The organism is Enterococcus sp. AZ191, assembly GCF_051713845.1.
Taxonomy (GTDB): Bacteria; Bacillota; Bacilli; order Lactobacillales; family Enterococcaceae; genus Enterococcus_B; species Enterococcus_B durans.
Genome location: NZ_JBIOQS010000001.1, coordinates 2,573,942 through 2,631,612 on the forward strand (window position 1 = coordinate 2,573,942; position 57,671 = coordinate 2,631,612).

Genomic DNA, 57,671 nt, shown 5'->3' on the forward strand with positions numbered 1-57,671 from the left:
TGTTTAGTTTTCCAAAACTTGTATTCCTACACCTAGCAATCCCGGCCCTGTATGGACAACTAACGCTGGAGATATTTGTCCAAAGTAAACGTGCTGTGCTTGAGGAAATTCAGTTTTTAGTCTTTCCACCATTGCGATGGCTTCCTCTTTCGCATCACCATGTGCAACCGCTAGATTGAACACTTTAGCTGTGCCAATTCGTTCGCGCACATAGCCAACTGTTTTATCTAAACTTTTCTTACGACCTCTTGCCTTGCCAACAGTATAATAAATACCTTCGTCGTTACAAGAGATGATGGGGTTTAGTTTTAACGCATTCCCAAGGATAGAAGCAACCAAACCGATACGTCCACCTTTTTGCAGATATTCTAAAGTCGCTACATTGAAGAACACTTTTGTGTGCTCCACTAGTTCGTTCAACTTGTCGATCAATGTCTGCCATTCGACTCCTTCTTCTAACCACTTTGCTGCTTGGATCGCAGAGAAACCTGCTCCGATTCCAATGTTCTTCGTATCTAATACATACGCTTCCAATTCTTCTTGCTGTTCTGCAATCAGTCGCACGATATTGAAAGTACCACTTAACCCGCTAGAAATAGTAATAGCTAACACTTTATCGTAGCCATCTGCTTTGATCTTTTCAAAAATCTTAGTGATCGTTTCACCATCGGGTAGAGAGGTTCCAGGAATTTCTTGCGGTAATCTTTGATAGATCTCTTCTGGCGTAATATCGACTTTATCTGTATAAACTTTATCTTTATAGATGATTTTTAATGGGATAACATACATCTGATATTTTTCAATCAATTCTTGTGGTACATCTGTACCAGAATCTACTAAAATAGCAATTTTATTTTTCATTTTTTTTCTCCTCAATTAAATACTCTGTTTCTAAGCTAATCGTCTTTTCTGCCAATAACTTCATAGCAAAAGACAACGTGGCCGACCGAACAGCAATATATTCCACCGGCGTTTCTTGATCAAGGAACGGTGGATAATTTTCTCCTTGCGCTAGTCGGCTGACCATTTTGACCGCAGTTTCTTGTTCAGAACAGAATAAATTATAGGCTTCGCGGATTCCTACTGTTTTCCCTTGAAATAAGATACCTTCCTTGATTTCAGGAATCGTCAAGACCTGTTTCAAAGTCGTGATCGCAATCAAAAATGCCACATGTTCTTTGTTATATCTTTTCTTGACAGGCGCTGGTATCAACCCAAGTTTCACATAATTATTGACCATTGATGAGGTGAGTAAAGGATGCTTTTCTCCTTGAATGACTGGAGAAAGATAGCGATCGACTAATGTTCTCACTTGATCCATATAAAGATCTAAATCAGGAAGTTCTTCCCAATGTGGCAAGTGGAAATCTTCTAGGTCTTTTCCCCACTCGATTAATTGTTGCTTCATCTTTTCCATGGTTTTATCTCCCTTTTTTGTTTTCATTTACATCTTATCAAAGTTATCAAAAACATTCAATCTAGTTACCTTAACTAGATGAAAAGTTTATATTAATTTTGTATTTTAAAAAAATATTGGGAAAAAAACAAATACAATTGCCCACTTATTATGACTAACTAACCGAATAACCGACCTCCTCTATATCAAGAAGCCTTTTATGCATAGGCTTTCAATCTCCCATGGTAAAATGTACCTGAACGGAGGGAACGAGAATGATTTCAACAGATAAATACTTCCAAGGGGAACAAAGAAAATATCTTTTTTTTGAAGGATGGTATTTTAAGCAACAAATCGAAAAAGACGTTTATGCCTTTATTCCCGGTTATTCAGTTGGAAAAGATGGCATGAAATATCCCTTTATCCAAGTCATCAATCATGAGCATTCCGAAATGTTCTATTTTGAACCTCAAGATCTATGGATCAAAGAAGATCAATTATTCGTTAAGATCGGGACAAATGTATTTAGTGAAAAAGGACTTTCTCTGTCATTAAAAGGTCCAGACTTAACAATCCAAGGGACGATCACATTTGGCGATTTTACTGTGCTAAACAAATCAACCTATTCTCCCAGTATTATGGGGCCTTTTTCTTATCCCTCATTTATGGAGTGTTACCATGGCATCTTAAGTATGCGGCATTCTTTAAAGGGAACTTTGGTATGGGATGGAAAAATCATTGATTTTACGAACGGTATTGGTTATTTGGAAAAAGATTGGGGCAGTTCTGTTCCAGCTACGTATCTCTGGGCGCAATGTAATCAGTTTGCGACTTCCGAAGCGAATTTTTTCTTTTCTGCAGCAGAAATCCCCTTTATGGGTAGCCGCTTTTTAGGTATCATCTCTGTATTGCATTATCACGGGAAAGAATATCGTTTTGCTACTTATTATGGTGCCAAGATCATGGACATCTTCTGCGAAGAAAACCAGTTGATTATAATAATCAAGCAAAAACAATATATATTACAGATCAAAGTCCTGCAAAATGGTGGTCATCCATTGATGGCTCCTCATAAAGGACTGATGAATCGTGTCATTCGGGAAAAAGCTAGTACTGAGATGACAGTGACTTTACAAAAGAACAAACAGATTCTGTTCCATCAGTCAGGAATCGCTGCTGGATTCGAACAAGTCGGGATTTTGCATGGATACACTTACAGATAGAGCAACCAGAATGAACAAAAAGTCCCCATTGAAAGTGAACTTTCAATGGGGACTTTTCTCTTTGTTTCTTTAAGCATCGTTAAGATTAGGAGACCCGCCGCGGGTAACGGCGGGAAGGAGTAAAAAAAAAATGAAAAAGTGTTAGGGTTTGTTCTCTTACAAGAACTTTTGTTGGTTGGTATACTTATATAATAGGGGGCATTTATGAATAATCTATGAATGATTTCCTATAAAGAAGTAAAGTTTTTTTTGAATTTTTACAAACGCAGACTTGCATTTTAAAATCCATAGTGCTACTATTATAAAGTACTTTTCATATGGGCCGTTAGCTCAGTTGGTAGAGCAGCTGACTCTTAATCAGCGGGTCGCGGGTTCGAGCCCCTCACGGCCCATTGGGTGCCAAACCCACGTCATCAGTACATCTTTGGCTACTTCGGTAGTTTCGAAAAAGATGTACGTGATGACATTTTTTGGTTTTCGGGTCGAATTTTCGGGTATTCACTTATTCTTTCTTGCGTTTGATTCGATGTTCTATACTTCTTGAGGGTACCTCTTAGAAAAACTAACGTTATACTATTTTTGCAATGCAATTATTTTTTGAATCGTCTGTAGTACCCCTTGTTCATCATTTGATCGAGTGATGAAATTCGCTGCTGCTTTTGTTTCCTCAAAAGCATTTCCCATCGCAAAACTGTACGTAGCAGCATTCAACAATTCGATATCATTTAAACCATCACCAAACGCCATCGTTTCTTCCTTGGTGACCTCTAACAGTTTTTGCAATTCCTTCACTGTCGTTCCTTTATGCACACCCGCATTTGAAATATCGATCCATGCGGCTTCAGAAGCAACGATATACGCCTGTTCTTTGAACTCCATCAGTTCCTTTACATACTCAAAACATCTTTTCTTTCTATCATAGACAGTGATCTTCACAAAATCTTCGGTTATTTTATGAAGCTCTTCTACCAATCGAACTTCTCGATAGGAACCTCTCACCATCTGTTTGTCCTCTTCAGACGTAGTTTCTTTGATCATCGCTACAGTCGGCGTACAGGCAATGATAGTATAATCATTGGCAATTTCTTCTAATTTATTGATCAGTTTGATTCCAAGATCATTCGGCAGCAACGATTCGTAAACGTATTCATTATTGTGCTTGATACGTGTCGCACTATCACCTAAGATCCATAAATCCTTAGAAAGTTCTGGTCCAAAAAGTTCTTCTACACGTTCACATTGTTTTCCTGTACAAGGAGCAAAGTAAATCGCTTGTTCATCCATCGATCCTTTTACCTGTCGATAAAACTCCTTATCGAAGCTACCCTTACTATCCAAAAATGTTCCGTCTAAATCAGTCAATATCAATTTGATCATGTTCTACTCTCCCCTACCTCACTAAAATGTCCTTCTTTTCTCAGTGTAACAACTGGCAGCAACAAGTCAATCCATGCTCAGATTTTTGCAACCTCATTTACAAAAAAACATCTAGAATAGAATTGGTTCTTCTACGCTAGATATTTTCTTATTCCCCATTGAATTTGAAAAGTATGCTTATTCTTTCCAGCTATCGACTGTTTTTTGATTTTCTTTGATCCAGTCTTGTGCTGCTTGTTGTGGTTCTTTTCCATTGTTGATTTCCAACATGACTTTTTCCATATCTTTTTCTGTCCAATGGAATTTATCTAATACTTTATAAGCTTCAGGCTGATCTTCTTTTAATCCTTTACGTACAACTGTGTGGATTTCTTCAGCATCTCCCATCGCTTTTTTCGGATCTTCCAAATATTTCAAATCATATTTAGCAAACATCCAATGTGGTGTCCAACCGGTGATCACAATTGGTTCATGCTTTTTGATTGCTTGTCCTAAAGCAACAGTCATTGCGCCTGATGAGGAAGTTTCAACAGTCCATCCTTTTAGATTATCGTATTGCTTGACCGTGTTTTCCGCTGCATTGACGACGCCTGCACCAGGTTCGATCCCAGTAATTTTTTTATCTGCTTGGTCAGTTAAATCTGCAATAGAGTTGACATCCATATAACTAGGTACAGCTAGGCCGACTTTAGCACCTGTTAAGTTGGCACCTAGATCGTTGATTTGATCTTTGTATTGTGCATATTGTGAACCATGTGTTTTTGGCAACCATGCAGAAACCATCCCATCTGACTCACCTTTTGAAACAGATTCCCACATGATCGAGTTATCAAGAGGAGTGATCGTAACATCATAGCCCATTCCCTTTAACACTTCCGCAACAACATTTGTTGAAGCGACCTCTGTATCCCACTCAACGTAAGAGAGATTGATTTTTTTCGTTTCTTTTGCGCTTGAAAAACTACCTAAACCGATCGCACCTAAAAGCACTACGACTACAGCTCCAATGATGATCCCTTGACGCTTTTTATTTGGTTGTTTTGAGCCATTTACTGCCTTTTTACTATTTGGCTGGTTCAAATGCTGTGTGAAGCGGTCAATGATAATCGCCAAGATGACTAATGCTACCCCATTAACAAATCCGTTACCAACTTGCGCACGTTGTAAAGCAGATAACACGCCACGTCCTAAGCCAGGTGCCCCAATCATTGAAGCAATGACAACCATTGAAAGAGATAACATCGTTGTTTGATTGATCCCAGCCATGATCGTACTTTTAGCTAATGGCAATTCTAGTTTGAATAATTTTTGCCAGCTTGTACTACCAAATGAATCAGACGCTTCGACCAACTCTTTTGGTACTTGGCGAATCCCTAAGTTCGTAAAACGAACAGTCGGTGGTAAAGCAAAGATGACAGAGGCAAATACCCCCGGCACCATACCGATCCCAAAGAAAGCAACTGCTGGAATCAAATACACAAATCCTGGCATTGTTTGCATAAAGTCAAGAATTGGTTTAATGATGCTTTGAGCTTTGCTGCTTTTTGCCATCAAAATACCTAATGGCACACCAATGATGATAGAAATAACGCTGGATAATAAAACGAGCGTTACTGTATTCATCAAGTCTGTCCACAAACCTTGATTATAGATAAACCATAAGCCAATCAGTGTGAAGAGCGTTAATCCTGGACGTTTTTTAGAAATAAAGAAAGCAACAATCGTTAATATCAAGATAAACAATGGTGCGGGAATGACCAAAAGTAAATTAGTGATCCCTGACATTACTGCTTGACCAATCGTTTGTAAAAATGAGAATAATCCTGCAAAGGTCGTTGTAAACCATTCAGTGATGTTCTCTACCCAATCAGCAACTGGTAATCGATAGTTCAATAAATTATTCATCATCACTCACCTCACTCGTTTCTGCTAATGCTTCGATTACACTACCGCGAATGACAACACCTTTTAGTTTGCCATTATCCACAACGGCTAGAGGAGTTGGGGAGTCATAGATGATATTGAAGATATCACTAACCACCATATCTTTACCAATCACCGTTACATTTTCATCTAAGAAATCAATCAACGGACGTTTTTGACGTCTTGCTTCTAATGCTTGATCTGCAGTAATGATCCCTTTAAGATGTCTTTTTCTATCTACAGCCATCAGCATACTTACTTCTTCATTCCTCATTCTAGTTAGTGCTACATTTGGCCCATCCGATTCGATGTTCGTCGTTAAAGCAGGTACCATGATGTTTTGGGCAGTCAGTACTTTTGAACGATCGACTTCTTCAACAAATTCACGGACATAATCATTCGCTGGGTGGGTCAAAATTTCTTCACCAGTCCCGATCTGCATGATTTCGCCATCTTTCATCAAAGCGATTCGATCACCAATACGTAATGCTTCGTTTAAATCATGTGTGATAAAAATGATTGTTTTTTGTACGTTCGCTTGTAAATCGAGTAACTCATCTTGCATTTCCTTACGGATCAAAGGATCAAGAGCAGAAAAAGCTTCATCCATCAGTAAGATTTCTGGATCATTCGCTAATGCTCTAGCTAGACCGACGCGCTGTTGCATCCCTCCAGATAATTGACTAGGATATTGATCCTTGAATGAAAGCAAACTTGAATTTTCCAATGCTTGCTCTGCTTTTTGTTGCCGTTCTTCTTTTGGTACTCCACGAACTTCTAATCCATATTCAGTATTTTCTAAGATCGTCCGATGAGGGAATAAGCCAAAATTTTGAAAAACCATATTGATTTTATGGCGGCGTACTTCACGAAGTTCTTCTTTACTTAATTTTGAAATATCTTCTCCATCAATATAAATATTTCCAGAAGTCGGCTCGATCAAACGGTTCAGTAAGCGGATCAATGTTGATTTCCCACTACCTGAAAGCCCCATGATCACGAAGATTTCTCCTTCTTGCACATCAAAACTTGCATCATAAACACCAACGGTCGCGCCAGTCTTTTTTAATATATCTGTCTTTGGTTGCCGGTTCTTCATCATTTCCAAAGCAGCTTGCGTTTTTTTACCAAATATCTTTGTTAAATTCTTTACTTCAACTTTTACCAAACAAATTCTCCTTTACCTATGTAAATTCATTTTTCTTTCTGAAAAAAGTGACCACACTATACTAACACCGTGTAGTCACTTTTGTCAAAAACGCTAACTATATTCTTTTAATCAAACGAAAAAAAGCTCGGCAAATCCCTTTTAGATTGGGATTTACTAAGCTTAAAATTTGATGAGAAAAAGCAACTCCCTTGCAACGCTAATTTTCTGGATAAAAGAAATTGGTCATTCGCTGTAATGTAAATTCATTTCCAATAAAGTGGACTGTATCCCCCGCAGTAAATTTAGCATATGGGCCAGGTGACACAAGCAACTCTTCTTCATGCGAGATTGCAATGACCGTCGCACCAGTTGCTTGCCAGATATTCAACTCGCTGATTGACTGATCGAGATGCGTTGCCTCATTCGTCAATAATAGTTCAAACGGCAATAAGGGGTTCATCTTGTGGATCCTCTTCGTTTGATTTACCAGTTGATCCAGTAATTGAGAAAAGTGATCCAACTCTTCTTGTTGCTTTTCCACACTCGCCATGATCTCCGCTTTTGTTTCTTGGATCGATTGGACATCCTGATATTGCAACAAAAAATCTTTTGCTTTTTCTTTTGATGCTACAAAGGCGCCACTTCCGTGACGAACCTCCATGATTCCAAGATCGACTAGCACATTGATTGCTTTTCTCGTCGTTTCAGGAGATGCATTATATGTACTTGCTAACGTAGATCTCGCGTGTATTTTCTCACCGATTTTGTAACGATTTTCCACAATCCGTTCTGCCAAATCAACAGCAATCTGTTGATATCTTGGCCGAACGATCTTTTTCTTCCCAGCCATATTTTTTCCTCTCTCTTCTACTTTTCTGTTCCATCTTACTATGGGAAAGAAAAATAAGCAAAAGGTTGTGAACCTAGCGCTATGACCCGAGCATTAAAGAGAAACTACTCGAAACAGCTCTTCATGTTTTGAGTAGCTATGATTTAATGCCGAGGGTCAGCTAGGTGAACACAGTTGATTGTTGTGAGCTCAGCGCTATGACCCGAGCATTAGATCATGCTTGAGGAAATAAAGCGCCACAAGGAAATAGTCAATGAAGACATTCACATGCGGCGCTTTATTTTGCTTATTTAACTTATGTTCATTTCGTGCATTTCTTTATGCAGAAGTGATTTTTTCTGACTAGAGATCAGTCCACCATCGTTTTCTTTTGAACCTTCTTTACAGGACAGGCACTTTTACATTCATCACATGTTTTTCCTGATTTTAATCGCGAATAAACGATAGCTGCTGCACTGCCAAATATCAAGACGCTTAATAAAAATGTTGCCATATTATTGTTCACCTTCTAACGAAATGGTTAATACGTTACTAGTCTTTGCTTTCTTTTTCAATAATGCATAACAGATCCCAACGATACATATCCCTGCCAAATAAGTTGGGATGACTAAATGTCCCCCTTCAAACAAGTGAGAGAGCTGATAGATAATAAAGCTGATCAAATAAGCAAAACCGCATTGATAGCCTACTGCGATCATCGTCCATTTCGCAGAATTCATTTCCCGATGGATTGCGCCAATTGCGGCAAAACAAGGAGCACATAGCAAATTGAATGCTAAAAATGAATAAGCAGCGGCAGATGTATACGTATTTTGCAATGCCAGCCAAATTTCTTGGCCATTTTCAGAAACTTCTTTGTGCCCAAATAAAATGCCAAAGGTACCAATGATATTTTCTTTCGCAATCAGACCAGTGATGGTAGCTACAGTCCCTTGCCAGTTTCCCCAGCCAAGGGGTTGGAAAATAGGGGCAATCACACGTCCAAAGCTTGCTAAGATACTTTGACTTTCAGGCACAGCTTGTCCGATAAAATTGTATGAAGATGTAAACCAGATAAGGATACTTGAGACAAAAATAATCGTGCCAGCCTTTTTCACGAATGACTTACTTCGATCATATGTCTGTCTTAGAATGATCGACCATTGTGGCAAATGGTAAGTTGGCAATTCCATGATGAAAGGAGACGTGTCTCCAGCAAACAATTTAGTTTTCTTCAACATGATTCCAGAGATGACAATAGAAGTCATCCCTAAAAAATAGGCAGAAGGAGCAACCCATGGAGCATGAGGGAAAAATGCTCCAGTAATCAATGCAATGATAGGCAATTTTGCAGAACAGGGCATAAATGTAGTGACCATGATCGTCAACCGTCTGTCCTGTTCATTTTCAATCGTTCGACTTGCCATTACACCCGGCACCCCACAACCAGTAGCAATCAGCATGGGAATAAATGATTTTCCTGAAAGACCAAATTTTCGGAACAATCGGTCCATCACAAACGCGATCCGTGCCATGTAGCCGCAGTCCTCTAAGAAGCTCAAGCATAAGAAAAGAACGATTAATTGTGGGAGAAATCCTAAAACAGCTCCGACTCCAGCAATGATCCCATTTAAAATCAATTGTTGCATCCAATCAGCTACTTGCCACTCAACTAATAACTGTTCAATATGGTTTGGCAACCAGCCGCCGAACAACGTATCATTGACCCAGTCGGTTCCGATCGTCCCAATCGTTTGGATAGCTAGATAGTAGACAAACCACATAACAAAAGCAAAAATAGGTAATGCAAACCACCGATTGGTAACGATCCGATCGATCTTATCACTGATAGAAAGCTGAAAAGAGTCCTTTGTGAACACACAAAGAGCCGTTAATTGGGTCAACCATTCGTACCGTTCATTGATGATAATCGTCTCGCTATCTTCATCAAAAATCTTTTCAGTCAAACGGATCAATTGTTCGACTTCCTTTAATTGCTTTGCAGAAATTTTTAGACCTTTCAAAATCTCAGGATCGCGCTCAAACAGTTTGATCGCATACCATCGTTTAAAAACGGGAACACTATTGTCTAAAACATCCTCAATTTCATGCAATGCTGCTTCTAGGCGATCATCATATGTACAAGAGAGCGGTGTTGGTAGCTTCCTATAGGTCGCTTGAATGATCATTTCTGTTATTTTTCCTAGTCCTTCCCTTTTCAATACACTGATAGGAACAACAGGAACGCCTAACCCATAACTTAATTTTTCACTATTGATTTTTCGACCGTCTTTTTTAACGACATCCATCATATTTAATCCCACAATGACGGGAATACCTAAATCAAGCAGTTGTGAAGTCAAATAAAGATTTCTTTCCAAATTCATGGCATCTACAATATTGATGATCACATCAGGTCGTTCATCAATCAGATAATTTCTAGCAATCACTTCTTCAGGCGTATAGGGGGAAAGGGAATAGATCCCCGGTAAATCTTGAATATAGATGGTGGGATGTTTCTTCAAGTGCCCTTCTTTTTTTTCGACGGTCACGCCGGGCCAGTTTCCCACATATTGATTTGCTCCTGTCAATGCGTTGAATAGACTCGTCTTTCCACTATTTGGATTACCGACTAGTGCAACTTTCATTTTATCTACTCCTCTTTTTGAACCAGAATCAAGGATGCTTCTTCTTTACGTAGTGTCAATTCATACCCTCGTAATGTGATTTCTAAAGGGTCGCCTAACGGTGCTAATTTTCGTACAGTGACACGCACGTTTTTAGTCACACCCATATCCATCAGACGTCGTTTCACTGCACCCTTCCCATGAATGGCAACCACCACACCACTTTCGCCTGTATTAAGCTGGTCAAGCGAAGTCCAACTTTCTTCGGAGAACTCGCTTTTTTTTACGATAATCTGGCTTAATAACTCACGGTTGACCGCGATCCGATTATTTTTTAGGAGTAAAATCGAGTTGCTGCCAGATCGATTGATAACGACGATTTTACTTCCTATGATAACTCCTAAATTTTGCAAGTGCTTTTTGACTGAATCACTGGTCTGTATTCTTTCAATCTGATACACAAGATTTAGTTTGGCTTCTTCTAAAGTTTCCATCAAAGCTCCCTTCTTGTGAAAAAAGTCTTCTATAGCTTTTCTCCATTTTATCTATCCATTCAATCCCAATCTATCTCAGTTATTGAGAATCATTCTCACAAAGAATACTCTCTCTAATTGAGAATGTCAATGTTACTTGTGATTTTTTGAGCGTATTTTCATTTCTTTTGATTTTTGTGTGTTAAAAAAAAACTTTTTCCCGAGTTTTCCACAGTATTTGCTGTACTAAAACAAGCTTTTTTTCACTTAACGCTTGTTTTCAGCTGTTTTTCAAAAACCACAAAACATAGTATTCCACAGTTTCCACAACACAATATGTAGTGTCTGTCGTTTGACTTTTTTACTAATAGTTTTATACTATTCATTATAGATAAACAGCAGAGTCGGGAGGAAAACAAAAATGAACGTAAAAATATTTTCAAAAAACAATTGTATGCAATGTAAGATGGTCAAACGCTTTTTAGCGGACAACCAAATCGATTTTGAGGAAGTCAATATCGATGAACAACCTGAAGCCATCGATTGGTTAAAAGCACAAGGCTTTCAAAGTGTACCTGTGATCACTTCAGACGTTGAAACAGTGATTGGTTTCCGTCCAGATCAATTACGCAAACTTGCTAGCTAATGAACTGTCAATTGGAATGTATCTCTAATCGGATTTGATGGAAGTGAGGACTCTTTGCCCGAACATCCCCCAAATCCTTTTTTACAGCATCAAAAGAAAGAATTTACCAAAATAAGAAATGAAGGTTGGGCGTATTTATGAGTCTTAAACAATTAAAAGATGTCAGCTATTTTAAGTTAAACAATGAGATCAATCGACCTGTGAATGGTCAGATCCCTTTAAATAAGGATAAAGAAGCATTGACTGCATTTTTTGAGGAAAATGTTAAACCAAATACAATGACTTTTGCTACAGCAATGGATAAAATCAATTATTTAATCACTCATGATTACTTGGAATCAGAATTTATTCAGCTTTATTCTCCTGAATTTATTGAAAAGCTATATCAATTTTTAGACAAACAACATTTTACATTTAAGTCATTTATGGCTGCTTATAAATTTTATTCACAGTATGCATTAAAAACAAACGATGGTTCTGCATATTTAGAATCTTATGAAGATCGTGTAGCTTTCAATGCTCTTTATTTTGCAAACGGTGACGAAGACCTTGCTCTTTCTTTAGCTGATGAAATGATCCACCAACGCTATCAACCAGCTACACCTTCGTTCTTGAATGCTGGGCGCAAGCGACGCGGTGAATTGGTTTCCTGTTTCTTGACACAAGTGACAGATGATATGAATTCGATTGGTCGTTCCATCAACTCAGCTTTACAACTGTCTCGTATTGGGGGAGGTGTAGGTATCACACTTTCTAATTTGCGTGAAGCAGGTGCGCCAATCAAAGGATACGAAGGAGCTGCTAGCGGGGTTGTTCCAGTAATGAAACTTTATGAAGATAGTTTCAGTTATTCAAATCAGTTAGGTCAGCGTCAAGGAGCTGGCGTGGTTTATTTGAATGTTTTCCATCCGGATATCATTGCCTTTCTTTCAGCAAAAAAAGAAAATGCAGATGAAAAAATCCGTGTTAAAACACTTTCTCTTGGTGTCATCGTGCCTGATAAATTTTACGAATTAGCACGTAAAAATGAAGACATGTATCTGTTCAGTCCCTATAGCGTTGAAAAAGAATACGGTGTCCCATTTTCTTATGTCGACATCACTGCGGAATACGATAACTTGGTCGCTAACCCTAACATCCGGAAACAAAAAATCAAGGCACGCGATCTTGAAAATGAAATTTCAAAATTACAACAAGAATCTGGCTATCCTTATATTATCAATATCGATACAGCCAATCGTGAAAATCCAATAGATGGAAAAATCATCATGAGCAACTTATGTTCTGAGATTTTACAAGTACAAACACCTTCTGTTATCAATGGAAAACAAGAATATGAAGTATTGGGAACAGATATTTCATGTAACTTAGGTTCAACAAATATCGTCAACTTGATGGATAGCCCTGATTTTGGCCATTCAGTCCGTACAATGACTCGTGCATTGACTTATATCACAGATGCCTCAGATATCGACGTTGTTCCACCAATCCAACATGGAAACAAATTGAACCATACGATTGGTTTAGGCGCAATGGGCTTACACACATTTTTTGCTAAAGAACAAATGGAATATGGCTCTGAAGATTCATTGGACTTCACAAATATTTATTTCATGTTACTAAACTATTGGACACTTGTAGAAAGCAACGCGATTGCTCGTGAACGAAAACAAGTATTTCATAATTTTGAAAAATCAGCTTATGCAGACGGTACTTATTTTGATAAATATGTTACTGGAGAGTTCCAACCAAAATCAGAAAAAGTGAAACAATTATTTGCTGGCATTTTTATCCCAAGCGCCGAAGACTGGGAAAACTTGAAACAAGCAATCATGAAAGATGGATTGTATCATCAAAACCGATTGGCTGTTGCACCAAATGGATCAATTTCTTATATCAACGATACAAGTGCAAGTATCCATCCGATCACTCGTATGATCGAAGAACGCCAAGAAAAGAAAATCGGTAAAATCTATTATCCAGCACCTTATCTTTCAAACGAAACAATTCCTTATTATACTTCTGCTTATGATATGGATATGCGCAAAGTGATCGATATCTACGCCACTGCACAAAAGCATGTCGACCAAGGAATGAGTTTAACTTTATTCATGCGTTCTGAAATTCCAGAAGGGCTTTATGAATGGAAAACAACAACCAAACAAACGACGCGTGATCTAAATATTTTAAGACACTATGCATTCCATAAAGGTGTAAAATCAATTTATTACGTACGTACCTTCACAGACGATGCAGAAGAAATCGGCAGCAACCAATGTGAAAGCTGTGTCATCTAATTGGGTAATCAAGAATATTTAGGACTGTATTTCAAATAAAGGAGCATCACTCATGTCAGAAACTTATTATGAAGCAATAAACTGGAATGAAATTGAAGATGTCATCGATAAATCTACGTGGGAAAAATTGACTGAGCAATTTTGGTTAGACACACGTATTCCTTTATCTAACGACTTAGATGATTGGCGTACCCTTTCTCAATTAGAAAAAGACACTGTTGGTCATGTTTTTGGTGGATTGACATTACTAGATACCGTTCAATCAGAAAGCGGAATGGATCAGTTGCGCAAGGATGTCCGTACCCCTCATGAAGAAGCGGTATTAAACAACATCCAATTCATGGAATCCGTTCATGCAAAAAGCTATTCTTCTATCTTCAGCACACTGAATACAAAAAAAGAAATCGAAGAAATTTTTGAATGGACGAATACAAATCCTTATCTGCAGAAAAAAGCAGAGCGTATCAACGAAATTTATAAGCATGGCACACCTTTAGAAAAGAAAATTGCCAGTGTATTTTTAGAAACATTCTTATTCTATTCTGGTTTCTACACACCACTTTACTATTTAGGAAATAATAAATTGGCGAATGTCGCTGAAATCATCAAATTGATCATTCGCGATGAATCTGTGCATGGTACCTACATTGGGTACAAATTTCAGCTAGGCTATAATGAACTTCCTGAAGAAGAACAGGAGCAATTAAAAGATTGGATGTATAATTTGTTGTATGAATTATATGAAAATGAAGAACGTTATACGGAAGAATTATATGATCCAATCGGTTGGACAGAAGAAGTAAAAACTTTCTTGCGCTACAACGCAAATAAAGCTTTGATGAATCTAGGGATGGACCCACTCTTCCCAGATACAGCAAACGATGTAAACCCAATCGTCATGAATGGGATTTCCACAGGAACAAGCAACCATGACTTCTTCTCTCAAGTCGGTAACGGCTACTTACTTGGTCATGTTGAAGCCATGAAAGACGATGACTATTTGATTGGATTAGACTAGACTGTAAAGTGATTCGGTTTGAGCAAAAGTGGCTGGGATAGAAGTGTTTCTTACTTTTATCCCACGCTTTTTTTATTATGGAGTTGTTTTTTTAGAGCATATTCCTAGAAGTCAGAAACCGAGGTTCTCAAAAGGTACCAATCCACTGTTAGTGTCATACATTTTAAGAACAGAAAAAGCATCTCCGAAAGTCATGACGACTTCTAAAGATGCTTTTTTCTAATCTTCTGTTATATGGTATGTTTCTATTATTCGTTGATCAATCGATCGCTCTCTGTAGTGTGCTCAAATTTTTTTAATAGATAGATTTTTCGAATATTCAAAACCAATGTCTTAATGACCGCATAAACTGGGATACAAATCAGCATCCCCATGATTCCAGCCACACTTCCGGCTCCTATCAAAACTAAAATAATAGTTAATGGATGGATATTCATCGACTTCCCAAATAATAATGGTTTGATGACGTTCCCGTCCAACTGTTGGATGACCAGTATAGAAAGTGCCATATAAAGCGCTTGAAATGGTGAAACAAATAAGCCAACGATCACTGCAGGAACCGCACCAATAAATGGTCCCACGTAAGGTATGATATTCGTGATCCCACAACATACAGCGAGTAACAAACTATACGGCTGATTAAAAATCGTCATTGCTATAAAACTCAATACACCGATGATCACTGCATCTACGATCGTACTACTGATATATGCCGATAAAGTATCATTCAGTTCTCTCACAGTTTGCCGCAACTCACCACGTATATTTTGTGGGAAAAATTTTGAAAGTGCGTCAATAAATTTATGTCCATCTTTGAACATGAACAATAAAATGAATGGCACTGTAAATAATAGAATAAAAAACTGGAGCATGAAAGAAATGATCTTTGATACACTGCTTGTCAAACTTACCAATGCGATATTGAAGAGATTGCTAAGGGATAAGTTTGCAGAAGCTAACTGTTCCTCCAGATTGAAATTTTTAAATTCTTCTCTTTGTGCCACTTCATTCAGCCATTTACTCGTTTCTTCGGCGTAGGTTGGTAAGCTTCGTGTTAATTGAATCGTTTGTTCGACCAATTGAGGAATCACATTCATGATTGCTAATACTGTAACCACGATCACTACAACTAATACCAAGATGTAGCCGTACACTCTTGGTATCCGATGTTTTTCCAAAAATGAAACTACCGGATTAAACATATAGTAAAAGAAGCCAGCAATTAATAACGGCAAGACAATTGCTGAAATCATTTTTAAAACTGGACTAAAGACATTCGGCATCTGGATAATAAAAAAGACACCGATAATCGTCAATACCAGTTCAACAGTCCAGAATAATAATTTTGATTCTTTAAATTTTGAATACATACATCTCCTCCAAGGTTTGATAAGTCTATTCTATCATTCCCATTAAATTAAAGCGCTATTTTATGATAAATTTTAACTTTTCTCTTATTCAATCATTACAATCAACAAAAAGGACAAAACATTCAGCCCTAAGACTCTCAAAAAATGAATGATTTTTGAAGCCCCATGCTTTTTGTTTTGTCTTTTTTTATTTAGTTGATACAGAATGAACTTTACTGAGCAATGCTCACCAAATGAATTTTTGTGATATTTTTATAAGTCGATAATTCTTCAATAACTTCTGCGTAGGTCATGTTTTTAGGTAAATTTATCGTATAAATGTTTTTATATACTCGATAATCCTCTACAAATTTCACGTCAAAATTCACATCTTCGATAATAATATCGCGCTTTTCAAAATAATCCGCCAGAAAATCTTTCGTTTCTTTCCGATGGATAAATTGGATCTCCAGCTTTTTAGTCGTTGGGACATGGATAATTTTTTTGACGACTGTCAATGCAAGCACAATTCCGATAAAACTAATAATAGCAATCGCATAAACCCCCATACCAATCGCAATGCCTACCCCCGCAATTGCCCATAAAGATGCTGCGGTCGTTAAACCTGTAACAGACTGCTTAGTGACGATGATCGTTCCTGCACCTAAAAATCCGACACCACTGACTACTTGAGCAATCAGACGTGCTTCATCTGACCGGATCGTTCCAACTAATTCCGGATATTCTAACGCATCACGCATTGCTTTACTAGCGATTTCCACTTGGATCAGTGCGATTATACACGCACCAATACAAACTAAAATGTGCGTACGCATGCCTGCCGGTCTATTTTTGTATTGTCGTTCAAACCCGATTGCTCCACCAAATAGTAATGCAATCCCCAATCTCAGGACGATTTCTGGAATAGTTAATATCATATCATTCATTTCAACACCCTCTACTTCAATATATCATGTTTGAAAGATGGAAACAAAAAAGACTGATTTCTGGTAGAAAAAAAGAGTGCGTGACAAGACGTTTGCCACACCCTCTTTTTTAGTTTTTGAAAAGTTTGCTTATAATTTGCTTCCAGCAGCATCATCGATAATAACGATGACATTGTCGTGATTTTGTAATGCACTGGCTGGCATATCTGTTGTTACAGGTCCATCGATCATTCCTTTGATTGCATCTGCTTTGTTTTCTCCATATGCAAGTAAAACAATTTCTTTTCCTTTAAGAATTGAACCTACACCCATTGACACAGCTTTAGTCGGAACATCCTCTGCTTTTTCAAAGAAACGTTTGTTGGCGTTGATCGTTGATTCAGTTAAATCAACTACGGATGTTTTCCCATCAAATGGTGCGCCTGGTTCGTTGAAACCGATATGCCCATTTTGGCCGATACCTAAGATTTGGATATCGATCGGATGTTTTTCGATCACTTCATCATACTCTTTGCAAGCTGCTTCAAGATCGTCCGCTTTTCCATTTGGAACAAAAGTTTCTTTAAATGGTTTTTTATCAAACAATTGGACATTCATAAAGTGACGGTAGCTTTGGTCATCGTCTCCACCTAGTCCAACATATTCATCCAAGTTTACAGAAGTCATGTTACTGAAATCTAGATCGCTTGAAGTCATTTCTTTATATAATGTGATTGGCGTACTTCCTGTCGCAAGTCCTAAAACCGTAGCACCATTATCCATACCTTTTTTGATAATTTCAAAAGCTTTTTTTCCGCCTTCTTCAGCGTTTTTCACACGAATGATTTCCATAACGACTACTCCTTTGTTTTTGGTATAGCCCAATTATAGCATTCTTTTTTCTTTTTTACAACATTAGTATAGACCAAATATCGTACTTTTTGTATTTTCTTGACAATCCCTTCCTACCCGTGTTATGTTTCATAAGATACGATGTTTTTTAGACTGGTTGCATTTTATTCAACTATTTTACAAGAGGCTAGGCCGAAAGTATAAATCTACAGAGCTTTTTTTCTGTTCCAACCTCTTTTACCTTACTCTTTTTAGAGAAAATACGAGAAATATTTCCCAAATCATTTTAACTATTTCCCTTGAAATTGAGTTTTAAAGTGTCTTCCTCATCGTTAGAAAGGAAATCACAATGAGTATTTTAACTTTAACAAATATTACCCAGCAATTTGGGGATAAAATTTTATATGAAAATGTTCAGCTCCAAGTCAATGCTGGCGAACACCTAGGCTTGATTGGACAAAATGGTGCTGGTAAAAGTACCTTGATCAAAATCATCACTGGCGAGATCTTGCCTGACGATGGTCAGATCCATTGGCAAAAAAATATCCACCGAGGCTATTTAGATCAATATGTAGAGGTAGATGAAACCTTAATGATCGAAGAATTTCTAAAAACAGCTTATTCAAAGGAATTTGAAAAAGAGGCAAAAATAGCTGAACTATATCAAGGATATGGTGAGAATTTCGATGATAGTCTCCTTGAAAAAGCAGGAAAGTTACAAACAGAACTAGATCAGGGTGTTTTTTATCAAATTGATACTTTGGTAGCAGAGATGAGCAGCGGCTTAGGGATCGATGTCCTAGGTCTAGATACCCCTCTAAAAAATCTTAGTGGCGGACAACGTTCGAAAGTCATCTTGGCAAAATTATTGTTGGAGACCCCAGATGTCTTAATTCTAGATGAACCAACCAACCATCTAGACGACCAGCATATCCAATGGCTGACACAGTTTCTCCAAGAATTTGAAGGAACATATATTGTCATCTCACATGACCAAGAATTTCTAGACAAGATCACTACCCACATCGCAGATATCGAATTTGGTAAAATCACAAAATATACGGGACATCTAAAGCAGGCATTGAAACAAAAAGAACAAAATCGTGAAAGCTATTTGCGTCAATTCCATGCACAGCAAAAGCAGATCGAGAAAACAGAAGCTTATATCCGAAAATATAAAGCTGGTTCACGTTCTACGATGGCGAAGAGTCGCCAGAAACAGTTAGATAAAATCGAACGCTTGACACCACCTGCTTCCGTAGCTAAAGCGATTTTTGATTTCCCATTTGCACCGATCGTGACTACTCTTGCTGTTGAAACAACTGATTTAGTTATCGGTTATGAACGTCCTTTACTGGCGCCGATCAATCTGACGATCCGTTTTGGTGAAACAGTAGCTATCCGAGGATTTAACGGGATCGGTAAATCCACGCTTCTAAAAACATTGATTGGAGAAATCACACAGTTATATGGTGACTATCATTTTCCTGATAATACGAAAATCAATTATTTTTCACAAGATCTCCATTGGGAAAAACCTTTAGAGACCCCTTTACAATATTTAAGTGCCCAATTTCCGAAGGCAACGATCAAGGAGTTACGACGCCAATTAGCTAAATCAGGGCTTGTCAATCAATTAACCAGTGAACCGTTATCGACCCTCAGTGGTGGTGAACAAACAAAAGTCAAGCTTGCTCAATTGACGATGAATCAAGGAAACTTATTGATACTTGATGAACCGACAAATCATATCGACCATGAAACTAAGGATAGTTTGCAAAAGGGAATCCAAAAATTCCCTGGTACTGTCATCATTGTTTCCCATGAACAAGAATTTTACCAAGATCTAGCAGATCGAGTCATCGAGATTAAAGGATTATAATAAACGAATATCCATCTATTCAAATAAGAGGTTAGGAGAAAGCTTTACGCTTTCTCCTAACCTCTTATCTTATTTTGGCAAAAATGCGTTGGTTGATGACAACTAGGATACTTGATGCGTTTTTTCCCTAAAAACAACATATTGGAAGAAAAAAGCACATAATTGGAAAGCAATTCCAGCCAGTGTTACGCCTGTCCAACCATATTGTTGCCACATGGTAGTACCAAGCAATGAACCAGCTGCTCCACCAATAAAGTACATAAACATAAAAATGGTATTGTTACGATTGCTTGCTGCCTCTCCCAAACCTTGTACTCTCGTTTGGTTCGCCACTTTTCCAAATTGGTTCCCAATATCCAACAAGATGATCGCTAACAATAATACAACCAAATAATCACCTGCAATAAATAAAGCAATGAAACTGATCGTTTGCATAGCCAAGCCCATACCTACGATCTTGCGTTCTGAATAGGAATCTGCTAGTCGCCCAACGATTGGTGCTGCTACAGCCCCAGATAAGCCAAATATAGCTAAGATCCCAGCTTCAAAAGTTCCCCAATGATACGCCGGGCTACTGATATAAAAAATCAATGTTGACCAAAAAATCGAAAATGTCCCAAACATAAAGAAACCGCTGATAGCTGCTTCTCGTAGCAAACATTGTGTTTTTACTAAATGTGGCAAGCTTTTTAAAGAGTCCACATAAGAAACTGTTTTCGTCGTTGCTACGGTCGTTCTTGGCATTTTCCAATATAACAGTCCTGTTAAAACAGCAACCAAGACTAATGCAAATAAGTAAATCATCCGCCATGAGAAAAGACTCGCTACAATCCCCGAAACAGTTCGAGAAAGCAAGATTCCCACTAAGAGACCACTCAGTAATGTCCCCATCACTTTTCCTCTTGCTTTTGGCCCAGCTAGAACCGCTCCATACGGAATAATGATTTGCGGTACGATAGATAATAAACCAATCAAGAATGACGCACAAGCAAACAATGTGAATGATGGCGCAAAAAAGGCTGCTAATAATGAAATTGCTGATAATGCTGCCATCCGAATAATCAATTTAGGTCGATCAACAACATCACCTAACGGAACTAAAAATAATAATCCTAGTGCATAACCAAGTTGAGTCAACATCGTCAAGATTCCGACGGCACTCGTACTGACGGACAGACTAGTCGCTACTTTCGTTCCAATCGGTTGGATATAATACATATTCGCTACAACTACGCCACATGTGATCGACAAAAGTAAGATCAGCGAGCGTGTTAACGGTGTTTGTTCGTTTTTTTCCATTTATTTCCCCCATTTCCTTTATTAGTTTACAACTTCTTTAAAAAATAGGAAACAGGAAAGTCTAGAACAACCAATCTTTTATCGATACAAGACAAACATTCGTTATTGAAATCTTTAAACAAGAAAAACATTCATTCTACTTGTTTTTTTCTATGGTCTTTATAGATAACTACAATCAACAAAGTCAAAATTAACACACTTGCAATCAAGAGTAATGCTGTTTTACTGTATCCATGGAATAAAGCCTCTCCTCCACACGCATACAAAACAGAAGATGGGATCACCCCAACAATGATCGACATCAAAATTTCTCGAACTTGTAAATTCAACGTCGTCGTTGCAAAGTTGATCACTGATGAAGGAATGATTGGCACCATGTATCCCACCATGATCCCGATTTTTGGGTGTTTCATGCTACGAATCGCTTTGACCCACCGATTTGATTTTTTAGAATGGTCCACTAATTTCAAATGTTGCATAAGAGAAATCGCTAAAATATTCCCAGAAGCATTCCCTACAATATTGATCAATGCACCAAGAAAAGGACCATAGCTTAACCCTACAATCACTCCGATGACTGCAGTAGGTACTCCTGGAACAGCACACATGATCCCCATCAACAAAATCAGGATCACTGCCGCAGAAAGACCATGGGAGCGTACACTATGCAACAATTGTTGTTCATTTGCTTTAGGATCAATTAGTAGATGGATATCTGATTGGTATTCCAAATACAAGTGGTACCCTAAAAAAAAGATCAGCAAAATGCCCAGCGCAATCAATACTTTCTGTAATTTTTTACTTTTCATTTTTTCACCTACCAAAACACTGATTATGTATTAGTGTACCATATATATAGAGAGAACCCTCCAACCTAAAGATTGAATCAATCCCCCTTTTTATTTCTTGGAATAAAGTATCTTTCCTAGCTTTTAGATGAAAGAAAGAAACATCCTCATTAGGATATTTTGTTGAACAGTCACTAGTCAACGCTTATTCTAGTATGAAATGATTGGTCTTGCATACTTGATTCCTGCTTCTTTCCTTATTTTCCATCCGTTCACTCTAAAGGAGGAGTAATAAAAAAAGCTAGAACCCTCATAACAAGGATTCTAGCTCGTAATAATCAAGGGTGATTATTTAACTGTTTTTATTTTTTCAGCTATTAACTAATCCTAATTAATTCTATTTGCTTTAATACCAAGTATTTTATACTTTTTTAGTTACTAATATTTTCTATGTTTTTCTAAATAGTATGGTCAAAGTATGGTCATTTTTCATCTTATTATATAGCATGGCTTGTAAAAAACACGTCATGCTTTCTTTATAAAAAAAGCTACCCTTTCGAGTAGCCCAAGAGATAATAATTCGCAATAATAAATGGTACGTAACTTGGAATTCTATTCACTTTATTTGTTATAAAAATAACCACCCGAAGGTGGATAGTACGGTTGATGTGTGTTGGTTTATGGACAAAATTTATAATTATTAATATCATCTTAATTATTGATTTTTACTTAATAAAATTAAAATATTGACATGTATTTAACCATTATGTATCATTTGGTTAAATAAAATAAAAAAAGGAGTATTTAACATGTCTTATAAGCTTTTGAGAAAACTAAGTTATTCAAATTTAGATATTTATAGAGAAGAAGCAAAGTCACGTTTAACTAATCCTTTAGCTGTAAAAACATCCTTAAAAATAACACCTTATATGAGGGAACAAAAAATATATGATAAAAAATATGAACTCTTTTATTTACCCACACAAGAACTTACAAAATTAAAAGAAATGCTTTTTCTTAATTCCAAAATAATTATAGAACTCCAAAGAAGTCTTCCAGCAATAGCACAAAAAAAAGTATTTTTAGATAATTTATTAGAAGAAATTAAATCTACAAATGATATTGAAGGAGTTCATAGTTCAAGAAGAGAAATCGAAGAAGCAATTGACGTTGTTTTACAGAAGTCAGAAAAGAATAAAAGGTTCGTTGGAATTGTTAATTTATATATGAAATTTCAAGATAGCGAATATAGCGAAATAAAAAAGTGTGAAGATATTAGAAAAATTTACGACGAATTATTAAAAGATGAAATTGAACCAAAAAAATTACCAGACGGAAAACTTTTTAGAACTGATAAAGTATATGTAAATAAAAACGGTCGTCCTGTTCACGAAGGTGTAGGTAAAAATGATAATATAGAAGAAGATATTACAAAAGAAATTGAAATATTAATTAATTTTATGAATTCTCATGATGTTACTTCCGTCGAAAAATGCTTAATTTCTCATTATTATCTTGAGTATATTCATCCATTCTACGATGGAAATGGTCGTCTAGGAAGGTTTATAGCTTGTTCATATTTATCCAGAAAGCTTGATTACTTATCTGCAATAAGTTTTAGTACCTCGATAAAGAAAAAAAGAGGGGTATACGGAACCTCTTTCTCTGAAGTATCTAATCCGAGAAATTTAGGAGAAATCACCGGTTTTATTATTGATATGTTAAATCTGCTGATTGAAGGACAACAAAATATTATCGATGAACTGTCAGAAGGGAAAAATTTACTTTCCCAAATAGGAGAATATCTCAAAACTCTTGATCTTACAGAAGAAGAGCAAACTATTATGTTCATATTAGCCCAAGACTATTTATTTTCAAGATTCAATAGATTAGAAGATAGAGAATTGTGGCAAATTACAAAGGGGAAAATATCCAGAAGAAAATTGAAAATAGCACTGGAAAAACTTGTAAAAACTGGTTATCTGGTTCAAATAAAGCAAAAGCCTTCGATTCACATGTTCAGTAAAAATTTTATTGATACAGTAGTAAATAAGCTATAAAAACCTCCTCTAAAATATAAGGAGGTTTTTATGTACCCTTGTTTTAAACGGTTTGCTAATCATATTACCACCTATACAAAAAACGCCATAACCGCATTCTGACGATCATGGCTTAATCTTCTAGAAAAATTATAACAACAAATTAATCCTCATGCAACAAAAAAATTATTTTTTATAATTTATTCTAGAATAAAACGTTAACTTTAAATTTTATGTACCCTGTAGGACTCGAACCTACGACCGGACGGTTATGAGCCGTCTGCTCTGACCAACTGAGCTAAGGGTACAGAAAACTATCACAACTACTGCAAACAAAAAGAATGGACATAGACTAGATAATAATGGGTTTCATTATTTGTTGTGATGGCATATTTATTATTACACATTTATTAGAAAAAACTACATTGTACTTATTCTTTGTAAAATATATTATTTTATGCTACTATTTCCAAGTTATAAAAAGAAAAAGCTTCGGATACTTATCTTTTTTTTGGGAAAGACTCTAGGGTTAAGAGGTATCTGAAGCATTTTCTTTATTTATTATCTCACATGGTTATTTTTTAGTCTATTATTACTTTAACTTTTCAGAAAAATGAAAAAAAGACCTTGAATAAGTTTAATTAGCTGATCCCTCTTATGTATCTTTCATGAATTAAATCCATCGTTTCAAATTTAAGTATTTCTTATTCTCGTATAAATCAACTAAACAAACTTAATAAGAATATTTAAACTAGCTTTTCTATTTATGCAAATAGACATATTTAAAGGTTTTATTTTGTATTAATTGTATCGACATTCTATACTTATATTATCAAATAAAAAGGACGTGAAGATAAATGTCAAATTTAGAAAACAAAGAAGAAAAAGTTGTAAACAAAATTGTTTCTGTTGTCAATAAACTGGATAAAGAGTTAGACGAACTTGATACGTTATCTGAAAATCCAGAAAAAAACATAACCTAAAAAAATGGTTAGTTGAACGAAAGGCTATTCATGAAATTAAAAAAGTTCTTCATGAAGCTGATAAATATGAAAAATATGATGAAAAAGAACTTGATAAAGAATTTAAAGAAATTAATGACTTATTACTCTGATCTATTAAACGACTCATTATGAGTCGTTTTTTTATACAAAGAAACTATCTAGAGGTGATACAAATATAAATATTGATTGTAGTACAAAAAAGAAGCGTCCGAAGACGCTTCGCTATTTAAATGCGTAAAAAGATTGGGAAATTGATTCATCAGCTATTACGATTATTATAATCTCATCCTGTAAAAAATCAATACTAAAAAAGCTACTCTTTCGAGTAGCTCTGAACGGATGTCATCATAACTTATGAAGGAATTAGACATAAGATTGTGTACAAAAAAATAACCACCCGAAAGTGGTTGAAGAAAGCTTTTATTTACATGAATACTCTTCTAAGTAATTTTAACACTGAACTAACTTAATTAATATATGTACCCTGTAGGACTCGAACCTACGACTGGACGGTTATGAGCCGTCTGCTCTGATCAACTGACCTAAGGGTACGAATTGGCTAAGAATAGATTAGTTATATATAGTAAAAAAGTAGACAATACCCATTATATTTTATCCGTCTTAATCATAGATAGTTTCAAGATGGATAAAAGTATTTACATCCTATATCTGTTGTTCCCGTTGTTCCTTCTTTTCACTAGATAATGATTTTAGATTAAGTTTGAACTCATTCGGTTTGATACTCGTAGATTGAAGTTTAGGAATCGTGAAGTCTCTTTGACTATATATTTTGCTAGCTTCTGTTGTTTGGATTTTTTTTTGAACAAAACTACTTTGTCTAACTTCTTTCAACTGTAAATAATGTTGAAAGACTTCAGTTAGAAGACTTTTGTAAACCTGTGGATCAAATTTTAATATTTCCAATTGTTTCTCAATAATGGCTACTATATCTTTGGACACTTCTTTCGTAGAATATCGTTTTGGATTTGGTGAACAATGTTGAATTTTTTCTTGTAAACTTTGTTTTGATTCACTTTTCAAAAGATCAGCATCAGATGTATCAAATAATACAAATTTAATCGCTCCATCAATTTCTTTTGCAAAGCAGTTATCAAGATATTGTTGATAATTCCCTACCTTCGTCCCCCATTCTTCTGAATGTGCCAATACACTTAATTCATAAAAGAATAATTCTTGCACCTTATGTTCCATTAATATGTTTACTTGTTTATTTATATATTTATCATCTGTCAATAGACCTAATTTCAAAACATTAGATAATTCTTCAATATTCTTTGGACTATTTTTTATTTTGTATTGATATTCTACAATTCCTTTCTTGACATTAGGTTGAGCGTTCCTATCAAGGATAGGTGGAGATACTTGTAATCTATCTTTTATCCTGGTATCCGCTTTATCAATGATAGAAACAACAATATCATCTTCTATTTTTCTTAGAATTGTGCCAACTTCATGGCCATACCAATCATTTTCTTCCTCTTCAAAGAATATAATTGATACAGGTAGAATTAAAAAACTATCTTGATTATTAACAACTAAACTATCAATATAGTTACTTAAAAGTTGGGGTTCAATTGCAGCATATATACTCTTCTCCATTGAAGAATCTAGCAACTCAACATTGCGATGGCTAAACATTGTCACATTGTTTTTTACATATTCTTGATATACTGCTAATAATTCAATATTTTGTTTATAAGGGATAACATTATCTGGACCAAAACGAGACTCATCTAAATTTAATAACAGCAACAATAATTGAATCATGATACTTCCATACTCTGGAGAATTAATGAGGCTATATCTTTTATCCTGCGCTACTCTGAGTAATTCCTTAATTTTTTCGTCATCATACATCGTTTATCCACCTCACTAAAATATTTTTTTGCAAATATATTTTTATAACATAAATTATATCTACAACCAAATAAAGGTAGACCAATTTAACCAATTATTTTCTATTCAAGATAAATATTGGCAAAAAATAACGGAGATTCATTTTTTACAACGTCAAATAAATATCACTAATACGCACATCATTCACTGGATCTTCACCATTCACTTGATTACATCGACGTAAAATGACATCGATTTTCGTGCCTTTTTTCACCCAACCTAAATCGACAGTAACATCCATTCCTAATGCATCGCCACCTTTGTAGCCATAGTTTTTCTTCACGTCAGGACGTTTGATCCCTTGAGAGGCAACACGAGTGATTTCTTCATTTGTGCCATGCTTCATGATCAATATATAAGCAAATTTACCGATTATACCTTCTGGTTTATCTGGCACTAACCATCCAGCAATTCGGACTTTCCCTTTACTTACTTCATTGAATTTTTCTAATTTTGCCCACGCGTTCCCTTGGTAAACAGCTTTACTTTCTGCGACTGCTTTATCATGGTCAGACGGTGTTTGTGGTTTTGATACTGTATTTGTAGAAGAAGTAGCTCCACTCAGTGATTCGCCTGTAATCGCTTCAACTATCCCTTTCGCAATCGCATCAAGATTTTTTGTTAGCTCATCAATATCCCGCTTGTTCGTAATGAATCCTAATTCGACCAATCGATAAGAAATACCTCGATTCGCAAAAACATTGCAATTTAATAGGTTTGACCTTCCCACAACGCCAGTGGGTTTCGATGATCCCCACAATCCAACATATTTCTCAATCACTTTTGCAATCGCAAGATCATTACTGTCCGCTTTAAATCGAGCATTGATAATCACATGACCATTTTCAGCGCTAGGATTGCTTGATCCATCTAAATGAAACTCTGTCACCGAAGCATAACCATTTACGTCATACGCGCCACCTCCAGCTTTTGTTTGTTGATACATATCTAGAGACTCATTGTAAAAATCAATCTGATTATTTTTTAGTTTTGCAGCCCATGCTTTTAGTTTTGGTCCTAAAATATTACGGGTAAACGTTGCTTCCTGATAGCCATTTCCCAGTGCTCCGGGATCACCTTGGCCATGTCCAAACACTACTAAATGTTTACTCATTTTCATCGTCTCCTTGTAAATGATTTGTTGGGAAATATTTTTCTTTTTTTACTTCAATTTCATCTTCTAGCCACTTAATTAGCCACATTGGAAATTTATCTTCCCAACCTAAAACAGCGATATTTGCCATCAAACTATAGAAATTATGGTAAATAAAAGCGAAGGTAAACAAACAAAAAATAATGGAGCCAGTACCTAACAAATAATCAAAGCCATAGGCAATCATGCAAATCACCAAGATTATAAAATCTCGAATAGCTGAATCGATCAGAGTCGTACTATTTTTCTTTTTACTTGTCGATAGTTTGGCTAAACTAGAACCCACAGCCCATTCCATAAGAAAAACTGCTAATAATATTCCAATAACAACTGCATGCTCAATGCCTAATTTCTTTGACGTAATCCAATCAGGAAACACAAAAGAAATTCCTCCACCAATTGCACCGAATACCCAACTACCGTCATGACTCATTTTTAAAAGTTGATTTTTCAACAGTTCTATCATTGTATTCACTTATTTTCTTCCTTTCATAAAAATAAAAAGCGCACTCATTTGAGCACGCTACTAAATGATTTTATTTTCTTCAATCTAACCAATATGAAAATGTATCTAAATAACAATATTTAACATCTTTGCCACTGTCATTTCCTACGTATAGATTTCCTGCGCTAGTGACAGCTATTCTGCATGAAGTACTCAATGAATTAGTTGCCCCTAAGCCCATTTTAGTATCAGAAGGGGTGAGTTCATCTGGCAATGTAGAAATAATATGTTGTTGTGTTTGACTAGGCAATGTATTACTTGTTGTGGTTACCGCACCTCTAAATGATAGTTTTTTATGACCATCTATTGTGTCAATTCGATACTTAGGACTAGTTCCGTCTCCTCCTTGATAACCTTCTGTTAGTGATAAATCTTGCCATTCCCCTAGAACATAAGTATTATTTTTCATCCAAACAACATTCGCCGTCACTACTCTTAAGTCATCAATTAGCATTGCAATATTATTAGTATTTGTTTCCACCTCTGTTTCCTTAGCAAAATTTGCTTCTATATATTCAGAAGTCAAATCCCAGACAAAGTCATTTGGATTGTCACTATCCTTAATTCCTGTACCAAAATATTTGTACATTCTTTCTCCCGTTACTTGTTTTGATAGATAAAAAGGCGCAATTAATAGATTGGGCTGGTATGGTGTAGCTGATTCACCTTCTTCAATTTTAAGTTCATTTTTAATTTTGATAGTACCTGTAAAGCCATTTAATAGTAATTGTAACCAGGCACTCGTTATCTCAGAAGGATCGAACGATACTTCATGTTGATTTGCCATTGTTTCTACTTCTACCCACTCATTTAATGGTAAATCACTTAACTTTATATGCAAATAAGAAAGAGAATCACTTTGTTTATTTAAGCGGTAAAGCAAATAGTTATTTGATGAAGCTGGATTATCTAAAAACACTTTGGTACTCATCGTGTATTTTTTATTCGGCGACAAAATTGGTACTTCTGTTTGTACATAAGCATTAGGATTTGTAGTGCTATCGGAAAGCGTGAATGTCGTCACATTTTCTTCACTACCTTTTGTTACTCCCGTCCCAACAATCCAGTTATTTGAGTCAATATTTCTAAATAAATTGGGATTTCCACTATAATCATAGTCCCCGAAGTCGACGCTGTTAGAGTACATGACAGATAAATTACTTCAATAATCGTCTAAACGTAAATACCAACTGATCGATATAGCGATCTTGATTTTCTAGTTTTAAATGGTTGGGATCCATTCTCTGAAAACGAATCGAACGATTTTGAATCAATGAAATAATATCTAGTGAATCTCCTGTTAAATCTTCTCTATTTTCTGAATAGAAAGTTAGATATAGATTTTGACCCACGCTATATTTTGGTTCAGTGATCATTTCTATTTCTCCTGTTTCGAGAATGAAGTAATTAAAATCATCAGGAAGCTCATCCTCGCCAACAGAGTCTTGAAAGAGTTTGAGCTCAAAATGTTCTTCTAAGGAAGTTTTGATAGCAGAAATTTGCTTATTTAAACGTTCTTTTTCTTTAGAATTATCAATCACCATATTCACCCACACTTTCAAGATAAAAATAGATATAAAAATTATCGTAATCGGCATAGATAACGTTGTAACGCATACTATCGATTACGATAAAATATTGATCTTTATTAAATTTCTTGGCGATTGGATGAAATGGAGTCTTTACTTTCTTAGTTAATTTCGACCCCATCGCATCCATAGCTGTTATATCGCTATCTCTCATGGAAAGATTTCTAAATTTTAGAGAAGTGATTTCTGTATCTTCTACGCCAATCTTTTTTCCTAATTCATTTCTTTTGGTAGTTTGCGTCAAAATTTTTAACCAACCATCGTTGAACGTTTCTTCGAGTCTACGATTACTCGCCATTCCCATCACCTGCAATATATTCTTGTAACGCATAATGTTGAATGAAACCTAATAACTCACTAGCGAAGTTCTGCTCAAACTCATCTAAAGCACGATTCCAGTCATATCTACATCTTTCGATTAGCAATCCGTATTCTAAGCTATCAGACGAAAAAGAAAGAGTTGTACTCACTTTACTTTGAAGATAAACAGCATTTTTAGCTATCATATTTTTAATTGATTCATCTTCTTCGTTCCAGGTGACGTAAATATTATCCTTCACAGCTGTTAGCAGTTCTTCAGTTACTTGTTCAGGCGTCATCTAACCACCGCCTTAATTGCTTTAGCATATGCGTAAGAGCATTTTTTCTTGTTTACAAATGATAAATCTTCATCAAAAGGCGTGGAAGTCACGTATCTCCCTTTGAAAAATAAATCTTCATCATTTGTTGTTACACCAGCATTATGCAAGATTTTTACTTCTTTAACTTTTTCTATTGGATCAGTAGCAAAACAAAAGTCTAATTCCTCGTGAACTTTAGGACCAATATTGAAATACATCATGTTCCAAAGCTGTGCCCACATCTCGGCTGTCCAAATCTGTATATTTGTTTTTTGCCCTCTAAGGTAGCGATATAGCCGATTAGAATCTAGATAAACCTTTTTCCAATAATTCGCTTTAGGACGGTTAATAACCCACTGTGCGCCTCCTGAATTAGTGTTTATAGTTTCCAAAGATTCTACTGTAACATTTACAATGTTTGCCATATCCTTTAGAATATTTTCTCCGTTTTCACAGCTTCTAATATAATCAAGGCTTAGATAACTACAACAGTCGCTACAATACCAAACATCATCTTTAGAAGGCAATTTACGCAAATTAATTCTTTTATTAAAAATGACATCCGAATCGATGTAGAAATATCTATCGGCTTCACGCGAATGATCTTCTTCTAAATATTTCCACCATAAATATGGTTTAATCGAAGGAATATACTCTTTATCGTCACGTAGATCATCGTACATATGAACTTCAACGCCATATTCCTTCTCAAAAAAAATAGGAATCTGATCATCGTGTCTGCTGAAAAGTAATACGATATCTTTGATTCCTAGTTTCTTCAGATTAGTTAAGCAAACTTCAAGCTCCCATTTAAACCGATTGATTGCCGGCTGACAAAGAATATACTTCATTCTGATCACCTACGCTTGTGTTGTAGTTGTTGTGGTTGTTGTGGTTGTTGTGGTTGTTGGTTTTGTAGTTGTAGTTCCCAAAGCGCTAATATCTAACACAATGAAACTATCGTTACGCTTAGGTTGTCCATTTGCATATTGTTTAGCTAGATAAATGCGTTCGTCTTCAACAAAATGGTATTCATCTGAAGCTTCAATTTTTAGTGTAGATCCTACACCCATGAAGTAATCTGAAGCTACCCCAATAACTGCTTTTCCTTCTGGCACAGCCGTTGACTGCAAGTCTGAAACTGGTACTGGCAATACTTGTACATATTCTCCATTAGCAGTTAGTACAGTTTTAGCTGGGAAAACTTTAGACCAGTAATCTGTTGGATTCACAATTAGGACCACATCAGAAGGATTTACATTACGATAAATCGGATCATCTACGCCTTCGATATTGAATTTTGATAGTCGTGCCATCAAACCGCCCATAGTTGAAGCATCTAAAGCTGTAATAGGTTCTGCTGTTTTTTCAGCATATTCTCCGCTAGTTTGTTGGCTCATGTCACGCATCATTCCGACTGGCATATCTTTACCAGTACCATCAACAATTGCTTGTTCTAATGCAATTCTCAATGATTCTACTAAAACAGTACGGACATAACGATCTAACCATACTGGACCCAAGTCAAGCATTGCCTTACATACAGGAATATAACCTGATAGCTTGAACTGCTTCATGTTAATTACGTCAAAGCCATTATCTAAAACTTTTTTAACAGCTTCGCAAAGTTTACCCCACCATGCTGGATTGACTCCACGTGACACAATCCATTCTGTTACACCAGTTGTGTTAACAAAAGTAATTTTTTGCAATAATGGATGAGATTGTTCTAGATCTTCAAATACGCGTTCAAATACAGTAGCTGGTACTAATTCTTCGACCCCTGCAAAACCTTCGTTATTCACTACTTCGTTATAGAATTTTGTTTCTTGTGTAGTTAACACCCGCTGACCACGGTTCATTAATACTAATTGATCTTGATTTTTTGTTGTTGCTTCTTCTAAAATTTTATCCTGAATTTCCTTAGATAAGCTTACCATAGCTGCACTAAAAGATTCTTCGTTACCATCTTTAAAAGCCTTCATCAATTGGTCGCTTGCAGCTGTTACACCTTTTAAATTTTTAACTGTCATTATTTTGCATCTCCTTGTCCAAATGTTTTATTTAATGCTGCTGTAAATGCAGCAATTTTTTCTACTCTTTTTTCCTCAACTTCATTCAAAATTTCTTCAACACTTTGTTCTTCCTTTACTTCAGTACCTGCGCTATTTTCTGCATCGATAATTTCATCGACCAATCCATAACTCAAAGCTGTTTCTGCATCCATAAACGATTCTTTTTCAAGAAGTTCTTGCAATGCTTCATCTGTACCGTTGAATCTTGTTTTATATGAAGCCTTTACCGATTTATCAATTGATTCCAGTTGGTCAGCAATCGTGCGGAAATCATCGACATTTCCTTCTCCGTATGTGGAAGCGCGGTGAATCATCAATTGTGCATTGTTGTAAATTTTTACAGTATCGCCAGCCATTGCGATAATTGAAGCAGCACTAGCGGCTAAGCCGTTAATCACAACGTTGATTTTTGCTTTATTTGACTTAAGTAAGTTCCCAATAGCAATCCCTTGAAATACGTCTCCACCGTTTGAATTAATCACTACTTCAATTTCTTCTTGATCACCTAGACTATCCAAAATATTTTTGATTCCCTTGTCAGTATTCCCTTCAAAGAACCAACTAGAACCAATAAATCCCTGAATAAAAATTTGCGGTATTGTGCCTTCATTATTTACCGCTAGAAATGTTTTCATTGTCGTCATTCGCCTCACCTCCTTTCGATACTTGTTGGTTGTTTTTAGTTATAAATATTTCATCTGCCATCGCCTTATCAGAACGATCATTTCCAACACGTTCTCTTCCTTCGTTGATTGTAAATACCCCATTTCTAATTCCGACATCAATAGCGTCAACCAAATCATTAAAGCTAGTAATCTTGATCATAGTTGTATCCACACGTACAAAATTCCCTGATAAGTATTCTTCTGCTTCATAGAGACTAGCGTTAAACGCATCCTGAATAAGTTCAGCAATTGGAATAATTTCGAACATTAAAAAAGCATCCACTTGATCCGATAACCCACTCATATCTCCCTTTAGTAGGTTTTTCGGAACATGAAAAGCTGCTGCCGTCATCTCAAAGATGTCGTCTATTAAGTTTTTTATATCTCTTGAATTGCTTTGAAAGTTTCCGCTAAAGTCTTCTAATGTGTACTCATTTTGTAATTGAAATACCGCACCTGCATTATCAGCTTCCATAAAAGCCTTAAATTGTGATGTCATCATTTTATTGATTTGATCTTGCGTTGTATTGTCTTGCGATCGAAATAAATTCCCTTTCAGCACGTATCTGCGAGCGTTAGAACGCTTGTAAACATTCATAGCACTAGAAATGAGTTTCCCATACGCTTGATAATACGCATCGACTAGTTGCCTAATTTGTTGATCTGCGTATTTTATATAGATAACATCGCTTTCTAGAAATTCTCTATCAAGAACTATATTGTTAATTTGCACTTGAGAAAACACATCATCTTTTAATGCATACTCTGTGACATCCCAACTATCCGCAATAAATATTTCGCTGGAATTATTAGACGGAGAAACAATCAATACTTCATTGTAGAATATTAATCTTCTGATCAGTTTTTTTCTAAATTCTGTTGCATTATTTTTCTTATTAGGAGCTACATTCAGCCTATAGTAAAGATCATTCTTTTTATTTTTTCCATCTTCATATGACTTGAATTCCGCTTTACTCATCGCATTTGCAATCAAATCGATACAAGTTTCAATCGCAAATTTTCGATACACAAAATCAACTTGCAATTTACAAAAGTATTCTTCTAAAGGAACCGTTGCTTTTTTTGTGAAGTATCCTACCGCCTTTTGAAAAATCCCCACTTTCTCACCTCCTTTCAAGTTAGAATACTAGAGGAGTAAATCCAGTTCCTGTATTTTCTACTGAGCTATTTGTGACTGTTAAAGGAGCAGAATCATAAATATCATCTAAAAAATTCAAACCATGAAGGAATGAAAAAAAGCCATCCGTTTTTCTAGTTTCAGGTTCTATTTTTTCATAGCGTATATTCCCATTAGAAATATGTTCTTCATATACATTCATGCAGTACCAACGCATAATTGCATCATCGCCAAAATATAAACGTTGATTAATAAAAAGATCATCAACCAGATCTTTTAACATGCCATGTGTAACAGATCCGCTTCGAACAATTTCCACAGTAAAACCTGCTTCTTCTAAAGCGGGCTTCAATATTTTTGCACGGTACATATCCATAGCGATTTTTTTAATGTAATATTTGTTACTCATTTCAAGAAACCAACCTACAATATAATCAGCTTCTATATTTTTCCCATGAACGATCTGTGATTTACCTTGATCTATAGAAATATCTATAACCTCTCGTTTTATGTTTTGTAATCGAAGAGCTGATTCGTGGATAAAAGTATGTTGTGTAAAATACACATCTTTATCATATTTCCCTAGCAACCCAACGCTAGCAAAATCTCGTCTATCAGCAAAATCGACTGTTCCTATCACTTCATCCATTTTTTCAGGGAATTCTTTTTCTTTCGTATGAAGAACATCATCATATGAAGCTACGGCAAAACGTGTATCTTCCATAGGTCTGTTCATTCGTTTCGTCATAAAGGTAAGTCTTAAACCTGCATTACGTTGCATTTGAGAGTATTCTTGAAACATTTTCCGTTTTAAATCTGCATTGTAATTAATAGTTGGACAAGCTTTTTCCCACATGTCGGGATCATCAACTTCATTATCGTTATCCAAGCGACAAATAAATGGAAATAAACTAGAAAATTCTGCTCCTTCTTTATCAATCCCAAGTTCTCCAGAAAGAATCATTTTTGATTCTTCTATAATGTCATCAAGCGGGCCACCTCGAACATGACCATTAGTTGTATCATAAAATTCTCTATAATCTCGAATTTTACCACCACCAGAAGTAGCCACATTTATCATTGAATAATCTTCATTTTCGTGAATTTCATCAAAGCGGTTTGCACCTGGTCGCTTACCATCTTTTGTTCTAGCGTTTGCCGTGTTATAACGAAGCTTGCTATTTGTAGCGATATTTTGAATAACTTCCTTCGTAGCTTTAAATACTTTTTTATCTAAATCAGGATGATCTTTAATTACTTTTAATACATCATCAAAACTAGTCTTTGCTTGACTTTCGTTATTGGCATAGATATCAATATCATAATTTTTAATACCGTGTTTTGCAGTCAGCAAGAAAAAATTGTTCCAAGAAGCAAAACCAGTTTTACCATTACCACGTCCCATTAACGAAAGATATCTATTGAACACTAATGTTTTATCTTTTTTCCATCGTATTCCGTAAATAAAACATTGTAGAAATTTTTCCCACGGTATTAATTCAAATGGAAAGTATTGTGCTGGTATATTGATTGAATCCTCCACCATCTGCTTATCGAAGTAAATATCTTCTCTAGTAAAGACTCTTTCTTCTAGATACTTCTTTAGCAATAATTGTTCTTTGCATACCTTGATAGTACCTTCTTCTATAGATTTGAACCACTTTTCAATATGCTTATAACTCAGGAATTGATTCATTTGCTTCACCTACCAATTCAGGAGTAATGGCAAGTTTATCCAACATCAATCCCATTTGTTTGTTGACAGAAACAAGCAACGCTACTGATTCATTCTTTTTACCATTCTCCAATCTAATGCCGTTCTCGGATATATCTTCTTCCAGTGATATCGCCGTTTCCCATAAACTGATATAACGATCAACATTATCTAAAAATGGCTCAATATTTGTTTTCTGACTTTCCAATTGGCTTATTAAAGAACGACGTAATTTTTCTCTGTAGCGATTTTGAGACAATTCGTTTTTAAACATTTTAGCCCTCCTTTCATGATAAAGTTCAGAAAAATCTCTTTTCCTGACAGCCCCCTCCGTTTCGTCATCCCCCCAAAAATTGCGATTTATTTTAAGGGGGGTTATCTGACCATCGGAATAAAAGCTTCAGCCAAGTCAATGTAATAATTAATCTCTTCTATGCCATATCCAAAAACTTTTTTTATTCTTTCAACGTTATTATCTTTATTCAATGCTTCTCTTAGTTGATTCACTTTGTATTTGTTGCAACAGTTATCTGATAACAGATCCCTGATCCCCACATAGCGAACGTATATCAAACGTTTAATCAATCCTTGTGTATAAGATGAATACTCTTCAATCTTTTCTGTGTCATACTCTCTGCCATTGTCATTGATGATCATGCACTTACCACCTTTCACTTGCATCGAAGTTAGCAAAGCTTTCTATCTTCTTCTCTTGTTTGTCCAACGCTGTAAGATATCTACCATGAACTTCATTATGATGTTCAACACATAAACACATAAGATTATCTAAATCTAAAGCTAAGTCAGGTCTATCCTTGACTTCCTTTATATGATGAACGTTCTCTACTCTATGATACTTACCTAGCCGTCTACACTCTTGACATTCATAGTGATCTCGTTTCATCGCTTTCTCTCTGAGTCTGCGCCATTTAGGAGACTGATAGAACTTAACCAAACGATCTTCTCTTATCAATTGTAATAGCCATCTATAGAATTCCTCAGTCATGGACTCGCCTCCCTTTATGTAAAATAAAAAGACCACTCAGCGAGTGATCTGGATTGATTTTCTATTTTCACATGATATAATAGAGATAGAAAAAGAGACGTGCTGGAAACACGCCTCCAATGTAGAACCGTTAAAAAGACGGTGGCTTTTGATAGTTTTTTTGTTTAAACCATCTTGCTTGCCCAAGCGAAAGATGGTTTATTTTTTATTGCCATCTTTGATAGCTAAAACTAACATCGCAAAAGCAATCATTAGCTGTAGCGCCTCAAATACTGACAATTCAGGCTCTCCTTTCTCTAGATTTGATACCTACATACATAAGCATCACCTCCTAGAATGGATTGCCACCATCTTTTCACTTTTCTACAATACATATTATAAAACAAGGTTAGCGGGTTTGCTAGCCTTATTTCTATGTACGCAACCTACACGTCCGCCTAGCGAACCACCTCAAACCCTCAATTCCACATCCTCAGTTGCTATTTATGCTTTTTGGGTCAGATACTTATCACACTGTCCGGTGTAAATAAGTCCTCCCAAAGTCGCTGGCAAGGAATCGAACCTTGCATAGTTGCCGAAGCATTGACCTAGCACGCATGCTTAGCGTCTACCCTTTCCGCCACAACGACATAATTAATAGATAGACAACAGTAGCTGATAAACAACAAAGATTTAGGAGGAGTTGAGTTCACATCCTTTATTTTTATTGTCTACTGCTGTCTATCAAGAAGAAGTTTAATAACCCGATGAGGGAGATTTCCTCCCTTCGTTTATTTGTCGAAGTCCTGTTTCCTAATCTTTCGACACTATCATAATATCACGTTAAATCGTTCAAAAACCCTACACTTTCCCTACAAAATCCCTATAAAAACCCTAAAAATTATAGATAAGCAATCAACGATCCTTTTTTATACGCTTCTGCAAATTCAATTAGTGCATTGGATTTTAATTTCTCTACATTTTTCTCTCCGTAACCGCAAATCAATTGACCGATTTCATAATTTGAATGCTTTTCAACGTCGCAGAAACTATAATAAAGTATCTGTCGGCTAATCAAACTAAGTGCCATTAAAGCTCCTAGAATCGCATTTCGTTCTATTTCAGCATCTGCTAATTGGATCATGGCATCTTCTGCTCTTTTTCCATGACTAGGAACTTTGGGCATATCTGTTATAACTGGTGATTTAATATCTACCAAAGAGCGACCTGCTATGCGCTCTAAACGTCTAAAATTCTTTAAAACACTTCTAGCATTATCTCTTGTTTGTTTGAAATTGACTTCTCGTAATAAATTCATCAAGCAAAAACGCTCCTTTTGTGTTATAATTAGAGAAGCTTCTAAACAATTACCCTTTTATGTAATGACAGCCAATTACTGGCTGTCTATTTTTATATTCTTTTTTAGGAAACGTTATCCCATAGGTCCATTTGGGGATAATGTCCTTCATCTTTCAATAAGTTGTAAATAAATAATCTGCCTTTTTGTGTCCACTTCGTACTCATAACTATTTTAACCGTGCCGTCAGATTGCTTGATTTCACTTGTATGTGATTTTGTGTAACCGCAATTCATATGCTTCTTATAAAGCAACCACTGACCACTAACCTTACGTTGTACGCCTAATTGATGTAGTAATTTGTTTAGCTGGATAGCTGACATACCATAATCTGCCGCAATTTGAGAAGTACTGACTGTATCTTTCGAAGCGAGAATCGTATCAAGATAAGTAATTTTAGGCTCGTACTCCGCTACCTTTTGTTCAGCTATCAATCGCTTGGTTCGTTCTTCTTTCAGCTTAGTTGCTACCTCAATTAGTAAATCAGGATTTGATTTGATACTTATTTTTGAAATTAATCACACCTGGAATTGTTATTTGCATAATTTTTCTCCTTTTCTAATTCTGCTAGTACTGCCTCAATTGGCTTGATTTGTTTATCTGGCTTTCTACGTCCATTCATAATATCCGACATGTAAGCTGTTGAAATATCAAGCTGTTCAGCTAACCAAGCTTGACTCTTGTCATGCGTAGCTAACGCCACACGTACTTTTAAAATGAAGTCCTGCGACATAACTAACTCCTCCTAAACATCCATTCTTGTTTGTCTTAATTCGAATTTCGTTACACTAGATGGTTCCCAACTATTAATAAAGTCCATCACCTTTTCGTAGTGTTTGGCTCTCAGTTGAGTCCGTGCTCCTACACCTGAAATCTTTTTGACTCCACTGTTTATATCTTTGAAAAGTAATCCAATAGTTTTACGATTTGAGCGATTAATTGAGTAGGCATCCGCTACTTCGTACACTCTTTTATTAATTCGAGAAGAAATAATGCTGTATTCACCTTGTGGTAACGGCTGATTTTCTTTTAAATCGAAAACTTCTTGTTCAATGACATCCACTCGTTGATTAGTTTCCTCACTTGCTTCTAAAGCTAGTAGTGCCAATCCTCTTTTTGTAGTTGGAATGGATACTGATTTTTCTTTTATTGTTTTTTCCATCTCATTGAATGCGTTTATATACTGCAATTTAAATTGCAATGCTTTCTTTCCAGTAAATCCCATAGCAAGCAATGTAAATCCATCACGATTCATAATTATTTGACGATATTTTTGTTTGTTTTGGGGATGAATATAAGTATCTTCGTAAAATAGGTCTGCATAATTTTGTGCCACCCCATCAAATGAGTCTGCGGAATTTTCCGCCACCCCTTCTTTCAGCTCATCGATGGCTTTTAGAACAACTTTATGTTCTTTCCCGAACACCTCCGCTACTTGCAAACTAGTCGTTACTGCTTGTTGATCTTTCATAATTACTAAGTTTGTCATATGTGTATCTCTCCCTTGTTAAATTCTGTAAGCTAATAAAATTAGCTAATTTTGTTGACACTTTCTACAAAGTTTTGTAGAATAAGTGCATAGTTAAATAAGCGCAGAATTACCCTATAAATTAACATTCTAAGTTTCCCGACCTCGAATTTGTTTACTTTATTAAGTGTCTTTCTTATTGCTTGTTAGCTTATTAAATTAGCTTACGAACATATATTATTATAAAGTTTTGTAGATGTCAACGATTATCTACAAAGTTTTTAAGATGTGTTTTAGGCATGATCGGAGAATCATTATTATGACAACATTTGAGAGAGTAAAAATGTTAGCAGATAAACGCAAAATATCTATTGTCGAATTGGAAGAAAAACTTAATTTTAGTAAAAATTCACTTTACGCGTGGAAAAAAAGTAAGCCATCCATTGATAAACTAAATGCAGTTGCTGACTATTTTAATGTCTCAACTGATTATTTGTTAGGACGCACAGATGATCCCAACATAGGAGTTGCACCAGAGGAAAGAAAACTAACCGTGGAAGAAGCTTTAGCATCTGTTATGAGTAGCGACGGAAAACCGCTCACCGATAATGATAGGGAAATACTATCAGCTATGATTGAAGCATATTTAGAGAAAAAAGATAACTAAATAAGTAGGTGAGTCATTTGGACAGTCAAATTGAAATGATAATTAATGAACTCGGCGTTAAGGTAGAAGAGCGTGAAAACCTTGATGCCGATGGTCATTATGTTGCTTGTATGAATACCATAGTAATAAAAGCTAATTTATCTAAGTATAGAAGACAAAGAACCTTATTACATGAATTAGGACACGCTTCTAAACATCATGATAATTATTTTTTATATAACTTAGCATTCTCTCTACATTCAAAAATGGAATATGAGGCTGATCGCTTCATGATTGAAAAATTATTAGATAGATATATTGCAAAGTCTGAATTAGAACCACACAATATCAATTACATGAAATTTATAGAAGATAATAATTTAAGCGTTCGCTTCGAACCACTTGTGAAAGAATTATTAAAAGCTCGCATCTATTGTTATGCAGCCCTCTAAAATTTTTTAAGCAAAAAAAGAACATACGTTCAAAAATAGAAAGGTGAACAAAAATGATATATACAGAATTCAAAGAATGGTTAGAAAAAAACACAACCGGATACGAAACATTTATCATCAAAGCTACTAATTATCAAATTGAAAAAAACAAAAATAGACCCCCAAAAAAACGCTGGGATGATAAGAAAATAGATAAAGCTGTATTAGAAATGTGGAAACAAGTCGTGACTAACTTGTATCAAACAATTCGTAAAGAAAAAGGAGTTCCATTAATTAACGGGAGGGAAATATGGCTTGAATTTATAGAGGAACAAGGACTGATCGAATTTTTCAATGATAGCATGGCAGAATTAGAATTTGAATAGGGGTAATATTGATGGCAATGATAAAACAATATAAAAAGAAAAATGGCGAAAAAGCATGGTACTTCAAAACATATCTTGGTATCGATCCATTAACTGGAAAAAAGAGATATACAACTAAAAGAGGATTCAAAACACAAAAAGAAGCGAAAATCGCACTAGCTAGACTAGAAGTTTTAGCTACAGATAAAAAACTAGTAAAAGATAATAACTACACTTTTACACAAGTAAAAGATATGTGGATTGAACAATATAAACCAACAGTCAGAGAAAGTACTTACTTACGTGTTAAGTTTTTGTTTGATAAAAATATTTCGACTTTTTTTGGAAATAAAAAAATACAAAGCTATAACATAGCTTACTGTCAAGAAGCTATCAACAAATGGAAAGAAGAATATTCTACCTATAAGGCATTAAAATATTATACATCTGCAGTTTTTGATTATGCGAAAAAGTTAAACTTAATTAAAGAAAATCCTATGAAAGAAGTAACTTTTTCAAAAGGAGAACATAAACAAAAAAAGAATAAATTAAAATATTTTGAAAAAGAAGAATTACAAGTTTTTCTTGAATGCTGTCAAAAGGATAAATTTCCCCTAACTTATCCTCTATTCAGAGTTCTGGCTTTCACTGGCATGCGAAAAGGAGAAGCTTTAGCATTAACTTGGGACGATGTAGATTTTTTTAATAAAACTATTGAAATCAATAAAACTGTATCAAAAAACTCAGATAACAAATTAATATCTACTCCACCAAAAACAAACACATCTATTAGAAAAATTTCGTTAGATGACGAAACATTAAATATTTTGAAATCATGGAAAAATCAGCAAAAACGTTATTTACTTGCCTATGGTCATCATATTAAAACAAATAATCAAATAATTTTTTCTTCTAAAAACAATAATTATCTTGATATAACTAGACCTAATACCATCTTAACTAGAATATGCAAAGAATATAATTTCAATGATATCACCATACATGGTTTCCGCCACACTCATTGTAGCTTATTATTTGAAGCTGGTTTGTCTATCAAAGAAGTACAAGAAAGACTAGGACATTCAGATATTCATACAACAATGAACATTTACGCTCATGTAACTAAAAAACAAAAAGAAAGATCCGCTGATAAGTTTGCAGCTTATTTAAATTTTTAAAAAGCATGGTCAAAAGTATGGTCAAAAAAAATAAAAAAGCACTGAAATCCTATGATATCAAGGATTCCAATGCCTATTAATTTCAAAAAATTATTTAACTGTTACAGTTGCGCCAACTTCTTCAAGTTTAGCTTTTAATTCTTCAGCTTCGTCTTTTGACACGCCTTCTTTAACTGGTGCAGGAGCTCCATCAACTACAGCTTTAGCTTCTTTCAAGCCTAAGCCAGTTGCTTCACGAACTGCTTTGATAACTTTAACTTTTTGGTCGCCAGTTGCTGTTAATTCAACAGTGAATTCTGTTTGTTCTTCAGCAGCAGCAGCGCCACCAGCAGCAACTGCAGCTACAGGAGCAGCAGCAGATACGCCAAATTCTTCTTCAATAGCTTTAACTAGGTCGTTAAGTTCTAGGATAGTTGCTTCTTTTAACTCAGCAACGATGTTTTCAATGTTCAATGCCATTATAATTTCCTCCGTTTTAGATGTTAATATTTTTGTTTATGCTATGCGGCAATTAAGCTGCATCTCCATCTTCTTTTTCTGCCACTGCTTTGACAGCGTAAGCCACGTTGCGGACTGGCGCTTGTAGTACAGATAGCAACATAGATAGAAGTCCTTCGCGGTTTGGCAATTTTGCCAATGCTGTGATTTCTTCCAATGAAGATACTTTACCTTCGATGATACCGCCTTTGATTTCTAATGCTTTTGCTTCTTTAGCAAATTCGTCCATGATTTTCGCTGGTGCAACTACATCTTCGTTACTAAATGCAACGGCTGTAGGGCCAGTGAATACTTCGTCCAAGCCTTCTAATCCAGCTTTTTTTGCAGCACGAGAAAGAATTGAGTTTTTGATAACTTTCATTTCTACGTTTGCATCACGAAGTTGTTTACGTAAACGAGTCACTTCATCAACAGTTAGACCACGGTAGTCAACAACGACTACAGATGCTGCTGCTGTAAATTTTTCACTTACTTCATCAACGATTGCTGCTTTTTTTGCGATAATTGCTTCACTCATTTTTGAGTTTCACCTCCTGAATTTTGATGGAAGAGTTCTTTACACTTAGTTATTCACCAAGTATTGTGTATCAATGATCCACTTCGTTCTTAGTGATTCAACATGCCTCGCCTGAGAGGAGACTTCGCTCACTCTGTTCGCCAAGTATTGTTCATCATCTATTCACTTCGTTCTTAGTGATTCACAAAAAAAAACTCTATGCCACCGCAGACATAGAGGGACTATTGAAAGTATTCAATAAACGTCCTCGGTAGGAAATTAAGGCGAATGCCACCTACTGTCTTCGGTACAAGTTAATTATTAACCTCAACTAGCTTAGCATGCTAAACTAGTTGAGTCAAGAATTATTTTTTCAGTTGGATCAATCAACGTTCTAATTTAAATTAGAAAGAAGCTTGGTCTACATGGATACCAGGTCCAAATGTTGTTGTAACAGTGATATTTTTCATGTATTGACCTTTAGCTGCTGATGGTTTAGCTTTCACTAATACATCATGGATTGTTGTAAAGTTTTCAACAAGTTTTTCGTTATCAAATGATACTTTACCGATTGGAACATGCACGTTTCCAGCTTTGTCCACACGGTAAGTTACTTTACCTGCTTTTACTTCGTTCACTGCTTTTGTAACATCCATAGTTACAGTACCAGTTTTAGGGTTTGGCATTAAGCCTTTAGGTCCTAAAACACGTCCTAAACGACCAACAGTAGCCATCATGTCAGGTGTAGCAACAACTACGTCAAAGTCAAACCATCCATTTTGGATTTTTTGAACCATGTCGTCGTCACCTACGAAGTCTGCACCAGCTGCTTCAGCTTCTTTTGCTTTATCACCTTTAGCAAATACTAAAACAGTTTGTGTTTTACCAGTTCCGTTAGGTAATACTACTGCACCACGAATTTGTTGGTCTGCTTTTTTAGGGTCTACGTTCAAACGGTATGCAACTTCAACTGTAGCGTCGAATTTTGCAATGTTTGTTTCTTTTGCTAATGCTACTGCTTCAGCAACAGGATAAACTTTACTTGAATCAACTTTTTTTAATGCATCTTGCATTTTTTTGCTCTTTTTAGCCATTTTGGTTCCTCCTTGATTGTGGTTATAACGGTTGTACCTCCCACGTGTTCTATATCTTTCAATACAGAGCCAACTGAGAAGCTACTTTCTTAGGGTGTAGAGATTATTCTACAGTGATCCCCATGCTTCGTGCAGTTCCTTCAACCATGCGCATTGCTGCTTCAACGTTCGCTGCGTTTAGGTCTTCCATTTTTAATTCAGCGATTTCTTTGATTTGATCGCTAGAAACTTTAGCAACTTTGTTTTTGTTTGGTTCGCCTGAACCTTTTTCAATATTCGCTGCTTTTTTCAACAATACTGCAGCTGGTGGTGTTTTTGTAACGAATGTGAATGAACGGTCTTCGTATACAGAAATAACAACCGGAATAATCAATCCTGCTTGATCAGCTGTACGAGCATTGAATTCTTTTGTGAATCCCATGATATTGACACCCGCTTGACCTAGTGCAGGACCTACTGGTGGAGCTGGAGTTGCTTTACCTGCAGGAATTTGCAATTTAACGATTTTTTCTACTTTCTTTGCCACGAGACATACCTCCTTAAGTCCGTGATGTGGTTAATTGGAGATGCATATTTCTCCTCCCACGTTTTCTCTCATAATCATCTGATTATCAGACAAAATAGTGCGCACGACAATGCACACTGATACAGTATAGCAAATATATTCTTTTTTTCAAGATTTTTTTCCTATAAATTTACATTCTATGGAAGAAATCGATAATTTTCTCCTTAAAACGTGAAGAACCTTCCCTATTTGTTTACCATTTGTGCTAAACTAGCGCCAAGAAGAAATGCTGACATGCGCCAGCTATATATCTGTAAATTTTAACGAGGTGAAGAAATGAAAGAATTAAAATACCGCAGTGTTTTCGATATTATCGGTCCTGTCATGATTGGTCCTAGTAGTTCTCATACCGCTGGTGCTGCTCGAATCGGTAAAATCGTCCGTAGTATTTTTGGCGAACAACCAGATTCTGTCGATATTTATCTTTATGAATCTTTTGCTAAGACTTATCGAGGACATGGTACCGATATTGCTTTAGTCGGCGGCTTATTAGGAATGGAACCAGATGATGAACATTTAGCAGATTCACTGAAATTAGCTTATGAAGCAGGCATGGAAGTATTATTCGTTCCAAAAGCAGAAAAAGCGGAACATCCCAACTCTGTAAAAATGTTGTTAAGAAAAGGAACTCGCAAACTTTCCGTAACTGGGATCTCGATCGGTGGCGGAAATATTCAGATATCTGAATTGAATGGGTTCAAGATCTCATTAAGCATGGGTACCCCTACCCTGATCATCGTCCATCGAGATGTGCCGGGAATGATCGCCAAAGTCACAAACATCCTTTCTGAAACGAATACAAATATCGGAACTATGACGGTTACTCGTGAATCTAAAGGCGAAAATGCGATCATGATCATCGAAGTCGATGACCCGCAAGTAGATGACACTGTTAAAAAATTAAATCAATTGCCAAACATCGATAGTGTCAATTATTTCGATTAAAGGAGGAAGAAAAATGTTTTTCTCTATTGAAGAACTCGTACAGCAAGCAAACGACTACTCCAGTGTCGCTGAATTAATGATTGCTGTTGAAATGGAAATGAGCGGACGTTCACGCGAACAGATCATCGCGATCATGGAAAAAAATCTAAGTGTGATGGAACGATCCATTGCTGAAGGAAAAGCAGGTGTAACATCTGTAACTGGCATTACAGGTGGCGATGCAAAAAAACTAGACGATTATTTAAAGGAAGCTGATTTTCTTAGCGGTGAAACGATCCTAACTGCCGTTCGTAATGCGATTGCTGTGAACGAGGTTAATGCCAAAATGGGCTTAATCTGCGCAACACCTACTGCCGGCAGTGCTGGAGTCGTACCTGGTGTATTGATGTCCATCCGTGAGCGCTTGGAATTAAGTCATGAACAACAGTTAGAATTTCTCTTTACTGCTGGGGCATTCGGCCTAGTCATGGCAAATAATGCTTCGATCAGTGGTGCAGAAGGTGGTTGCCAAGCAGAAGTTGGTTCAGCCAGTGCCATGGCAGCTGCTGCATTAGTATGTGCCAAAAATGGTACGCCACATCAAGCCGCTCAAGCCGTTGCAATTACTTTAAAAAATATGATGGGGCTGATCTGTGACCCTGTCGCAGGGCTCGTTGAAGTTCCCTGTGTCAAAAGAAATGCGCTTGGTTCTTCTCAAGCTTTCATTTCTGCCGACATGGCGTTAGCCGGTATCGAAAGTGTCATTCCACCTGACGAAGTTGTCGCTGCGATGTATCAAGTGGGAAGACAAATGCCCTCTATCTTCAAAGAAACAGCAGAAGGTGGCCTAGCAGCAACTCCAACTGCTAAACGACTAACAAAAGAGATTTTAAAATAAAACGTGGAAATGTTCTTTTATTAGAGGTGGAAAACGAATGTGGGACAAATCTAAAAATCAGGTTTGCTACAGACTCTCGAATAACCGTCGTTCAAAAGTAGTTTTTTCGGTAATTTCAAAAAAAAAACGACTAGTTTTACCTGTTTTGTCGTTAGTGGTGTACTAGATGTTCCCTCAAAAAAATAGCGCGTATCGACGGCTCTGTCGATACGCGCTATTTTTTTGACTTCTTTTAATCTAGCAACTTAGTGTTTTTAATTTCGTTCACTGTTCTAGTACCAGCCAACTGCATAGTAATTGATAACTCTTTATTCAAATGATCAAATACAGAAGTAACACCTTGTGCGCCACCTAGATTCAAGCCATAGATGACTGGACGACCGATGGCAACTAGATCCGCCCCACTCGCTAGAGCTTTGAAGACATGTTCTCCACGGCGTACGCCTGAATCAAAGATAACAGGTACACGTTTATTGACAACTTCTGCTACTTTAGGTAGAACTTCAAAAGAAGCGGGGCCACCATCAAGTTGACGTCCTCCATGATTCGAAACCCAAATGCCATCTGCACCGGCAGAAATTGCTACTTCGGCATCTTCTGGTGATTGGATACCCTTTACGATCACAGGTAGATTCGTTAAATCTTTGATTTTTTTGATATCTTCTGGTGTCAATCCTTGCTTAGCCGCTGCATAGATTTCAGAGATCCCTTTTCCTTCACCATTTCCACTTGCGCTCTGTTCACTATACGCTGCAAGGTTAGGCATTGGTAATGGAAATTGGAAATGATTGATGATATCTTCTTCTCGATACCCACCTAATGTCGAATCAGCGGTTAAGATAATTGCCTTTGCACCAGCTTCAACTGCTTTGTTCAAGATGAATTCATTAAAGCCGTCATCTTTACTCATATATAATTGGAAAAATTGTGGCGCATCAGGCGCTGCCGCTGCTGCATCTTGAATAGTTGTATTGGCGTACGTGCTGATAGAAAAGATCGAACCAGCCGCAGCAACACCTTTCGCTGTATTCGCCTCTCCTTTTTCGTGTGCTAGGCCTTGCGCAGCAGATGGTGCTTGAATGATCGGCGTCTTCAAATCAATACCAAAAATCGCTGTACTTAAATCAGCCGAATCGATTCCTCTCAACACTCGAGGCATGATTTTTTTCGTATTGAATGATGTCGTATTTTCTTTCATCGTCCATTCATCTTCTGAACCGCCACGGATATACCCAAATGCGCCAGTTTCCATGCGCTCTTTTACTTTTCCTTCAAGTGAAGCGATATTTACGATATCAATTGAATGTTCTTCTGTACTTGCCTGATAAGCCATAACTAAATCCCTCTTTCTTTTTTAGTACAAACTCATCATATAACTCTTACTAAAAGTAAGTAAACGTTTATACTCGGTCTGAGTTTAAAATAAAAAAGTGTCACTCACAAGGAGGCTGGGACAGAAGTGTTCAACTCCGAGAAATAAGAAGAAATGAACGAAAATTGCTTTTCAAATCGTTGTGAATTTCGGCTTATTTAAGAAGGAGTTACTTCTGCTCCCACCGTTTATCCGTTTTTAAAGAATGAGACAAAAGTGTTTCTTACTTTTGTCCCACGCTCGTTTTTTTGAAATTTCCGAAAAACCTGACTTTTGGATGCCGTTTATTCGAGAGTCTGTAGCAAAACTGATTTTTAGATTTGTCCCACATGCAAGAAACAAACAAAAATAAATGTTATGCTCGTTTCACTTGCGTTACACTCTTTTAAACAAAAGAATCCAGTTATATAGCAAGTAGCAGTGCTTTTTTCGAATGTTATTCGATTCTATTCATTCAGGTTCCAAACAAATTGTTGGACCAGCCTATCAACTTCCTGGTTTTCATGAAGCATACTGTGTGCAGCATTTTCTCCTTCGACGACTTTTTCCTCAACTGGATTTCCATTTTGCTTGAGTAAAGCATACACTGCCAAGGCACTACTCAATGGAACAGTGCCATCACTAGCATCCGTTTCACTCAATTGTCCACCAACTAGCAAGAATTGGGTAGTTGTAGGAACGTTGCCTATCAGTTGTTGGTAATCTTGGTACCGACTAGTTGTCACAACTGGGCCATTTTTCAGCATATCATTTAAGCTTTGGGTACTGTTTTCTTCAAATTCATTAAATGGCGCCCCTAATGCAACAAACTTTTGGACTTGTGGTAACGATTTATCTTGACCATAAGTAGCAAGATAACGCAGCCCGCTGACTCCTCCCATCGAGTGGCCAACGATATTCACTTTATCGATGCCATAGGTAGATTGTAGATATATTAGACACGCTTTGATCCATTCAGTTTGATTCCATTCATTGTTTTTATTATCTGCAAATAATACTTGGACGATCGGATTGTCCGCTTTCTTTGTTAATTCTCCATCAGCCTGTACTTGACCATTGACATCAACCGTCAATGTCAACTCTTTTTGTGTGCTATCTTCTAATCGCTGGATCATTCCTTTAAAGGAGTTGACGGTTCCACTATAGCCATGGAGAAACAGCGTAGGTGTAGTCGTTTTTTCAATTTTTTCTTCTGTTGTTTGTGTCGTTTCTGCCTTCTTTGTTCCAGTGGTTGGCTCATTGGTTGCTTTAGACTGACAGCCAGCCAGCAAAACTATCCCTAATCCAATCAAAAAACTGGTCATTATAAATTTACGCCATTTTGTCATGATCTGTCCTCCTACTGATGAATAACAAAAAAAGACGAAAAGAGTTGAGTAACAATCTTTCCGTCTTACTTGTTGCTCCGGCGATATGCTTTTTTTAAAACACTTTTAGCAACGTATTAATCGATTTTGTCTACTTGATCAAAATCAAGTTCTGTACTTGTTTCACGACCAAACATATCGATATTCACTTTTAATTTTTCTTTTTCTTCATCTACTTCTGTTACTTGACCTTCTAGTCCAGCAAAAGCACCTTCGATGATCTTGACTACTTCGCCTACTTCGATTTCTAAATCATTTTGGCGTAAGCTCATACCGATTGAACGCAAGATATGGTTCACTTCTTCTGGCAATAGTGGCGCTGGTTTGCTTCCTGCACCATGAGAACCAACAAATCCAGTTACACCCGGTGTATTACGAACGACATACCAAGAAGCATCCGACATGATCATTTCTACTAATACATAACCTGGGAATGTTTTATGAACGATCTCTTTTTCTTTACCGTTCTTTACTTCTGTTTCAGTTTCTTCTGGAACAACTACACGGAAAATAAAGTCAGCCATTTTCATACTTTGCGCACGAGATTCGATGTTTGCTTTTACTTTGTTTTCATATCCTGAGTATGTATGCAATACATACCAATTTTTTTCAAAAGATTCCATTAAGGGCTCCTCATTTCATTGTAAAATAAAAAAACCCCAGTTGCCCGAAGTTTTTCCTTCAACCTGATTATAGCACTATTTCACGATTTTTACTAGCGCCTTATTTTAATAAGAAAGCAAATAAACTTTGGATTGCTGTATCCATAACGAAAAACATCACACCAAAAATAATCGAGGTTTCGATAACTACCAATGTATCTTTACGTAATTGCTTACGAGATGGCCATGTTACTTGTTTCATTTCTGCTTTGACACTTTTTAGAAACTTCATCCTTTATCCTCCTGTGTTCTATTTTGTTTCTTTATGTAATGTGTATTGATTACAATATTTACAAAATTTATTGATTTCCAAACGTTCGCCGCTTTTTCCTTCACTGATTGATTTAGTGTAGTTTCTAGAACCGCAAACGGAACAAGCTAATGCTGCTTTTTTCTTTGCCATTCGTTGTCCCCCCTTACTGAAAATCAAAACTATACACTTTTACAGTATCATGGAAAAGTTTTTCTGTCAATTCGCATTTAAACGGTCTATTGTTTTGCAATTAATTATGATATGATTAATTTGAAATGAAGTAAAAATGAGATATATGGAGGTAAAATTATGCTATTAAAAACACTTGTATATAAGAAAAAAGATTTAACAACTATTACTGAGACCAGCACTTTAGAAGAAGCATTAGAGATTTTAGAAAGTTCTGGCTATCGCTGTGTGCCGATCTTAGATGCTTCTGGAAATATTTTCCGTGGAAATATTTATAAGATGCACATCTATCGTCATAAAGCTAACGGCGGGGATATGACACTACCAGTTACACATCTATTGAAGAATGCCACAAAATTCATCTATTTAGACACATCTTTCTTTAAAGTATTTTTCACGATCAAAGAGCTACCTTACATCGCCGTACTTGACAATGAAAATCACTTCTATGGAATTTTGACACATAGTACTTTGTTGAATATGCTCTCACAATCATGGAGTGTCGAACAAGGTAGCTACGTGTTAACGATTGCGTCTACTGGTAAACAAGGCGATTTAGCAACGATTTCAAAAATCATCTCTAAATACAGCAGTATTGCCAGCTGTATTACACTCGATATCGAAAAGGATGAATTCATCCGTCGTACACTGATCACTTTGCCTGCTGACACAGACGAAAAAGTATGTGAAACGATTGTTAACCAGCTTGAAAAGAAAAACTATAAAGTAATTGAGATCGAAAATCTACAAAACGCAGAATAAGCTTTCATGAACAGATAATTAGCCAAACAGAATTAGAGGCTAGGAATCAATCAAAAATTGATTCCTAGCCTCTATCTTTATATAAACTATTTTCAACTCGCTCTTCCTATACGCGATTTTTAAAATCTAATGCTCGGTCTAAATAATACATCAATGGTGCTGACACAGCCATGATGATACACTCGCTTGCTGCTAATGTACCATAAGTCATCCAAAAGGCCTTTCCGCCTGTTGGTACTAACATGTACGCAATCAATCCCATACTGATCGTAAAGAAGAGCGTATTCAGCGCTAACCGTACTTTTACATTTTTGATTTTATTTTGTAATATAGCTGTTAAGCCTAAAGAAATCAATGTTTGTCCGCCACCGAAAATAACATCTAGTATTCCAAAGCCAAAGAATGCGTTATAAATGATGACTCCTCCTAGTACACCCCAGAGTAATTTACGATTAAAAACCACTAAATGATTCAAACTTTCAGAGATTCGAAATTGGATCGGTCCAGATGATACTGGTGCAACTAAAATCGTTAACGCTAAATATAAAGCCATGATGATCCCATTCACTACGACGACCATTAGTCGTTTTTGTTCCTGTGTCTTTTGCATAATATAAGTCCTCATTTCTCCTAGTTTTTTTAACGCGGGATGGTTGATGAACCGCGGTTATCTTAAACAAAGAATCATTATAACAGACAATCTATAGATTTAAAACCATAGAATTCTTTGAATTGAAACAGTATCTAAAGAGTGAATGTAAACGTTTGTCAAAACAAAGAAATTATGCTATAAAATAGGTGTAAGAGGCATAAGGATTCCCAGTAGCGCAGACGAAGCAGGTTCTGCAAGAAAAGAATTGTTGTGTATCTAAAAAAGAAAAAAGGAAGTGGGAGTTTGAATAACCTCTTACCTGAACAAGATCTAGCAAGCAGCTGAAGAACTAAGTGGACATATCGAACCTTAGATTTCTTCTCCGTTTCAAACGAACGGATCGAGCGCTTGCTAGATTTTTTTATTTTTTTGAAATCTCTTCTTTTTCATTTCTGCACTCCTCTGCTATAATAACCAAGAATAAAAACATATGATTTGTTTTTTCTCTTTTTAAAATAAATTTTGATATTCAACAATGAATATTTCAGTCGCTAACCATTGGAGCGTTAAGCGAAAAATTGAGAAGTTCTCTGATTTTATGATTGAGTCTATAGCCAGCTCAACTTCTGAAATGTTTCGCAGGAGGCAAAAATGAAGTTTCATTATTATTTATTGATCAACCAAGCGGCTGGAAGCGGCTCTGGTAAAAAGGTAGCGGACAAGATCATCCCGCTATTTGCTGAAAAGAATTTGACCTATTCTGTTTATTATAGTAAGTGGAAAGGCCATGATGCTCAAATCGCTGAGGAATTAGCAGAAGATACGCTGAAAGAATGGACTGAAGAAACCCGTGAGCAAGAAGCTCCTTTTCCTCTACTTGTAATTGTCGGCGGTGATGGAACACTGCACCAAGTATTGAATTCTTTTCATCAACTGAAAGTTAATTTTCCTGTTGCATATATCCCTGCCGGTTCTGGTAATGATTTTGCTAGAGGTATCGGATTATCAAGGGATGCTGTAAAAGCATTAGAAAATGTGCTTGCTACAACTGAACCTCAGGAAATCAATCTATTAAGCTATGAAGAAAAAATCAGCGATAAACAAGGAGTTGTCGTAAATAATTTTGGGATTGGTTTGGATGCCGCAATTGTACATGCGACAAATCATTCGAATGCGAAAACACAATTGAATAAGTATAAATTAGGATCGCTTTCTTATATTTTTTCGATTTTGCGTGTTTTCTTTGTTCAAAGAGGATTCCCTATTTTAGTAGAAACTAGTGGAAAACAGGTCAGTTTTGAAAAAGCTTTTTTATGTACAGCAACGAATCACCCATACTTTGGAGGCGGTGTAGCCATCGCTCCCACCGCTGATATTGCAAAACAAACGATTGATTTTGTTGTCGTGGAGCGGATCAATCTATTCAAGATCCTGTGGATTGCTCTTCTACTGACACAAAAAAAGCAACTCAATTCTAAAAATTTCCACCACTTTACCACTAGTAAATTGCGTATTGTTTCGACTACATCACAATATGGTCAAGAAGATGGTGAAGACACTGAAAAGCAACCATTCGATCTACATTTGTCCACAAAAAAACAACTATTTTGGTGTAATTTAGCGCTTTAATAAGTATATAATTATAAGGGCAAAGAACGTGGGATAATAGTCCTTCTTAAAAAGAAAAGGTTCTATAATATTTTGTGTTGGTGGAAATCGAAATCGATTTTCTACCAACACTTTTTTCTTTGTTTCAATCCAAAAAGAGACTCACATTTGGTAAAATTTAGTCGACAAAAACATTACCCTACCAAAGGAGTCTCTCTATGGATAATCATACTAGAAAATTACTCGGATTAACAGATAAACATTTATTTTTTGATGAAGAATGGCTGATTGAAAAACAATATAAAGGCGTTCAAGCACAGTTTATTAGTGGAAGATTGGATAACTCGCCTTCCATTGCGAACACTGCGGATTGGCTCTCATTATCCGCAACGATTCGTATACGACACGCACAGAACGCGCCGTATATCGGACTAAGTTTTATCCAAATTTGTCTCCACCAACATCATTTGACAAAGAGCCTCTATTTTTAAGGTTTTACGTTTTCCATACCAATCATTGGATCAATCAGTTGTTTTTCAATTGCTTCTGTTGTAAGAATATACGTCTGAGGTAATTGAGTCGCTTCTGTTTCCTTTTCTTCATCTTTCATCTGCACTTTTGTTTCTTCAACCGATGAGAATAGATTAACATTACGTTCCTTTGCCTGGACAGACTCTTTTTGTTCGTTGTGCTCATTTTTTTCAATTGGTGTCTTGGGTGTCTCACCCACGCTAGTGTATGAACCATCCTCAAACGGATCACTTCCACTCAATGAGTCCTCGTAAGCTACTAGCTTCGTTCGTGTAGCGATTGTCATCTGCTCGTTTTCTTCGATTCTTTTTTTCAAGGTTGTCTTTCGGCTCGCTGATTCATTCTTCACACATGTAGCATAAGCATGTTCTTCCCCTAAAAGTATCAGCAATTCTTTACTTCGAGTGACTGCAGTATAAAGTAGGTTTCGTTGGAGCATACGCTGATATTGGTGAACCATTGGCAAAATGACCATTTTGAATTCACTACCTTGTGATTTATGGATCGAGCAACAATAAGAGAGCGTGATCTTATTCCACTCATTCCGTTTATACGTGACTTCATTGGCATCAAATTGAATCACCAATTCATCAATCTTATCTTCAGAATCTTTTGCCAACACAATTCCCGTGATTTCTCCCATATCGCCATTAAACACATTTAATTCTGGCGTATTTACTAACTGGAGTACTTTATCTCCGATCCGATAGACTGTATCGTTCCAATGAACTTCTTTGCGTCCATCCCTTCCCGGATTAAAGATATTTTGCATCATCTTATTCAGCGCATCGATTCCTGCTGGACCACGATACATTGGAGCTAATACTTGGATATCTTGTGCAGTAAATCCTTTGTTCTTCGCTTTTTCCACGATCTTCGCAATCAACGGTTCAATCGTATATGCATCACTTCTGAAAAAGGATCGATCCCTCTGATTCTTTGTAAAATCAGCTGGCAATTGTCCTTCTTTGATTTCATGAGCAAGTGGAATAATACTTGAGCCATCTCCTTGACGATAGATCTGATTCAATTCCATTTTAGGAATCTGATCGATTTCCAACAAATCATGCAGAACCTGACCAGGACCTACAGAGGGTAATTGATCTTTATCCCCAACTAAAATAACTTGCATATTTGTAGGAATAGCTTTAAATAAAGTGTTCGCTAACCATGTATCGACCATCGACATTTCATCGATGATCAATAAACCACCTTCCAGCTCTTTCGTGCTGACTGTTGGTGATTTTTCACGTCCATTCAATCCAAGCAATCGGTGGATCGTGCTTGCCGGAAGTCCGGTCGTTTCATTCATTCGCTTTGCTGCCCGACCAGTTGGCGCTGCCAACAATATCGGAAAAATTTCTTGTGTATATTTCGTAGGATCTAATTCCAACCCATTCAATTCCGCAAACAAATTGACGATTCCATTGATAACTGTCGTTTTCCCTGTACCAGGTCCTCCAGTTAAAATGAATAATGGCGAGCGGACTGCTTCTGAAATGGCCTTCTCTTGGGACTCTCCATATTGGATACCAAAAACTTTTTCGATACGACGAATATTTTTTTTCACTTCTTTTTCTGGATACTTGATTTCTTTTTTTCGACTAAGCAACCGTTGAATCGAATTACCGATCCCCCATTCAGAGAAAAACAAACTGTTCTCATAGAGATTGGTTCCTTCTTGTTGGATCTTTCCCTCTTCGACAAGTTGGATGATCACCGTTGCCACTTGATCTGGTTGAATTTCAATCGGTCGGCTTGTTTCCAAAATCTTGATGGTTTGGCTAAGAAGCATCTCAGCAGGAACATATGTATCGCCAGTTTGCACCGCATGCTGAAAAATTTGGTGTAAGATTGCTGCCTGGATACGTCTTGGAGAATCGGCGGCGATCCCTAGTTGCTCTGCCAAGTTATCTGCACGTTTAAAACCGATTCCTTCAATATCTTCAACCAGTTGATACGGATTTTCTTGAATGATATCTAGTGCTTCATTTTTATAAGTTTGGTAAATACTAAATACAAGCTGACTACCAAAACCATAGCGATTCAGCCCCATGATCACTTGATCCATTCCATGATTCAAGCGAATCGTTTCCGCGATCATTTCTCTTTTTGGCTTAGTCAAACCAGAAATCTGTTTTAGCACTGAAGGATCAGCAATAATTTTTTCAATCGCTTCTTCACCCAATAACTCAACGATTTTTTCTGCTGTTTTCTTTCCGATACCCGGAAATTTCTCACTAGACAAATAACCAACAATACCGTTGGCTGTAGTAGGCTTTTCTTGCTCATACCGCTCAACTTTTAGCTGTCTGCCATATTTAGGATGGTCTACTAATTCACCGTAGAACCGATATAACTCATTTTCTTGGACATCTCCAAAGCTTCCTGTCACAACGATTTCTTTTTCACGATAATCAGCAGTTGTTTCAGTGACCCGAATCAGTAAGACTTTATAAAAATTACTAGGATTTTGGAAAAAAATTGCGGCAATTGTGCCAACAAAGTAAGGCATTTCTTCTGGCTGCATTTTGCCGCCTCCTTCAATTATAATAGTGGTTCTGGTTTCGTATCTTTCCCTAAGAAATCAATCTCGTTCCATACTTTTAATTCATAAGGGAGTAAATTATACAGTTCTCCCGTCTCTAAAATCGTAAGACTACTATTGAAGAGTCCGCCCATTTCTCGCAATTGGCTCAATTCTTTTCCCACCATCCATTGAATAGCGGCAGTCAATGATGCGCCATGTCCGACAAAAAGAATCGGTCCCTCATGTTGTGCGACAGCATCCGCTACTACTGTTTCGATCCGCGTAATCGCAGACTCGATCGCTTCTCCTCTAAAAAGGGTAGGATCATATTTATCGAGATGTTGCCGTAGATTAGGCAGTGTTTCAGGATATTTTTGATACATTTCATCAATTGGCTGGCCTTCTAAATCTCCTAATCCTAGTTCT

General features: G+C 36.4%; 59 protein-coding genes, 3 tRNA genes, 3 pseudogenes, 1 riboswitch and 1 other annotated feature (1 of these 67 cut by a window edge). Of the genes and pseudogenes, 17 read left to right on the forward strand and 48 right to left on the reverse strand.

Features of this window, described 5'->3' with window-relative positions; translation table 11 throughout:
* Positions 1-3 precede the first annotated feature (3 nt).
* Positions 4-861, reverse strand: coding sequence for a DegV family protein (locus IGI47_RS12450; RefSeq protein WP_142422426.1), 858 nt, complete (start codon positions 859-861; stop codon positions 4-6).
* On the reverse strand, positions 851-1,417 hold the full coding sequence (locus IGI47_RS12455) for a DUF1836 domain-containing protein (RefSeq protein ID WP_005878940.1): 567 nt from the start codon (positions 1,415-1,417) through the stop codon (positions 851-853). The genes IGI47_RS12450 and IGI47_RS12455 overlap by 11 nt, the downstream gene beginning before the upstream one ends.
* Positions 1,418-1,671: 254 nt before the next feature.
* On the opposite strand from IGI47_RS12455, the gene IGI47_RS12460 reads away from it, so the two are divergent.
* Both IGI47_RS12460 and IGI47_RS12465 read left to right on the forward strand, forming a co-directional pair.
* Positions 1,672-2,619, forward strand: a complete 948-nt coding sequence (locus tag IGI47_RS12460) for a tocopherol cyclase family protein (RefSeq protein WP_438784361.1) — start codon at positions 1,672-1,674, stop codon at positions 2,617-2,619.
* 319 nt (positions 2,620-2,938) lie between these two features.
* Positions 2,939-3,011: transfer RNA gene (locus IGI47_RS12465), tRNA-Lys, on the forward strand.
* A 181-nt stretch (positions 3,012-3,192) separates the two neighbouring features.
* On the opposite strand, the gene IGI47_RS12470 is transcribed toward IGI47_RS12465, so the two are convergent.
* The 7 genes from IGI47_RS12470 to IGI47_RS12500 form a co-directional block, all read right to left on the reverse strand.
* Positions 3,193-3,996 (reverse strand): Cof-type HAD-IIB family hydrolase, encoded by an 804-nt coding sequence (locus IGI47_RS12470; protein ID WP_438784362.1) that lies wholly within the window; start codon positions 3,994-3,996, stop codon positions 3,193-3,195.
* A 177-nt stretch (positions 3,997-4,173) separates the two neighbouring features.
* Complete coding sequence (locus IGI47_RS12475; protein ID WP_311930800.1) at positions 4,174-5,901, reverse strand: ABC transporter permease/substrate binding protein; 1,728 nt, start codon at positions 5,899-5,901, stop codon at positions 4,174-4,176.
* Positions 5,894-7,087 carry a quaternary amine ABC transporter ATP-binding protein gene (locus IGI47_RS12480; protein WP_005878949.1) on the reverse strand — a complete coding sequence of 398 codons (1,194 nt, stop codon included), beginning with the start codon at positions 7,085-7,087 and terminating at the stop codon, positions 5,894-5,896. The genes IGI47_RS12475 and IGI47_RS12480 overlap by 8 nt, the downstream gene beginning before the upstream one ends.
* 199 nt (positions 7,088-7,286) lie before the next feature.
* The gene (locus IGI47_RS12485; RefSeq protein ID WP_005878951.1) at positions 7,287-7,919 is read right to left on the reverse strand and encodes a GntR family transcriptional regulator; all 633 of its coding nucleotides are present in this window, start codon (positions 7,917-7,919) and stop codon (positions 7,287-7,289) included.
* Between the two features lie 349 nt (positions 7,920-8,268).
* Positions 8,269-8,412: a hypothetical protein gene (locus tag IGI47_RS12490; protein ID WP_016177900.1), complete on the reverse strand. Its 144-nt coding sequence runs from the start codon at positions 8,410-8,412 to the stop codon at positions 8,269-8,271.
* Between the two features lies 1 nt (position 8,413).
* Positions 8,414-10,546 (reverse strand): ferrous iron transport protein B, encoded by a 2,133-nt coding sequence (gene feoB, locus IGI47_RS12495; protein ID WP_438784363.1) that lies wholly within the window; start codon positions 10,544-10,546, stop codon positions 8,414-8,416.
* Between the two features lie 5 nt (positions 10,547-10,551).
* A complete protein-coding gene (locus tag IGI47_RS12500) occupies positions 10,552-11,019 on the reverse strand; it encodes a FeoA family protein (protein ID WP_311930802.1) in 468 nt (155 codons plus the stop codon).
* Between the two features lie 400 nt (positions 11,020-11,419).
* Between IGI47_RS12500 and nrdH the strand changes: the two genes are divergently transcribed.
* The 3 genes from nrdH to nrdF all read left to right on the forward strand — a co-directional run bounded on the left by nrdH (position 11,420) and on the right by nrdF (position 14,959).
* Positions 11,420-11,644 carry a glutaredoxin-like protein NrdH gene (nrdH, locus tag IGI47_RS12505; protein WP_081134079.1) on the forward strand — a complete coding sequence of 75 codons (225 nt, stop codon included), beginning with the start codon at positions 11,420-11,422 and terminating at the stop codon, positions 11,642-11,644.
* A gap of 137 nt (positions 11,645-11,781) precedes the next feature.
* Positions 11,782-13,941, forward strand: a complete 2,160-nt coding sequence (nrdE, locus tag IGI47_RS12510) for a class 1b ribonucleoside-diphosphate reductase subunit alpha (RefSeq protein ID WP_125759034.1) — start codon at positions 11,782-11,784, stop codon at positions 13,939-13,941.
* Positions 13,942-13,993: 52 nt separating this feature from the next.
* Complete coding sequence (nrdF, locus tag IGI47_RS12515) at positions 13,994-14,959, forward strand: class 1b ribonucleoside-diphosphate reductase subunit beta (protein ID WP_016177897.1); 966 nt, start codon at positions 13,994-13,996, stop codon at positions 14,957-14,959.
* A gap of 248 nt (positions 14,960-15,207) precedes the next feature.
* Here the strand turns inward: nrdF and IGI47_RS12520 are convergent, their stop codons facing one another.
* From IGI47_RS12520 to nagB, 3 genes are all read right to left on the reverse strand, one after another.
* A complete protein-coding gene (locus tag IGI47_RS12520) occupies positions 15,208-16,329 on the reverse strand; it encodes an AI-2E family transporter (protein ID WP_005878965.1) in 1,122 nt (373 codons plus the stop codon).
* 212 nt (positions 16,330-16,541) lie between these two features.
* Entirely contained in the window at positions 16,542-17,255 is a 714-nt protein-coding gene (locus IGI47_RS12525; RefSeq protein WP_438784364.1) for an MgtC/SapB family protein, read from the reverse strand.
* A 129-nt stretch (positions 17,256-17,384) separates the two neighbouring features.
* Positions 17,385-18,086: a glucosamine-6-phosphate deaminase gene (gene nagB / locus IGI47_RS12530; RefSeq protein ID WP_081134070.1), complete on the reverse strand. Its 702-nt coding sequence runs from the start codon at positions 18,084-18,086 to the stop codon at positions 17,385-17,387.
* Positions 18,087-18,435: 349 nt separating this feature from the next.
* Here nagB and IGI47_RS12535 point away from each other — a divergent pair, with 349 nt between their 5' ends.
* Positions 18,436-19,968, forward strand: coding sequence for an ABC-F family ATP-binding cassette domain-containing protein (locus IGI47_RS12535; RefSeq protein WP_438784365.1), 1,533 nt, complete (start codon positions 18,436-18,438; stop codon positions 19,966-19,968).
* Between the two features lie 102 nt (positions 19,969-20,070).
* Here IGI47_RS12535 and IGI47_RS12540 read toward each other — a convergent pair whose 3' ends face one another.
* Both IGI47_RS12540 and IGI47_RS12545 read right to left on the reverse strand, forming a co-directional pair.
* Entirely contained in the window at positions 20,071-21,267 is a 1,197-nt protein-coding gene (locus IGI47_RS12540) for an MFS transporter (protein WP_438784366.1), read from the reverse strand.
* Between the two features lie 131 nt (positions 21,268-21,398).
* Complete coding sequence (locus tag IGI47_RS12545) at positions 21,399-22,076, reverse strand: TVP38/TMEM64 family protein (protein WP_311930805.1); 678 nt, start codon at positions 22,074-22,076, stop codon at positions 21,399-21,401.
* Positions 22,077-22,864: 788 nt separating this feature from the next.
* Here IGI47_RS12545 and IGI47_RS12550 point away from each other — a divergent pair.
* Positions 22,865-24,115, forward strand: a complete 1,251-nt coding sequence (locus IGI47_RS12550) for a Fic family protein (RefSeq protein ID WP_438784367.1) — start codon at positions 22,865-22,867, stop codon at positions 24,113-24,115.
* 213 nt (positions 24,116-24,328) lie between these two features.
* On the opposite strand, the gene IGI47_RS12555 is transcribed toward IGI47_RS12550, so the two are convergent.
* Positions 24,329-24,402, reverse strand: a tRNA-Ile gene (locus tag IGI47_RS12555).
* Between the two features lie 549 nt (positions 24,403-24,951).
* Between IGI47_RS12555 and IGI47_RS12560 the strand changes: the two are divergent.
* A pseudogene (locus IGI47_RS12560) lies at positions 24,952-25,208 on the forward strand (hypothetical protein).
* 368 nt (positions 25,209-25,576) lie between these two features.
* Here IGI47_RS12560 and IGI47_RS12565 read toward each other — a convergent pair.
* The 21 genes and pseudogenes from IGI47_RS12565 to IGI47_RS12665 all read right to left on the reverse strand — a co-directional run bounded on the left by IGI47_RS12565 (position 25,577) and on the right by IGI47_RS12665 (position 40,305).
* Positions 25,577-25,650, reverse strand: a tRNA-Ile gene (locus tag IGI47_RS12565).
* Between the two features lie 111 nt (positions 25,651-25,761).
* Positions 25,762-26,976: a hypothetical protein gene (locus IGI47_RS12570; RefSeq protein ID WP_438784368.1), complete on the reverse strand. Its 1,215-nt coding sequence runs from the start codon at positions 26,974-26,976 to the stop codon at positions 25,762-25,764.
* A 145-nt stretch (positions 26,977-27,121) separates the two neighbouring features.
* A complete protein-coding gene (locus IGI47_RS12575) occupies positions 27,122-28,129 on the reverse strand; it encodes an N-acetylmuramoyl-L-alanine amidase (RefSeq protein ID WP_438784369.1) in 1,008 nt (335 codons plus the stop codon).
* Complete coding sequence (locus IGI47_RS12580; RefSeq protein ID WP_205820637.1) at positions 28,122-28,634, reverse strand: phage holin family protein; 513 nt, start codon at positions 28,632-28,634, stop codon at positions 28,122-28,124. Before IGI47_RS12580 ends, IGI47_RS12575 begins: the two co-directional genes overlap by 8 nt.
* A 79-nt stretch (positions 28,635-28,713) precedes the next feature.
* Entirely contained in the window at positions 28,714-29,820 is a 1,107-nt protein-coding gene (locus tag IGI47_RS12585) for a hypothetical protein (protein WP_438784370.1), read from the reverse strand.
* A 10-nt stretch (positions 29,821-29,830) separates the two neighbouring features.
* Complete coding sequence (locus tag IGI47_RS12590) at positions 29,831-30,217, reverse strand: hypothetical protein (protein ID WP_438784465.1); 387 nt, start codon at positions 30,215-30,217, stop codon at positions 29,831-29,833.
* The gene (locus tag IGI47_RS12595; RefSeq protein WP_024635620.1) at positions 30,207-30,560 is read right to left on the reverse strand and encodes a phage head closure protein; all 354 of its coding nucleotides are present in this window, start codon (positions 30,558-30,560) and stop codon (positions 30,207-30,209) included. Before IGI47_RS12595 ends, IGI47_RS12590 begins: the two co-directional genes overlap by 11 nt.
* Positions 30,550-30,861, reverse strand: a complete 312-nt coding sequence (locus IGI47_RS12600; protein ID WP_002343576.1) for a hypothetical protein — start codon at positions 30,859-30,861, stop codon at positions 30,550-30,552. The genes IGI47_RS12595 and IGI47_RS12600 overlap by 11 nt, the downstream gene beginning before the upstream one ends.
* A complete protein-coding gene (locus IGI47_RS12605) occupies positions 30,858-31,733 on the reverse strand; it encodes a hypothetical protein (protein WP_438784371.1) in 876 nt (291 codons plus the stop codon). Before IGI47_RS12605 ends, IGI47_RS12600 begins: the two co-directional genes overlap by 4 nt.
* Before the next feature lie 9 nt (positions 31,734-31,742).
* Entirely contained in the window at positions 31,743-32,915 is a 1,173-nt protein-coding gene (locus IGI47_RS12610; RefSeq protein WP_438784372.1) for a phage major capsid protein, read from the reverse strand.
* Positions 32,915-33,601: a head maturation protease, ClpP-related gene (locus IGI47_RS12615; protein ID WP_438784373.1), complete on the reverse strand. Its 687-nt coding sequence runs from the start codon at positions 33,599-33,601 to the stop codon at positions 32,915-32,917. Before IGI47_RS12615 ends, IGI47_RS12610 begins: the two co-directional genes overlap by 1 nt.
* Positions 33,567-34,742 carry a phage portal protein gene (locus IGI47_RS12620; protein ID WP_151026973.1) on the reverse strand — a complete coding sequence of 392 codons (1,176 nt, stop codon included), beginning with the start codon at positions 34,740-34,742 and terminating at the stop codon, positions 33,567-33,569. The genes IGI47_RS12615 and IGI47_RS12620 overlap by 35 nt, the downstream gene beginning before the upstream one ends.
* A gap of 19 nt (positions 34,743-34,761) precedes the next feature.
* Positions 34,762-36,456, reverse strand: coding sequence for a terminase TerL endonuclease subunit (locus IGI47_RS12625; RefSeq protein WP_438784374.1), 1,695 nt, complete (start codon positions 36,454-36,456; stop codon positions 34,762-34,764).
* Entirely contained in the window at positions 36,434-36,748 is a 315-nt protein-coding gene (locus IGI47_RS12630) for a P27 family phage terminase small subunit (protein ID WP_002286538.1), read from the reverse strand. Before IGI47_RS12630 ends, IGI47_RS12625 begins: the two co-directional genes overlap by 23 nt.
* A gap of 101 nt (positions 36,749-36,849) precedes the next feature.
* Positions 36,850-37,131, reverse strand: coding sequence for a hypothetical protein (locus IGI47_RS12635; RefSeq protein WP_438784375.1), 282 nt, complete (start codon positions 37,129-37,131; stop codon positions 36,850-36,852).
* A gap of 4 nt (positions 37,132-37,135) precedes the next feature.
* Positions 37,136-37,480 carry an HNH endonuclease gene (locus IGI47_RS12640; protein WP_438784376.1) on the reverse strand — a complete coding sequence of 115 codons (345 nt, stop codon included), beginning with the start codon at positions 37,478-37,480 and terminating at the stop codon, positions 37,136-37,138.
* A gap of 198 nt (positions 37,481-37,678) precedes the next feature.
* A complete protein-coding gene (locus IGI47_RS12645) occupies positions 37,679-37,759 on the reverse strand; it encodes a putative holin-like toxin (RefSeq protein WP_146897398.1) in 81 nt (26 codons plus the stop codon).
* A 601-nt stretch (positions 37,760-38,360) separates the two neighbouring features.
* Positions 38,361-38,777 (reverse strand): ArpU family phage packaging/lysis transcriptional regulator, encoded by a 417-nt coding sequence (locus IGI47_RS12650; RefSeq protein WP_438784466.1) that lies wholly within the window; start codon positions 38,775-38,777, stop codon positions 38,361-38,363.
* A gap of 104 nt (positions 38,778-38,881) precedes the next feature.
* Positions 38,882-39,307, reverse strand: a pseudogene (locus IGI47_RS12655) (phage antirepressor KilAC domain-containing protein); the annotation flags it as partial.
* 23 nt (positions 39,308-39,330) lie between these two features.
* Positions 39,331-39,549 (reverse strand): XRE family transcriptional regulator, encoded by a 219-nt coding sequence (locus IGI47_RS12660; protein WP_438784377.1) that lies wholly within the window; start codon positions 39,547-39,549, stop codon positions 39,331-39,333.
* Between the two features lie 12 nt (positions 39,550-39,561).
* Positions 39,562-40,305, reverse strand: a complete 744-nt coding sequence (locus IGI47_RS12665; protein ID WP_047937697.1) for a Rha family transcriptional regulator — start codon at positions 40,303-40,305, stop codon at positions 39,562-39,564.
* 298 nt (positions 40,306-40,603) lie between these two features.
* On the opposite strand from IGI47_RS12665, the gene IGI47_RS12670 reads away from it, so the two are divergent.
* From IGI47_RS12670 to IGI47_RS12685, 4 genes are read left to right on the forward strand one after another with little or no spacing between them, the layout of a single operon-like run.
* Entirely contained in the window at positions 40,604-40,951 is a 348-nt protein-coding gene (locus IGI47_RS12670; RefSeq protein ID WP_047937696.1) for a helix-turn-helix domain-containing protein, read from the forward strand.
* A 35-nt stretch (positions 40,952-40,986) separates the two neighbouring features.
* The gene (locus IGI47_RS12675) at positions 40,987-41,382 is read left to right on the forward strand and encodes an ImmA/IrrE family metallo-endopeptidase (RefSeq protein WP_002321996.1); all 396 of its coding nucleotides are present in this window, start codon (positions 40,987-40,989) and stop codon (positions 41,380-41,382) included.
* Between the two features lie 53 nt (positions 41,383-41,435).
* The gene (locus IGI47_RS12680) at positions 41,436-41,747 is read left to right on the forward strand and encodes a hypothetical protein (protein ID WP_002333277.1); all 312 of its coding nucleotides are present in this window, start codon (positions 41,436-41,438) and stop codon (positions 41,745-41,747) included.
* Between the two features lie 11 nt (positions 41,748-41,758).
* Complete coding sequence (locus IGI47_RS12685; RefSeq protein WP_438784378.1) at positions 41,759-42,904, forward strand: tyrosine-type recombinase/integrase; 1,146 nt, start codon at positions 41,759-41,761, stop codon at positions 42,902-42,904.
* A 90-nt stretch (positions 42,905-42,994) separates the two neighbouring features.
* Here IGI47_RS12685 and rplL read toward each other — a convergent pair whose 3' ends face one another.
* From rplL to rplK, 4 genes are all read right to left on the reverse strand, one after another.
* The gene (gene rplL, locus IGI47_RS12690) at positions 42,995-43,363 is read right to left on the reverse strand and encodes a 50S ribosomal protein L7/L12 (RefSeq protein ID WP_081134063.1); all 369 of its coding nucleotides are present in this window, start codon (positions 43,361-43,363) and stop codon (positions 42,995-42,997) included.
* 52 nt (positions 43,364-43,415) lie between these two features.
* A complete protein-coding gene (rplJ, locus tag IGI47_RS12695) occupies positions 43,416-43,919 on the reverse strand; it encodes a 50S ribosomal protein L10 (RefSeq protein WP_005878979.1) in 504 nt (167 codons plus the stop codon).
* 178 nt (positions 43,920-44,097) lie between these two features.
* Positions 44,098-44,224: a sequence feature (ribosomal protein L10 leader region), on the reverse strand.
* Positions 44,225-44,302: 78 nt separating this feature from the next.
* A complete protein-coding gene (gene rplA / locus IGI47_RS12700) occupies positions 44,303-44,992 on the reverse strand; it encodes a 50S ribosomal protein L1 (protein WP_005878981.1) in 690 nt (229 codons plus the stop codon).
* A 103-nt stretch (positions 44,993-45,095) separates the two neighbouring features.
* Positions 45,096-45,518 carry a 50S ribosomal protein L11 gene (gene rplK / locus IGI47_RS12705; RefSeq protein WP_005878984.1) on the reverse strand — a complete coding sequence of 141 codons (423 nt, stop codon included), beginning with the start codon at positions 45,516-45,518 and terminating at the stop codon, positions 45,096-45,098.
* A gap of 315 nt (positions 45,519-45,833) precedes the next feature.
* Between rplK and sdaAB the strand changes: the two genes are divergently transcribed.
* On the forward strand, positions 45,834-46,502 hold the full coding sequence (gene sdaAB / locus IGI47_RS12710; protein WP_005878986.1) for an L-serine ammonia-lyase, iron-sulfur-dependent subunit beta: 669 nt from the start codon (positions 45,834-45,836) through the stop codon (positions 46,500-46,502).
* A gap of 13 nt (positions 46,503-46,515) precedes the next feature.
* Positions 46,516-47,379, forward strand: a complete 864-nt coding sequence (sdaAA, locus tag IGI47_RS12715) for an L-serine ammonia-lyase, iron-sulfur-dependent, subunit alpha (protein WP_311931214.1) — start codon at positions 46,516-46,518, stop codon at positions 47,377-47,379.
* Positions 47,380-47,611: 232 nt separating this feature from the next.
* Here sdaAA and IGI47_RS12720 read toward each other — a convergent pair whose 3' ends face one another.
* From IGI47_RS12720 to rpmG, 5 genes are all read right to left on the reverse strand, one after another.
* Complete coding sequence (locus IGI47_RS12720) at positions 47,612-48,712, reverse strand: lactate oxidase (RefSeq protein WP_438784379.1); 1,101 nt, start codon at positions 48,710-48,712, stop codon at positions 47,612-47,614.
* Between the two features lie 485 nt (positions 48,713-49,197).
* Entirely contained in the window at positions 49,198-50,079 is an 882-nt protein-coding gene (locus tag IGI47_RS12725; protein ID WP_311931216.1) for an alpha/beta fold hydrolase, read from the reverse strand.
* Between the two features lie 116 nt (positions 50,080-50,195).
* A complete protein-coding gene (nusG, locus tag IGI47_RS12730; protein WP_005878994.1) occupies positions 50,196-50,741 on the reverse strand; it encodes a transcription termination/antitermination protein NusG in 546 nt (181 codons plus the stop codon).
* A 100-nt stretch (positions 50,742-50,841) separates the two neighbouring features.
* Positions 50,842-51,012, reverse strand: coding sequence for a preprotein translocase subunit SecE (secE, locus tag IGI47_RS12735; protein WP_005878996.1), 171 nt, complete (start codon positions 51,010-51,012; stop codon positions 50,842-50,844).
* A gap of 18 nt (positions 51,013-51,030) precedes the next feature.
* On the reverse strand, positions 51,031-51,183 hold the full coding sequence (gene rpmG, locus IGI47_RS12740; protein ID WP_005878997.1) for a 50S ribosomal protein L33: 153 nt from the start codon (positions 51,181-51,183) through the stop codon (positions 51,031-51,033).
* Positions 51,184-51,342: 159 nt separating this feature from the next.
* Here rpmG and cbpA point away from each other — a divergent pair, with 159 nt between their 5' ends.
* Positions 51,343-51,984, forward strand: a complete 642-nt coding sequence (cbpA, locus tag IGI47_RS12745; protein ID WP_311931217.1) for a cyclic di-AMP binding protein CbpA — start codon at positions 51,343-51,345, stop codon at positions 51,982-51,984.
* A gap of 106 nt (positions 51,985-52,090) precedes the next feature.
* Here cbpA and IGI47_RS12750 read toward each other — a convergent pair whose 3' ends face one another.
* Positions 52,091-52,594: a QueT transporter family protein gene (locus IGI47_RS12750; protein WP_311931268.1), complete on the reverse strand. Its 504-nt coding sequence runs from the start codon at positions 52,592-52,594 to the stop codon at positions 52,091-52,093.
* 14 nt (positions 52,595-52,608) lie between these two features.
* A riboswitch (PreQ1 riboswitch) is annotated at positions 52,609-52,655 on the reverse strand.
* Between the two features lie 572 nt (positions 52,656-53,227).
* Between IGI47_RS12750 and IGI47_RS12755 the strand changes: the two genes are divergently transcribed.
* Positions 53,228-54,205 (forward strand): diacylglycerol/lipid kinase family protein, encoded by a 978-nt coding sequence (locus tag IGI47_RS12755; RefSeq protein WP_438784380.1) that lies wholly within the window; start codon positions 53,228-53,230, stop codon positions 54,203-54,205.
* Between the two features lie 197 nt (positions 54,206-54,402).
* Positions 54,403-54,620, forward strand: a pseudogene (locus tag IGI47_RS12760) (ISL3 family transposase); the annotation flags it as partial.
* A gap of 51 nt (positions 54,621-54,671) precedes the next feature.
* Here the strand turns inward: IGI47_RS12760 and recD2 are convergent.
* Positions 54,672-57,245: an SF1B family DNA helicase RecD2 gene (recD2, locus tag IGI47_RS12765; protein ID WP_438784381.1), complete on the reverse strand. Its 2,574-nt coding sequence runs from the start codon at positions 57,243-57,245 to the stop codon at positions 54,672-54,674.
* A gap of 17 nt (positions 57,246-57,262) precedes the next feature.
* Positions 57,263-57,671, reverse strand: the 3' portion of a protein-coding gene (locus IGI47_RS12770; RefSeq protein WP_438784382.1) for a histidine phosphatase family protein. 248 nt of this gene lie beyond the right edge of the window; the window shows 409 of its 657 coding nt (coding positions 249-657); its start codon lies off the right edge, out of view; its stop codon occupies positions 57,263-57,265.

Excerpts from the sequence above, each read along its gene's own strand:
- IGI47_RS12450 (WP_142422426.1), bottom strand. The coding sequence starts at position 861 with ATGAAAAATAAAATTGCTATTTTAGTAGATTCTGGTACAGATGTACCA.
- IGI47_RS12455 (WP_005878940.1), bottom strand. The coding sequence starts at position 1,417 with ATGGAAAAGATGAAGCAACAATTAATCGAGTGGGGAAAAGACCTAGAA.
- IGI47_RS12460 (WP_438784361.1), top strand. The coding sequence starts at position 1,672 with ATGATTTCAACAGATAAATACTTCCAAGGGGAACAAAGAAAATATCTT.
- IGI47_RS12470 (WP_438784362.1), bottom strand. The coding sequence starts at position 3,996 with ATGATCAAATTGATATTGACTGATTTAGACGGAACATTTTTGGATAGT.
- IGI47_RS12475 (WP_311930800.1), bottom strand. The coding sequence starts at position 5,901 with ATGAATAATTTATTGAACTATCGATTACCAGTTGCTGATTGGGTAGAG.
- IGI47_RS12485 (WP_005878951.1), bottom strand. The coding sequence starts at position 7,919 with ATGGCTGGGAAGAAAAAGATCGTTCGGCCAAGATATCAACAGATTGCT.
- IGI47_RS12490 (WP_016177900.1), bottom strand. The coding sequence starts at position 8,412 with ATGGCAACATTTTTATTAAGCGTCTTGATATTTGGCAGTGCAGCAGCT.
- feoB (WP_438784363.1), bottom strand. The coding sequence starts at position 10,546 with ATGAAAGTTGCACTAGTCGGTAATCCAAATAGTGGAAAGACGAGTCTA.
- IGI47_RS12500 (WP_311930802.1), bottom strand. The coding sequence starts at position 11,019 with ATGGAAACTTTAGAAGAAGCCAAACTAAATCTTGTGTATCAGATTGAA.
- nrdH (WP_081134079.1), top strand. The coding sequence starts at position 11,420 with ATGAACGTAAAAATATTTTCAAAAAACAATTGTATGCAATGTAAGATG.
- nrdE (WP_125759034.1), top strand. The coding sequence starts at position 11,782 with ATGAGTCTTAAACAATTAAAAGATGTCAGCTATTTTAAGTTAAACAAT.
- nrdF (WP_016177897.1), top strand. The coding sequence starts at position 13,994 with ATGTCAGAAACTTATTATGAAGCAATAAACTGGAATGAAATTGAAGAT.
- IGI47_RS12520 (WP_005878965.1), bottom strand. The coding sequence starts at position 16,329 with ATGTATTCAAAATTTAAAGAATCAAAATTATTATTCTGGACTGTTGAA.
- IGI47_RS12525 (WP_438784364.1), bottom strand. The coding sequence starts at position 17,255 with ATGAATGATATGATATTAACTATTCCAGAAATCGTCCTGAGATTGGGG.
- nagB (WP_081134070.1), bottom strand. The coding sequence starts at position 18,086 with ATGGAAATCATTCGTGTGAAAAACGCTGAAGAAGGCGGAAAAAAAGCT.
- IGI47_RS12535 (WP_438784365.1), top strand. The coding sequence starts at position 18,436 with ATGAGTATTTTAACTTTAACAAATATTACCCAGCAATTTGGGGATAAA.
- IGI47_RS12540 (WP_438784366.1), bottom strand. The coding sequence starts at position 21,267 with ATGGAAAAAAACGAACAAACACCGTTAACACGCTCGCTGATCTTACTT.
- IGI47_RS12545 (WP_311930805.1), bottom strand. The coding sequence starts at position 22,076 with ATGAAAAGTAAAAAATTACAGAAAGTATTGATTGCGCTGGGCATTTTG.
- IGI47_RS12550 (WP_438784367.1), top strand. The coding sequence starts at position 22,865 with ATGTCTTATAAGCTTTTGAGAAAACTAAGTTATTCAAATTTAGATATT.
- IGI47_RS12570 (WP_438784368.1), bottom strand. The coding sequence starts at position 26,976 with ATGTATGATGACGAAAAAATTAAGGAATTACTCAGAGTAGCGCAGGAT.
- IGI47_RS12575 (WP_438784369.1), bottom strand. The coding sequence starts at position 28,129 with ATGAGTAAACATTTAGTAGTGTTTGGACATGGCCAAGGTGATCCCGGA.
- IGI47_RS12580 (WP_205820637.1), bottom strand. The coding sequence starts at position 28,634 with ATGATAGAACTGTTGAAAAATCAACTTTTAAAAATGAGTCATGACGGT.
- IGI47_RS12585 (WP_438784370.1), bottom strand. The coding sequence starts at position 29,820 with ATGTACTCTAACAGCGTCGACTTCGGGGACTATGATTATAGTGGAAAT.
- IGI47_RS12590 (WP_438784465.1), bottom strand. The coding sequence starts at position 30,217 with ATGGTGATTGATAATTCTAAAGAAAAAGAACGTTTAAATAAGCAAATT.
- IGI47_RS12595 (WP_024635620.1), bottom strand. The coding sequence starts at position 30,560 with ATGGCGAGTAATCGTAGACTCGAAGAAACGTTCAACGATGGTTGGTTA.
- IGI47_RS12600 (WP_002343576.1), bottom strand. The coding sequence starts at position 30,861 with ATGACGCCTGAACAAGTAACTGAAGAACTGCTAACAGCTGTGAAGGAT.
- IGI47_RS12605 (WP_438784371.1), bottom strand. The coding sequence starts at position 31,733 with ATGAAGTATATTCTTTGTCAGCCGGCAATCAATCGGTTTAAATGGGAG.
- IGI47_RS12610 (WP_438784372.1), bottom strand. The coding sequence starts at position 32,915 with ATGACAGTTAAAAATTTAAAAGGTGTAACAGCTGCAAGCGACCAATTG.
- IGI47_RS12615 (WP_438784373.1), bottom strand. The coding sequence starts at position 33,601 with ATGACGACAATGAAAACATTTCTAGCGGTAAATAATGAAGGCACAATA.
- IGI47_RS12625 (WP_438784374.1), bottom strand. The coding sequence starts at position 36,456 with ATGAATCAATTCCTGAGTTATAAGCATATTGAAAAGTGGTTCAAATCT.
- IGI47_RS12630 (WP_002286538.1), bottom strand. The coding sequence starts at position 36,748 with ATGTTTAAAAACGAATTGTCTCAAAATCGCTACAGAGAAAAATTACGT.
- IGI47_RS12635 (WP_438784375.1), bottom strand. The coding sequence starts at position 37,131 with ATGATCATCAATGACAATGGCAGAGAGTATGACACAGAAAAGATTGAA.
- IGI47_RS12640 (WP_438784376.1), bottom strand. The coding sequence starts at position 37,480 with ATGACTGAGGAATTCTATAGATGGCTATTACAATTGATAAGAGAAGAT.
- IGI47_RS12650 (WP_438784466.1), bottom strand. The coding sequence starts at position 38,777 with ATGAATTTATTACGAGAAGTCAATTTCAAACAAACAAGAGATAATGCT.
- IGI47_RS12660 (WP_438784377.1), bottom strand. The coding sequence starts at position 39,549 with ATGTCGCAGGACTTCATTTTAAAAGTACGTGTGGCGTTAGCTACGCAT.
- IGI47_RS12665 (WP_047937697.1), bottom strand. The coding sequence starts at position 40,305 with ATGACAAACTTAGTAATTATGAAAGATCAACAAGCAGTAACGACTAGT.
- IGI47_RS12670 (WP_047937696.1), top strand. The coding sequence starts at position 40,604 with ATGACAACATTTGAGAGAGTAAAAATGTTAGCAGATAAACGCAAAATA.
- IGI47_RS12675 (WP_002321996.1), top strand. The coding sequence starts at position 40,987 with ATGATAATTAATGAACTCGGCGTTAAGGTAGAAGAGCGTGAAAACCTT.
- IGI47_RS12680 (WP_002333277.1), top strand. The coding sequence starts at position 41,436 with ATGATATATACAGAATTCAAAGAATGGTTAGAAAAAAACACAACCGGA.
- IGI47_RS12685 (WP_438784378.1), top strand. The coding sequence starts at position 41,759 with ATGGCAATGATAAAACAATATAAAAAGAAAAATGGCGAAAAAGCATGG.
- rplL (WP_081134063.1), bottom strand. The coding sequence starts at position 43,363 with ATGGCATTGAACATTGAAAACATCGTTGCTGAGTTAAAAGAAGCAACT.
- rplJ (WP_005878979.1), bottom strand. The coding sequence starts at position 43,919 with ATGAGTGAAGCAATTATCGCAAAAAAAGCAGCAATCGTTGATGAAGTA.
- rplA (WP_005878981.1), bottom strand. The coding sequence starts at position 44,992 with ATGGCTAAAAAGAGCAAAAAAATGCAAGATGCATTAAAAAAAGTTGAT.
- sdaAB (WP_005878986.1), top strand. The coding sequence starts at position 45,834 with ATGAAAGAATTAAAATACCGCAGTGTTTTCGATATTATCGGTCCTGTC.
- sdaAA (WP_311931214.1), top strand. The coding sequence starts at position 46,516 with ATGTTTTTCTCTATTGAAGAACTCGTACAGCAAGCAAACGACTACTCC.
- IGI47_RS12720 (WP_438784379.1), bottom strand. The coding sequence starts at position 48,712 with ATGGCTTATCAGGCAAGTACAGAAGAACATTCAATTGATATCGTAAAT.
- IGI47_RS12725 (WP_311931216.1), bottom strand. The coding sequence starts at position 50,079 with ATGACAAAATGGCGTAAATTTATAATGACCAGTTTTTTGATTGGATTA.
- nusG (WP_005878994.1), bottom strand. The coding sequence starts at position 50,741 with ATGGAATCTTTTGAAAAAAATTGGTATGTATTGCATACATACTCAGGA.
- secE (WP_005878996.1), bottom strand. The coding sequence starts at position 51,012 with ATGAAGTTTCTAAAAAGTGTCAAAGCAGAAATGAAACAAGTAACATGG.
- rpmG (WP_005878997.1), bottom strand. The coding sequence starts at position 51,183 with ATGGCAAAGAAAAAAGCAGCATTAGCTTGTTCCGTTTGCGGTTCTAGA.
- cbpA (WP_311931217.1), top strand. The coding sequence starts at position 51,343 with ATGCTATTAAAAACACTTGTATATAAGAAAAAAGATTTAACAACTATT.
- IGI47_RS12750 (WP_311931268.1), bottom strand. The coding sequence starts at position 52,594 with ATGCAAAAGACACAGGAACAAAAACGACTAATGGTCGTCGTAGTGAAT.
- IGI47_RS12755 (WP_438784380.1), top strand. The coding sequence starts at position 53,228 with ATGAAGTTTCATTATTATTTATTGATCAACCAAGCGGCTGGAAGCGGC.
- recD2 (WP_438784381.1), bottom strand. The coding sequence starts at position 57,245 with ATGCAGCCAGAAGAAATGCCTTACTTTGTTGGCACAATTGCCGCAATT.